Raw genomic sequence first — 41,389 nt, 5'->3', positions numbered from 1 at the left:
AGAGCCGCCTAAAAGATCTTGATCCACAGGTCTTGACGATTGCTCAGCGGTGACGCTAGGACGTCGACTCGGCCGAGGCCAGCCACGTGTTGCACTGGTACGGCTTCGTCCGCTCCCAGCCCTGCCGGAACCACCGGTAGTTGTTGGCCGGTGAGCCGTGGTCGCGGGGCCAGCCGGGATGGTCGCCGATCCGGGAGTAGAACGCGAACAGCTGCGCCCGCCGGCCGGACGGCACCGGATAGCTGGAGGCCACCGAGCGCATCCACATCCCCGCGAAGCACGTCGCCTGCAGCTCCAGCCGCCGGCTCAGCGCCAGGCGCCCGCTCTGGCTGGAGCTGTCCAGATGGCGCCGCCAGTGCGAGCCGAGGATGCCCGACAGGTTCTGCACGTGGTGACCGTACTCGTGGGCCATCATGCTGATGATCCCGCCGTGCCAGGAGATGATGTCGCCGTAGCCGATCTGGCGGCCGTTGCCGCGCGCCATCGCGCTGGTGGAGGCGTAGATCGTGTTGTTGCGCGGGCAGTAGTAGGGCACCATGCTGCCCGGCGAGGGGTAGTCGCCGCACGCGCCGCGCCCGCGCACCGGCGCGATGGCGTACCCCGGCGGGCTCCACTGGATCCCCACCCGCTCCAGCACGGGCGCCCAGGCCCGGTCCATGCACTTGCCGGTCTTGAGGATGAGCGCCTTCAGCTGGCTGTGGCTGTAGATGCTGGCGTTGCCCGCCCGGCACGTGAGCCTGGGCAGCCCCGTGCTGCGGTACAGGCTGTTGGTCTTGAGGCTGTAGTCGACCTGCACCTGCTTGGGCGGATTGACGGTCTGCTGGTCGTCGCCGTTCTGACTGGTGTTCCGGTCGCTGTCCTGGCCGGTGTCCTGCCGCCGCGTGGGACGCTCGGTGGGCAGCCGCGTCGGCTCGACCGGCTCGCGGGTGGCGCGCTCGGGCGGCTCGAAGGTGGGGATCGCGACCGGCGTCGTCGTCTCGCGCCCGCCCGCCTCCTTGAGCATCGCGCCCGCCACCACCAGCAGCACGAACACCGCCGCCAGCGAGCCGACCACGATCCCCACGACCATGAGGGCCCCGCCGCCGCCGGACTTGCGCGGCCGCTGCGGCCACTGCCCGCCGTACGGGCGCGGCGGCACCGGCGGTGGCGGCGGCGCCCAGCCCGGCCGCGGCGGCGGCGGTCCCTGGCGCTGGTACGGCCCGCCCTGCCCGGGATGCTGTCCGCCCTGCCCGGGGTGCGGCCCCTGACCCGGGTACGGCTGGCCCGGGTACGGCTGGGCGGGTCCGGGACGGGCCGGTCCGGAGGGCGGCGCCGGATGCGGCTGCCCGGGAGGCGGGCCCGGCTGGTGCGGTCGGCCGGGCGGCGGCGCCTGGTGGGGGAGCGGGGCGCCGGGCCGGGGCGGGTAGTTGGGCGGCGGCCAGGGCAGCGAAGGCGGTCGCTGGGGCGGGGGAGGCGGCGACTGCGGCCGCCGGTCGTCCGGCGGAGGATAGTGGCCGTTGCCTGCCAAGACATGCCCCCTTTACCCAGAATGCCCCACTTTTCCGGGCCTTTATCGAATATGGGGCAGAAGCATACTGATTTATCTCCCGTCACGGATGTAGCGGTATGCGACTACGCTCCGAAATCGCGCGAGGTGATCTCCGCTATGTGCCGGACCGGGCCGCGACCCGTGCCCTAGCTTCAAAGCATGAATCTGCAGCAGCTCCGCTATGTGGTCGCGACTGCGGAGCACCGCACCATGACCGACGCCGCCAGGTCCCTCTACATCGCGCAGCCTGCGCTGTCGCGCGCGATCAGGGACCTGGAGCGAGAGCTCGGCATGACGCTCTTCGCCCGTTCGGGGCGTGGTGTGGTGGTCACCGCGCAGGGCCGCCGAGTGGTCAAGCTGGCGAGGGAGGCGCTCGACGCCGTGCGCGAGATCGAGAGCCTGGCCGGCCACGGCGGCACGTCGGAGGCGGAACTCCGCATCGCCTCCACCCCCAACCTGGAGCCCGGGCTGGCGGCGCGCCTGTTGCCCGCCTACGCCGCCGAGCATCCGGGGGTGCGCGTGCACATCGTCCGTTGCGACGGCCGCGAGGCCGTCGTCAGCGCCATCCGGGACCAGCGGGCCGACCTGGGCCTGACCGACCTGCCCGTCCCGCCCGACCTCGTCACCCATCCCGTCGAGCGCCAGGAGATCGTGCTGATCTCGCCGCCCGGCCTCGACCTGCCCGACCCGGTCCCGGTGTCCCGGCTCAACGGCCTGCGCCTGGCCCTGCCGGCCCGGGGCAGCCTGCGCCGCAGGGAGCTGGAGGCCATGTTCGGCAAGTACGCCGTCCGGCCGATCGTCGTGCTGGAGACCGACGAGCGCAACGGCTGGCTCAAGGCGGCCACCTCGGGGCAGGCCTCCCTGTTGTGGTACCGGGGCATGGCCGAGCAGGCCGCCCGCGCCGGTCTGGTCGTCCGCTCCCTCGAACCCGCCGTCCGCCGCGTCATCGCGGTCGTCCACGCCCGCCGCCGCCTGCCGCTGATCGCGCAGGACTTCCTGGCCCTCACCGAGAAGGGGTCGGCCGCCTAGCCGTACGGAACGATCCACCCGAGCCCGTGCCTGATCCAGGCATACCGCGCCAGGCTCGGGGATCCGGCCGCCGCCCGTTGAATTTTCACGTTTTCTGTGGCTTTTCCTGTGGATTTTTCTGTGAAGTGCGCCACACTAGGCCGATAAATTCGGACGTTGTGTCAAATAGGCGGACTTATCGCGTTCAGAATGCCGTTCAGTTCACCGCCCCTTCCTCGTCGCGTCGCTCACAATTAGATAAGTTTCTTTACTGTTAGAGCGATGATGCCTGGATACAGGGGGTGCTCGGCATGTCCTCCGCCATGATCACGTCCGAGCCGCGACCGGAAAGAAGCCTTCAGCGAAGCTTTCTTCCGCAGCGCTTTCTTCCACAATGCTTTCTTCTGCAGCGCTTTCTTCCACAACCACCAACAGATTCCGAAATTTCCCTCTATTTCGGCCCGCAGAAGCGATGGGTCGTCCTCGCCATCCCCCTTTCGCTGACGTTCACGGCCGGAACATTGTTCCTCTTCTCCCTCCGCCATCCCGTCCTGCTGCCGTTCCTGGCCGTGCTCCTGGTGAACCTGGCCGGCTGGGCGCTGGCGTACGTCGACGGCCAGCGCCGGCGCACCACCACCTGGGAGTCCCACCTGCTGCTCGTCCGCTCCTGGCGCCCCGCGAGGGTGCCCGGCGTGGACGTGCTGCTGCCCACCATGGACGAGCCGGCCGAAGTGCTGCGCAACACCTTCGCCCACGTCGCCCGCCTGGAGTGGAACGGTCCCATGACCGTGCTGGTCCTCGACGACGCCGGCCGCCCCGAGGTGGCCAGGCTCGCCGAGGAGCACGGCTTCGCCTACGAGCACCGCCCCGACCGCGGCCATCTGAAGAAGGCCGGCAACCTCGGCCACGGCCTGCGCCGTACCGGAAACGAGCTGGTCGCCGTCTTCGACGCCGACTTCGCGCCGCGGCCGGACTTCCTGCGCCACCTGGTCCCCTACCTGGAGGACCCCGGGGTGGCGATCGTCCAGTCGCCGCAGTTCTTCGACACCGAGCCGGGCATGCCGTGGGTCCAGCGGACCGCCGGGGCCGCCCAGGAGCTGTTCTACCGCTGGCTGCAGCCCTCGCGCGACGCCGACGGCGCCGCCATCTGCGTCGGCACCAACGTCGTCTACCGCAGGAGCGCGCTGGAGCTCATCGGCGGCTTCCCGAAGATCGACCACAGCGAGGACATCTACACCAGCGTCGCGCTGATGAAGCACGGCCTGCGCACCAAGTACGTGCCCGTGCTGCTGGCCAAGGGCCTGTCACCGGACAACGCCGGCTCCTACGCCGCCCAGCAGTACCGCTGGGCCATGGGCTGCCTGAGCCTGCTGTTCAGCCGCGACTTCCACCGCACGCCCATGACGTGGCGGGTCCGGCTGTCGTTCTGGAGCGGGTTCGTCTCCTACTTCGTCTCGGCGGTCAACATCGCGGCCATCCCGCTCCCGGGCCTGATCATGCTCTACGCCTACCCGGCGACGTCCGCGCCTGGCACATGATCCCCTTCCTCGGGCCGCTGTGGGTGACGCTGGTCCTGCTGCCCGCCACCTCCGTCGGCCGCTACCGCTTCGAGGTGGTCCGCGCCCAGACGCTCTACGCCTACTGCCACCTGTTCGCCATCTGGCACGCCCTGCGCCGCCGCGTCGCCGCGTGGGTGCCCAGCGGCGGCCGGGGAGCGCGCCGGTCCCCGCTGGTGCGCACCGTCTCCCGCGTGGCGCTGGCCTGGCTGACGCTGACCACCGCCGCCGTCTGGGCGGGCATCGCCTGGCGGGCCCCCGAGTACGGCTGGGCCCGCTACTGGGCGCTCACCGGCTTCGCCGTGGCCGGCACCTACATCGCCCTTCCCCTGATCCGCGACCTGTGGAGGTTCGCCCGATGAACCACCGGCTGCGCTGGCCGGAGGCCCTGGCCATCACCGCGCTGCTGCTGTTGTCCGCCGTCGTGGCCACCGGCTGGGCCGACCTGCCGCCCCTGGCGCCATGACGGCACACCGCAAGGACATCGAGGGCCTGCGCGCCGTCGCCGTGCTGTTCGTCCTGGCCTTCCACGCGGGCGTGCCCGGCCTGGGCGGCGGCTTCGCCGGCGTGGACGTCTTCTTCGTCGTCTCCGGCTTCCTCATCGCCGGCCTGATCGTCCGCGACCTGGAGGCCGGGCGGTTCCGTCTGGCCGGCTTCTACGCCCGCCGGGCCAGGCGCATCCTTCCGGCCGCCGGGGTCGTGCTGGTGGTCACCGCGCTGGCCGCCTGGCCGCTGCTGCCCGCGCTGCGCCTGCGCGAGCTCGCGGCGGACGTCTTCACCGCGGCGCTGTCGGCGGCCAACTGGCGCTTCGTCGCCCAGCAGACCGACTACCTGGCCGCCGACCGCGACCCCAGCCCGCTGCTGCACTTCTGGTCGCTGGCCGTGGAGGAGCAGTTCTACCTGGTGTGGGCGCCGCTGGCGCTGCTGGCCTTCCGTCTCGCGGGCCGCCGGGCCGTGGCCGTCGCCGCGCTGCTGCTCACCGGCGCCTCGCTCGCGCTGTGCCTGTCCTGGGACGGCCCGGCCGCCTACCTGGCCACCCCGGCGCGCGCCTGGCAGCTCGGCGTGGGCGCGCTGGCCGCGCTGGCCGCGCCGTACCTGGCCCGCCTGCCCCGGCTCGCCGCCGCTGCCGCGGGCACGGCGGGCGGGGTCGTCCTGGCCTGGTCCCTGGCCCTGGACGAGACCGGCTACCCCGGGCCGCAGGCGCTGGTGCCGACGCTGGGCGCGGCGGCCGTGCTGCTGTTCCGCTCGCCCGTCTCGACTCTGCTGGGCCATCCCGCGCCGCGCGCCATGGGACGCCTGTCCTACTCCTGGTACCTGTGGCACTGGCCCGTCGTGGTGCTCTTCGGCGCGGGCCAGCCGTGGCCGGTCAAGCTCGCCCTGGTGCTGGGCGCCGCGCTGCCCGCCTGGCTGACGATGAAGCTGGTGGAGGAGCCGGTCCGCTTCTCCCCGGTGGTCACCGAGTTGCCGCGCCGCGGCCTGGCCGTGGGCGCCGCCGCCATGGCGATCCCGGTGACCGCGGCCCTCCTGCTGGGCGGGGTGAGCGCGCCCCGGCAGGCGGTGGCCGTGGCCACCGTGGAGCCCGTGGAGCCCGTGGAGCCCGCCCCCACCGTGGACGTGGCGGCGGCCCGCGCCGACTACCCGCCCTCCCGGGGCTGCGAGGTCGAGCCGGCCGCCACCACCAGCCCGCCCTGCCTGTTCGGCGGCCCGAGCAAGGATCGGATCGTGCTCATCGGCGACTCGCACGCCGGTCAGTGGTTCTCGGCGGCGCTGCGGATCGCCCAGCGCCGCGGCTGGGCGCTGGAGGTGCTGACCAAGCCCGGCTGCCCGCTGCCCGCGATCACCGTCGTCGACCCCCGGCTGGGCCGGGAGTACCGCGAGTGCGACGCCTGGCGCGAGCACACCCTGCGCAGGCTGGAGGGCGAGCCGCCGCCCCGGCTCGTCCTGCTCGCCTCCCTGGCCACGTATGCCGGGCCCGAGGCCACCCTGCGCGGCTGGCGCACCACGCTCGCCCGGCTGTCACGGCTCGGCACGCCGCTGGTCCACCTGCGCGACACCCCCCTGCCGGGCATCGACGTGCCCTCCTGCCTGGCCGCCAGGCCCGCCCGCCAGTGCGCCTTCCCGCGCGAGCGCGCGCTCCCGCAGGACCCGCTGGCCGAGACCCGGCAGCCGGGCATGTGGCGGCTCGACGTCACCGAGGTGCTGTGCCCCGGCACCGGCCCGGCGTGCCCGGCCGTCCTGGACGGGGTCGTCCTCTACCGGGACGGCTCCCACCTGACGAACACCCTGGTCGTGCGGCTCGCGCCCCGCCTGGAGCGCGACCTGGAGGACCTCGACCTGATCCCCACGGTGCTATGAGGACGATCATCGCGTTGCTGCTGCTCCTGGCCACCACGGGCTGCGCGGCGCTGGACGGCAGGGGCCGCCTGGCCATCACGCCCCTGCTGTCAGGCGGCCGGTGGACCTCGGGGCGGGTCAGGACCCGGCGCGAGGACTTCGCCGTCCCCGCAGGCGGCACGACGCCGGGCGGGCCGTGCCGGGAGCCCAGGGGCCTCACCTCGGGCGAGCACCCCTGCCCGGCCTGCAACGGGTCCTTCCACACCTACGCCGTGGAGCTGACCGGCAGCCGCACCACGTGGTTTTTGGACGGCCGGCCGTACTTCACCCTCGGCCGAAGCCTGCCGCGCCGCTTCTTCCTCATCCTCAACGTGGCCGTGGGCGGCGGGCTGCCCGCCGCCCACGGCGGCGGCCCCACCCCGGCGACCGTGCCTGGCCGCCCGATGCTGGTCGACTACGTCAGCGTCGCGACCCGCCAGTAGGCTCGAGGTCGATGAGCACTCTGCGCCTGGGCGGCCGCACGTTCGGCCCGGGGGAGTTCGCGGTCATGGCCGTGGTCAACCGCACCCCCGACTCCTTCTTCGACCGGGGAGCGACCTTCGGCTTCGAGGCCGCGCTGGCCGCCGTCGACCGGGCCGCCGAGGCCGGGGCCGACATCGTCGACATCGGCGGGGTGAAGGCGGGCCCGGGCGACGAGGTCGACGCCCGCGAGGAGATCCGGCGCGTCGCCGGGCTGGTCGAGGCGGTGCGCGAGCGCCACCCCGGGCTGCTCGTCAGCGTCGACACCTGGCGGGCCGAGGTCGGCGAGGTGGTGGCCAAGGCGGGCGCGCACCTGCTCAACGACACCTGGGGCGGGGTCGACCCGCGCCTGGCCGAGGTGGCCGCCGCGCACGGGGCCGGGCTGGTGTGCGCGCACGCCGGGCGGGTGACGCCGCGCACCAGGCCGCACCGGATCGGCTACGACGACGTCGTGGCCGACGTGGTCGCCTACACCACCGGCCTGGCGGAGAAGGCGGTCAAGGCGGGCGTGCCGCGCGAGTCGGTCCTCATCGACCCCGCGCACGACTTCGGCAAGAACACCTACCACTCGCTGGAGGTCAGCCGCCGCCTGGGCGAGCTGGTCGCCACCGGCTGGCCGGTGCTGGTGGCCGTGTCCAACAAGGACTTCGTGGGCGAGACGCTCGGCGGGCTGCCCGTCGAGCGCCGCCACGCGGGCACGATCGCCACGCTGGCCGTCTCGGCGCTGCTGGGCGCGCGGGTGTTCCGCGTCCACGACCCCGCCTCGGCCCGCACGGCGCTGGCCGAGGTCACCCGGTTGCGTACAGAGCCGAGAAGAACCTGACCAGCACGGCCTCCCGCAGCCGCGGCGGCAGGGCGTCGAGGATCGCGTTGACCATGGCCATCTCCGGCTCGCCGTCGAAGTCCGCCCCTGCCGAGGCCGCCAGCTCGGCGAACTGCCCGTCGTCCAGCGCGTCCAGGTCCAGCCCGGCCACCAGCTCCACCAGCCCCTCCGGCGGTACGGCGGGGCCGCGCCGCCTGGCCGCCTCCGTGGCGGCGGCGATGGCCTCCAGCATGGCCTCCACCCCGGCCAGCGTCACCCCGGTGACGGTGACGTGCAGGTTCTTGGGGATCCCCGCGAACGACAGCTGCGGCTGCAGCAGCCAGCCCAGCTTCCTGGCCTCGTCGGCCAGCACGAACACGTCCACCTCGGCGGAGGCGAAGGCCACCAGCGAGGACTGCGGATCGCCCAGCACCCGCAGCCCCGGGATGGCCGCCAGCCCCGCGCGCAGCCGCCGCGTCGCCTCCAGCGTGGCCCGGCCCAGCTCCCGGTAGCCCTCCCGGCCCAGCGCCTGCAACGTCGCCCACGCCCCGGCCAGCGGCCCCGCGGTCCTGGCGCTCTGCACGGTCGGGTTGACCAGGGTGTAGCCGGGCCAGGCGGCCGAGGCGAAGTAGGCGCGGCGCCGCCAGGCGGGGTCCCTGAACAGCACCACCGAGGCGCCCTTGGGGGCGTAGCCGAACTTGTGCAGGTCGCAGGAGATCGACGTCACGCCGGGCACGGTCAGGTCGAAGGCGGGGACGTCGGCGCCGGCCTCCCGCAGCCACGGCAGCAGCCAGCCGCCGACGCAGGCGTCGACGTGGCACGGCACGCCGAGCGCGGCGATCTCCGCCACCGGGTCGACCACGCCGTGCGGGTAGGCGGGCGCCGAGGCGACGACCAGGCAGGTGGTCTCGTCGACCGCCTTGGCCATGGCGGCGGGGTCGGCGCGGAAGGTCTCGAGGTCGACCGGCACCTGCCGGACCCGCAGGCCGAGGTAGTGCGCCGCCTTGTGGAACGCCGGATGCGCGGTGACCGGCAGCACGAGCGTGCCGCGGCCGGGGGAGGCGTCGCGCGCCGCCTTCACCGCCAGCATGATCGACTCGGTGCCGCCGCTGGTGAAGATGCCGTGCCCGCCGCCCAGCAGGTCGGCGACCGCGCCGACGACCTGGCGCTCCATCGCCACCACGCTGGGGAAGGCGGTGGGGTCGAGCATGTTGACCTCGAGCAGCTCCAGGTAGGCGCGGGCGGCCGCCTCGTGCACCTCCGGACGCCCGGTGTCGTAGACGTAGGCGGTCACCCTGCCGCCGCGCACGGGCAGGTCGCGCCCGCGCAGCCGGGCCAGCTCGGCCAGCAGGTCCTCGGCGGACCGGCCGCTCTCCGGAAGATCCATGCCGGGACCGTACGGCCCGCGCCCGGCGGGGGTCAACGCGCCTCCCGCGGGCGAGCACCGGCCTGGCCGCCCGGCGGGGGGTCAACGGCCGAGCACCGGCAGCCGGACCACGGCCCGCAGGCCGGGATCGGCATCCTCCAGCCTCACCGTGCCGCCGTGGGCCAGCACCGTCTCGCGGACGATGGCCAGGCCCAGCCCCGCGCCGCCCTGGTCGCGGCCGCGCCCCTCGTCCAGCCGGGTGAAGCGGTTGAACACCCGCTCCCGGTCCTCCGGCGGGATGCCCGGCCCGTCGTCGGTCACCGTCAGCGTCCCGTCGGCGGTGAGCGCCACCTCCACCCGGGAGGCGGCGTGCCGTACCGCGTTGTCCAGCAGGTTCGTCAGCACCCTCCCCAGGTCCAGTTCGTCGCCCCGCACCAGCGCCGGCTCGCACGCGGTCACCGCGACCATGGGGTGCCGCTCCGCCGTGCGCCGGACCACCTCGTGCAGCTCGACCGGCTCGCGGCGGGCCGGGACGCCGCCGCGCTCGTCCAGCCTGGCCAGCGCCAGCAGGTCCTCGGCCAGGCGCGACAGCCGCAGGGTGTCCTCGAGCACGCCCTCGGCCGTCTCCTTCCAGTCCTGCCCCTCCGGGTGGCCGAGCGCCACCTCCAGCTGCAGGCGGATGCTGGCCAGCGGGCTGCGCAGCTCGTGGGCGGCGTCGGAGACCAGGGCCCGCTGCCGCTCCTCGGCCTCCTCCAGCCGGGCCAGCATGTCGTTGAGCGTGGTGGCCAGCGAGTGCACCTCGTCGCGCGACTGCGGCACGGGCAGCCGCCGGGACCGGGCGGTGTGGGTGATCTCGGTCGCGCCCCGGCGCAGCGCGGTGATCGGCCGCAGCGTCCTGCCGATGATCACCCAGCTGGCGGCGGCCAGCACGATCGTCAGCACGGGCGTGCCGGCCAGCAGCACCTTGCCCGCCGCGTGCAGGCTCTTCTGCATCTCCCGCACCGACCTGGCGGCCAGGACGGTCTGCCCGCCGTCGGCGGCGACCGCGATGACCCGCAGCCCGCCGCGCGTGTACCGGGGCTCGCCGTCGCGCAGCGCCCGGGCCCGGTGCCCGGCGTCCAGCAACGGCACCAGCCGGTCGGTGCCGGGCGTGGCGTGGGTGATGCGCCCGGTGCGGTCGAGGACCTGGATCATCGTGCCGTCGTCGGTGGTGAGCGGCCGGGGGATCGTCCCGGCGTCGGCCATCACGCGCACCGCCTGCGCCCGGGTGCGGATCGTCTCGTCGCTGCTGTCGGTCAGCGTCTTGGTCAGCACGCTGAGCAGCACGGAGGCCGACATCGCCAGCGCGAAGGCCAGCACGGCGGAGGCCGCGACGGTGAGGCGGAAACGCAGGCTCTGCCGCCGCCACCAGGTCAGCGGGGAGTCAGCCACCGTCGCCGGCCAGCCGGTAGCCCGCCCCCCGCACGGTCTGCAGGGAGCTCCTGCCGAACGGCGCGTCGATCTTGCGCCGCAGGTAGCCGACGTAGACCTCCACCACGTTCGGATCGGTGTCGAAGGTGTCCCACACGTGCTCGAGGATCTCGGCCTTGGACACCACCTCGTCGCGGCGGCGCATCAGGTACTCCAGCAGCGCGAACTCCCGCGGCGTGAGCTCGACGGGCTCCTCGCCCCGCCGTACCTGCCGCCGGGCCGGGTCCAGCGACAGGTCGCCCGCGGTCAGCACCGCCGGGCGGCGGCCCGCGTCGCGGCGCAGCAGCGCCCGGAGCCTGGCCACCAGCACCACGTAGGAGAACGGCTTGGTCAGGTAGTCGTCGGCGCCCAGGTCCAGCCCGTCGGCCATGTCGTACTCGCCGTCCTTGGCCGACAGCATGAGGATCGGCACCCAGTTCTCCTCCGCGCGCAGCTGCTTGCACACGTTGTAGCCCGACAGGCGCGGCAGCATGATGTCCAGCACCACCACGTCGTAGTCGCCTTGCCTGGCCAGGTGCAGCCCCTCCTCGCCGTCGTGGGCGAGGTCCACCGCGAAGCCCTCCGCCTGCAGCCCGCGCTGGAGCGCGGCGGCCATCCGCCGCTCGTCCTCGACGACCAGAACCCTCATGCCCGGGAGTCTAGGCAAGGGCGGCTGAGAGCCCTCTCAGCCCGTCTCAGGCTCCGCTCAGGGCTCCTCACGCAGGCTCGTCACATAGCCAATACCGTGAAGGAGTGACATGCGAACAGGCAAGCTCGTGAGGTGGGGCGTCCCGGTCGCGGCCGTGGCGGTGATCGGCGCCGCCGTCGCCGCGGGGCCGGTGATCGCGGCGGTGGGCGCCGACCCGGTCCTGCCCGAGCGCACGGCGAGCCGGCTGCTGGCCGACGCCGCCGCGGCGGCCCGGCGCAGCGACGGCCCGCCGCCCATGTCCGGCACCGTGACCAAGACCGCCTCGCTCGGCCTGCCGCAGCTGCCGGGCGGCCCGGAATCGCCCGCGGCCCTGCTGTCGGGGGCGCACGAGGCCAAGGTCTGGTACGGCTCGCACGACCGGCTGCGGGTGGCGCTGCCAGGCGAGATGAGTGAGAAGAACCTCATCGTCAACGGCGAGCAGGCGTGGCTGTGGGACAGCTCCAGCAACACCGCGACCAAGATCAAAATGCCTGCGGGGGAGGGGCAGCCGGTCACCCCGCAGCCGACCGACCTGACCCCGCAGCAGGCCGGCGAGCGGCTGCTCGCCGAGGCGGACAGGCACTCGACCGTCTCGGTGACCAACACCGACCGGGTCGCCGGGCGCCCGGTCTACCAGCTCGTCCTCACCCCGAAGGACCCGGCCACCCTGGTCAGGGAGGTGCGCCTGGCCGTCGACGGCGAGACCTACGTCCCGCTGCGCGTCCAGGTGTACGCCAAGGGCTCGGCCGAGCCGGCGTTCGAGCTGGGCTTCACCGAGATCGCCTTCGAGCCGCCGGCCGAGGAGAACTTCACCTTCACCCCGCCGCAGGGCGTGAAGGTGGAGGAGAAGGACCTCGGCTCGCTCCGCCCCGACGAGCGGTCGCACGAGGGGCACAAGCAGGAGGACCCGCCGGTCAAGACCGTCGGCGACGGCTGGGGCACGATCGCCGTGCTGCCGTTCGACCGGGCGTCGGCCGCCGAGGGGGAGGGCCGGCAGGTCCTCGACTCGGTGCTGGCGGGCGCCACGCCGGTCAGCGGCTCGTGGGGCAGCGGCAGGATCGTGAAGTCCAAGCTGCTCACCGCGCTGCTGACCGACGACGGCCGGCTGCTGGTGGGCGCCGTGACGCCGGACAGGCTGATCGAAGCGGCGGGCACCAGGTGACCGTCGGGCACGACGCGGGGGCGCCCTCCGGGGCGCCCGCCGCCATCCGCACCCGCGGCCTGACCAAGGTCTTCAAGGGCGGCCAGGTCGCGGTCGACGCCCTCGACCTGGACGTGCCGCGCGGGTCGGTGTTCGGCTTCCTGGGGCCCAACGGCTCGGGCAAGACCACCACGATCCGCATGCTGCTGGGGCTCGTCACGCCCACCGCGGGGGACCACGCGCTGCTCGACCGGCCGCTGGCGGAGGCCCTGCCGTCCGTCGGCGCGGTCGTCGAGGGGCCCGCGTTCTACCCCTACCTGTCCGGCGAGGCGAACCTGCTCCGCTACGACGCCGCCAACCCGGCCTCCTCGGCGCGGGACGCGCGCTCGCGCGTCGGCCAGGCCCTGGAGCGGGTCGGCCTGTCGGCCGCGGCGGGCAAGCGGTACCGGGCCTACTCGCTGGGCATGCGGCAGCGGCTGGCCATCGCGGCGGCCCTGCTGCGCCCGCGCGAGCTGCTGGTGCTCGACGAGCCGACCAACGGGCTGGACCCGCAGGGCACGCGGGAGGTGCGGGCGCTGGTCAGGGAGATCGCCCGGGACGGGACGACCGTGTTCGTCTCCTCGCACCTGCTGGCGGAGGTGGAGCAGATGTGCACGCACGCGGCCGTCATGAGCCACGGCCGGCTGGTGGCGCAGGGGACGATCTCCTCGCTCCACGGCGGGCGCCCGGCGCTGCTCCGGGTGGAGACGCCGCGGGCCGCGGAGGCGGCGCGGATCCTGGACGGGCTGGGCCTGGCCGAGGTGACCGCGGCGGGGTCTCACGTGACCGCGGAACTGGGCGGCCACGCCCCCGAGGAGATCAACGCCGCGCTGGTACGGCAGGGCGTCCCGGTGCGCGGGCTGGCGGTCGTGCGGCCCAGCCTGGAAGAGGTGTTCGTGGGACTGACGGGGGAGGGGTTCGATGTCGACGGCTGACATCTCGGCAGCCGGGACGTCCACGGCCGGGGTTTCGACGCCCGCGGCCGAGGCGTCCGCTGCCGGAGCATCCGCGGCCGGGACGGAGGTCCTCGGGCAGGCGGCGGCGTCGGCCAGGACGGCCGGGCGGTCCGGCGGAGTCGCCGCCTTCGCGCGGCTGCTGGGCTCCGAGCTCGGCCTGACCTTCCGGCGCCCGCGCAACCTCGTCATGCTCGCGCTGCTGGCCCTCGTCCCCGTGCTGATCGGCGTCGTGGTGCGCACCTTCGGCTCCGACGGCGACGCGGGCGGCATCGTGGCGGCGACGGCGGGCAACGGCCTGATGCTGACCTTCGTCTCCCTCTACGTCCTCGTGCCGCTGCTGATGCCGGTGGCGGTCGCGGTGGTGGGCGGCGACGCGATCGCGGGCGAGGCGAACGCGGGCACGCTGCGCTACCTGCTGACCGCACCCGCCGGGCGCACCAGGCTGCTCGCGGTCAAGTACCTCAACGCCGTCGTCTTCTCCCTCGCGCTGACTGTGACGGTCGCCGCGACCGCGCTGATCACCGGCCTGGCGTTGTTCCCGGTCGGCGACGTGACGCTGCTGTCGGGCACCACGGTCACCATGGCCGAGGGGCTCCTGCGCACGCTCCTCATCGTCGGCTACGTCACAGCCGGCATGGCCGCGCTCGCCGCGGTCGCGATGGCGCTGTCCACCCTCACCGAGATCCCCATCGGAGCCGTGGCGGGCACGGTCGTGCTCATCGTCGTCACCCAGGTGCTGCGCGCCATCCCGCAGCTGGACTGGCTCGCGCCGTACCTGCTGCCCACCCGCTGGACCGGGTTCGACGCCGTCCTGCGGGACCCCGTCGCGACCTCCGACCTCGGGCAGGGGCTGCTGGCGTTCTGCGCGTACACCGTCCTGTTCGGCTCCCTGGCGTGGGCCCGCTTCACCAGCAAGGACATCACCTCCTGAAACGCCTCCCGAGACACAGCGCGCCGCGGCCGGCCGGGGGCGCCGGCCGTTCTTGAGGCCACGGCATGTCCATGTCGCGCAATGCCTAGTGGTTTGGCCGGACTTGTCGCTAGGGTCGGTGCCGAGGTGATGATCGTGCGGCATTTCGCGGGTTTGCTCGTCGGGCTGGTGGTCACCGCCGCCCTGCTCGGCGGCGCCGGCTGGGCGACCTTCCAGGCGCAGGCCGGCGCCGCGGCCACGCCGTCCGGCGGCCGGCCGCTGTGGATCGCGCTGGGCGCCATGGCCGCGGTCGGCCTGGTGCTCGGCCTGGTGCTGGCCGGGCGGATCTCGCCGCTGGCCACGTTCGTGCCGTCGATGGTGCTGCTGGCCTGGACGGTCGTCTACGCCCTGGACGTGGGCCGCGCCCTGTCGCTCATCCCGAGGGAGCCCTCGGTCCACCAGCTGGTCCGCGACGTGGGCGCCGGCACCCAGACCCTGCTGACCACCGGCGTCTACGCGCTGCTCGGCGTGGCGCTGTTCATCCCGGTGCTGATGCCCTCACGCTGGTCGCGCCGGGACGAGGAGCTGGAGGACGAGGAGTTCGAGACGCGCGAGAGCGGCGGCTACTACTAGCGGCGCGCGAGGCGCCGCAGGCCCGTGCCGCCGCCTAGCTTCCCGTGTAGAGCCGGGTGACGACCTCCTCGAGCGAGGACTCCCCGGCCGTGAACTCCTCCAGCGAGCCGTCGAAGGCCAGGCGGCCGTGGTCGATGACCATCACCCGGCGGCACAGCCGCTCGATGTCGCCCAGGTCGTGGGTGGTGAGCAGGATCGTGGTGCCGCGCTCGGCGTTCACACGGCGGAGGAAGTCGCGGATGCCGGCCTTGCTGACCACGTCCAGGCCGATCGTGGGCTCGTCGAGCACGAGGATCTCCGGCGCGTGGAGCAGGGCCGCCGCGAGGTCGCCGCACATGCGCTGGCCGAGGCTGAGCTGCCGCACCGGCCGCTTGAGGAACTCGCCCAGGTCCAGCGTCTCGACGAGCTCCTCCAGCCGCTCGGCGAACACCTTGCGATCTACTTTGTAAAGGTGCCGGATCAGGTCGAAACTGTCCCGCAGCGGCAGGTCCCACCACAGCGTCGTCCGCTGCCCGAAGACCACGCCGACGCGCCGGGCCAGCGTGGTGCGCCGGCGCGAGGGGTCGAGCCCGGCCACCCGCACCGTCCCGGACGTGGGCGTGAGGATGCCGCACAGCATCTTGATGGTGGTGGACTTGCCGGCGCCGTTGGGGCCGAGGTAGCCCACGAACTCGCCCGGCTCGATGGTGAAGGTCAGGTCCCGTACGGCGTGCACGGTCGTGCGCCGGGCCTTGAACGACCGCCCGGCCCGCACAAGCTCGATCATCGTTCAGCTCCCCGTGGATCGGTAGTGACGTAGCCCCCGCCGCCAGGCCGCGGCGGCCAGAAGGGCCAGGAGGAGGGCCGCGACGGGCCCGAGAAACCGCATGAACTCCGGCGTGCCGAAGGGGTCGGCCCTGCCCAGCACATACAGGCCGGGCTGCCAGTTGACGAAGGCCAGCGGCAGCACGTAGGTCACGCCGCGCACCAGGTCGCGGCCGTAGACGCTGAAGGGGTACTGCGACAGCTGCCCGCTGCCGTAGGTGAAGGCGTTGGTGACCTCCGGCGCGTCGACGAGGACGAACTGCGCGGCCCCGCCGAGCGTCCACAGCGCGGCGAAGATCACCAGCCCGGTGGCGATCATGACCGGGAGCATCCAGAGCCGCTGCCAGGGCAGGTCCAGGGCGGTCAGCGCGTAGGCGAGGACGGCGACCGCCTGGACGATGCGGCCCAGCCGCGCGGGCATGAACCGGTCGGTCGCCACCTGGATCCACGGGCCGGCGGGCCGGATGAGCATCGTGTCGAGGGTGCCGGCCTTGATGTGCTGGCTGATGCGGTCGAGGTTGCCGCAGAAGGTGTCGGCGACGGTGAAGGCGAGCGTGGCCGCGCCGTACAGGAAGAGGACCTCTTCGCGGGAGAAGCCGGCCAGCGAGGTGGTGTTGGCGAAGATGATCAGGATGACGACGACGTCGAGGCCCGCGACGACGGCGCTCATCACGCACATGAGCGCGAAGGAGAGCGGGTAGGCGGCGGCCGCCCGGGTCCAGGTCCAGGCCAGCAGGAGGTAGGTCCTAACCACCCTGGATCACCACCTTGTGGCGGATCGCCCGGGTGGCCAGGACGCCGAGGGCGAGCAGGACGAGCGCCCACGTCGCCTGGAAGGCGAAGGCGGGCAGCGGGTCGGCGGTGCCCAGATAGACGTCGGAGGGCACCTGGACCATGGCGGCGAACGGCAGGGCCCTGGCCAGCTCGCCGAACCAGCCGGGGAAGATGTTCAGCGGCAGCATCAGGCCGCTGAAGAAGGTCATGAGCAGCATCGAGGCGGTCGCGACGCCGCGGTCGTCGGCGAGCCAGCACACCGACAGCGCCACCAGGTAGCGCCAGGCGAAGCTGACGAGCAGGCCGAGCAGGAAGGCCACGGCGAGGGTCGGCACGTCGGCGGGGGCGGTGATGCCGAACAGCGCCGCGCCCAGGAGGGTGGGCGGCAGGCTGCGGACGAGCAGCAGGAAGGCGGCCCTGCCCAGGTCCTCGGCCAGGCACCACAGCTGGAGGGAGGCGGGGCGGACGAGGTCGAGCGCGATGTCGCCGCTGCGGATGCGCTCGGGGAGGGTCAGGCCGCCGCCGAACAGCTGCATGGGTCCGATCATGGCCTGGGTGAGGAAGCAGAAGGTGACGGCTGCGGTCACGTCGTAGCCGCCGAGGCCGGGCCGGGCCTGCCAGAGGGCGATGAGGATGTAGGCGCGCAGGACGCCGAAGACGCTGTTGGTGAACGCGCCGGCCAGGCCCGCCCCCACGTAGGTGGCGTGCCTTCTGAAGCTGTAGTGGATGAGTTTGAGGTAGAGAATGGTCACCTCCGCTGCGTGACGGCATGACGACAGCCCGTGCCCGGGGGCGGGCACGGGTGAGCCCCGCGATTATCCGTTCGGCGGTCAGCGGTCGGCAAGCCGATAACCGAGGCGCTTGGGCCGGCACGCCCACGGGCCGCCGTTCCCGGCCGGCCGCTCGCGCAGCGGCGTCGCCGAGGGTCCGGCCATGCCGCCAGGGTGACATGGCCTTCCCGAAATATCCCGTTAAAGCAATGTTCTGGCGGGCAATCTTCCTCGAGGAGGCTGTGCATGCTCGACCAGGACGTCTTCCCCCGCTACCCCTTCAGCTGGCAGGCGCGTGCCCTCAACGGCGTGCTGTGGGGCGCCGTCAAACCGCTCGGCCACCTGCTGCTGCGCCATCCGCTGGCGCTGAGCGCCTGCTCGGTGCTGGGCCAGGTGGCGCTGCCGTTGCCGCGGCACGTGACCGTCATCCCCCACGAGCTGGCGCGGTGCGGCGGGGAGTGGGTGCGCGCGGGCGGCGGCCTGGACGAGCGCAAGGTCCTGCTCTACTTCCACGGCGGCGGTTACTTCTCCTGTTCGCCGGCCACCCACCGGGCGATCACGTGGCGGCTGTCGGTGGTGGCGCGGCGTCCCGTGCTGGCCCTGGACTACCGGCAGGGGCCGGTCCACCCGCTGAGCGCGTCGCTGGAGGACGCGCTGGACGCCTACGACTGCCTGCTGGGCCGCGGCCACGAGCCGCGGGACATCCTGCTGGCGGGCGACTCGGCGGGCGGTCACCTGACGCTGGCGACGCTGCTGGCGCTGCGCGACCGCGACCGGCCGATGCCGGCGGCGGCGATCTGCCTGTCACCGTGGGCGGACCTGACCGACTTCCCGCGCCGCGCCAACCGGTGGCAGGACCCGATGCTGTCGGCCTCCCGCGTGCGGTGGCTGGCCCGCCGCTGGACGGCCGGGCTGGACCCGCACGACCCGCTGGTGTCGCCGGTGCTGGGCGACTACACCGGCCTGCCGCCGCTGATGATCATGACGGGTTCCACCGAGGTGCTGCGCGAGGAGGCCCGCCGCGTGACCGTGCAGGCCCGCAGGGCCGGGGTGCCGGTGCGCTACGAGGAGTGGCCGAACATGCCGCACGCCTTCCCCATCCTCGCCGACGTCCTGCCGGAGGCCCGGCTGGCCTACCGGCACATGGCCGAGTTCCTGGCCGATCTCCCGCGGGCGGGGGCGGCGGGGTCGGCCGCCGCCTGATAGGTTAGGTTTACCTAACAAAGCACTGGGGGTTCAGGATGACGCACCGGGGAGTCGTGCTGCGCACCGAGCGGCTGACGCCGCACATGATCCGGGTGGTGGTCGGCGGCGACGGGCTGCGTGACTTCGCCACGTCCGGGCTCACCGACCACTACGTCAAGCTGGTGTTCAAGCAGCCGGGCGTGGCCTATCCCGAGCCGTTCGACATGGCGGCCTGCCGTGAGGCGCTGCCGCGCGAGCAGTGGCCGCGCCTGCGCACCTACACGGTGCGGGCCTGGGACCCGGAGGCCCGCGAGCTGACGCTCGACTTCGTCTACCACGGCGACGAGGGGCTGGCCGGGCCGTGGGCGGCCAACGCGCGGCCGGGCGACGAGGTGCTCATGGTGGGGCCCGGCGGCGCCTACGCGCCCGACCCCGCGGCGGACTGGCACCTCATGGCCGGGGACGAGAGCGCCCTGCCGGCCATCGCCGCCTCGCTGGAGGCGCTGCCGCCCGGCGCGCTCGCCCACGTCTTCCTGGAGGTGTCGGGGCCGGAGGAGGAGCAGAAGCTGGAGACCTCGGGGGAGGCGCACGTGGTGTGGCTGCACCGGGGCGCCCGCCCCTACGGCGAGGCCCTGGTGGAGGCCGTGACGGGGCTGGCGTTCCCGCCGGGCCGGGTGCACGGCTTCGTCCACGGCGAGGCCGGCTTCGTCAAGATCCTGCGCCGCCACCTGCGGGTCGAGCGCGGCGTCCCGCTGGAGCGGCTGTCGATCTCGGGCTACTGGCGCGCCGGCGTCGACGACGAGGGCTGGCGCGCGGTCAAGAAGGACTGGAACCGCCAGGTGGAGGCCGAGGAGGCCGTGGCGCTCACGGGCGGCGCCGGCGCCTGAGCGGCCGAGGACGCTGGCATCGCCTTCCTCATCCGCCACGCAAAACAGCAGGTATCACACCTTTTACTCACTTTTCAGCAAGATTCGCCTTACCTGCGATACCGCTTGTGACACCTTCGCCCGCACACCCGCCGCCCCCGGGTCACAGTGTCGTTCATGGCGCGAGGTGGGAGCGACGGCATGCCGCCGGGCGTGCGGCCGCTTACGGTGGGCGACCCGGTCATCATCGGCCGATACCTGCTGCTGGGAAGGCTCGGCTCCGGCGGCATGGGCGTGGTCTACCTGGCCGAGCATCCGCGCGGCGGGCTGGTTGCGCTCAAGACCCCGCACGCGGTCCACCTCGCCGACCCCACGCTGCGCGCCCGCTTCCGCGAGGAGGTGGCCTTCTCCCGCCGGGTCGTGCCGTTCTGCACCGCCGCGGTCATCGAGGACGGCACCGACCACGACCGGCCCTACCTGGTCACCGAATACATCAGGGGACCGGCCCTGTCCCAGGTCGTCGCCGCCCGCGGGCCGCTGCCCCCCGACCTCGCCTACGGCGTGGCGCTCGGCGTGGCGGCGGCGCTCGTGGCCGTCCACGAGGCCGGGCTCGTCCACCGCGACCTCAAGCCCGGCAACGTACTGCTGTCGCCCGACGGGCCGCGCGTCATCGACTTCGGCATCGCCCGCGACCTGGACACCGCCACCGCCCACACCCAGGCCGGCCACGTCATGGGAAGCCCCGGCTGGGTCGCGCCCGAGCGGCTGACCGGCCGGCCCGCCGTGCCGGCCTCCGACGTGTTCGCCTGGGGGTGCCTGGTGGCCTTCGCCGCCACCGGCGGCCACCCCTTCGGCACGGGCGAGGCCGACGTGATCACCCGGCGGATCCTGCTGGAGCCGCCGAGGACGGGCAACGTCCCGGCGCTGCTGCGGCCCGCCGTGGAGGCGGCCCTGGCCAAGGATCCCGCCGGGCGGCCCTCCTCGGCCGAGCTGCTGCGGGCGCTGCTGGCCGTGGGCGGCGTGGGCGACCCGTGGGACCTGCGGGAGGCCGTGGCCGGCGTACTGCGGCGCATCTGGACGGCCGTGCCGTACCCGGCGGGCGAGGCGAGCCGGGCGCCGGGCAGGTCGCAGGCGGAGCCCGCCCGGCAGGAGCGGACCGCGCCCCGGCGGCGGCGCCGGGCCCGGCAGGGCGCCCACCTGTCGCACGCGAGCTTCGCGGCCCTGGCGACGGTGTCCATCGCGGCCGTGACCGTGGCGGCGGCCGGCGGGGGCGCGGGCCTGCGGGCCGCCACGCCGCCAAGCCCGCAGGCCGTGCCGGTGGTCCGCCCGCACGGCACCGCGGACTCCACGGTCAAGCCGATCGTCGCGGGCACCTCGGGCCTGATCCGCCCCTCGGGCACCGCCACGCCGACGGTGGTCGTCACGCGCACCGCCACCGTCCGGCCCACCGTGGTGGTGAGCCTGCCCACACCGGACCACCACCGCGACGAGGGCGGGACGCCGCCGCCCAGCGCCGAGCGGCCCCGCCCCGGCGACCCCGGCGGGTGCGTCAACCCGGCGGGCAGGAAGCGCGGCCGCTGTCCCGAGCCCTCCACCAGCATCAGCAGCATCCCGCAGGAGGGGCCGGGCGAGTCGCCCGGCCCCTCCCAGAGCGCGACGCCGTCGCAGACCGCGACCCCGTCCCCGACGGGACCTACGGGATCTTCGACAGGTCGATGACGATCCGCTCCTCGCCGAGCTCGTAGGTGAGCAGGCGACCGCCGGAGGCCGGCATGGGAGTGTCGATCGAGCCGTCCTTGCCGGGGCGGATGCCCAGCTCGGCCTGCGTGCCGCCGGTCAGGTCGCGCAGCACGACCCCCTCCCAGCCGTCGTCGCCGATCGGGTAGGTGAGAAAGCGGTCCAGGGCGGGGGCCACGCCCGGGGGCACCATGGCGTCGAGCCGCTGCTCCCCGCCGCCGTCACGCATGCGCACGAACGCCTGCCCCTCCCGGCTCCCGGAGCACATGACCAGCCCGCAGCCGAAGAAGCTCTCGCCGGGCCGCACGACGGCCTCCTTCTTCTCGCCGGTCTCGACGTTGACGATGGCGGTGAAGCCGTCGCTCACCTCCTTGGCGCGGACGCCGACCCACGGCCAGGCCATCAGGCGGTGCTCGCCGGCCCGCTCGACCCGTTCCACGGTCCCGCCCCCGAGCGGCACGCTGTAGACGCCCGGGGCCTCCTGGCCGGAGAAGTAGATCGTGCCGTCCGCCACCTGGAGCCTGTCCAGGCCGCCGGCGGTGGCGTGGGTGGCGACCTTCTCAGCCGTCCCGCCCCCGAGGGGGACGGCCCAGATCGTGACCTGGTTCCCGCGCGCCGTCCACCACACCAGGTGGCCGTCGCCGGCGGCGAAGTCCGAGGCGAAGGTCGTCGAACCCGCCGGCGTCACCACGTCGGCGATCTTCGTGGCCTGCCGGGTCTCCAGGTCGTAGGAGTGGACGGCGTCGGCCTTCTCGAAGCCGGACTCGGTGGTGAGGAGCAGCGTGCGGTCGTCGAGGAACAGCTGCGGGTGGTAGGCGCGGCCGTCGGCGAGTCTGGCGGGGATCTTCCTGACCGCCTGCGGCCAGACCTGCTCGACGGGCGGGGGGAGGGCGCCCGCGGGGCCGGGGGTCGCCTCGGCGGTGAAGGTGAGGGGGGCGTTGGGCTCCGGGGACGATGACAGCTCTGTGGGCGGCGGCGGGACCTGCGCGGTCACGGCGGCGTCGGGCGCGGTCACGGTGGCGGGTTGCGCCGAGCGGTCCGGCGTCGTCGCGACCGTGGTGGAGGCCGGTGTGTCCCGCAGGACCAGGACCGTGCCGCCCGCCACGACGGCGACGGCCGCGGCGGCCAGCACCGCCTGCCGGCGGCGCCGCCGGGCGCGGTAGCGGGTCTCCACCCGGGCGGCCAGGCCCTCGGGCAGGCGCGGCGCCCGCTCGGCCGCCCGGCCCAGGCTCCTGGCGATGGCCTCGTCGAGGTCGTTCATCGGTGGCTCCTCAGCGTGCGGACCCTCGGGCTTCAGCGGTGGGGAGGAAGTCAAGGGGTGCTCCTCTCGGAGGCGGGTACGGCGGCGCGAAGCTTGTCCAGCGCCCGGGAGGCCTGGCTGCGCACGGTGCCCCGGGAGACGCCCAGCACGCCGGCGATCTCCTCGTCGGTCAGCTGCTCGTAGTAGCGCAGCACCAGGACGGCCCGCTGCCTGCGCGGCAGGGCGGCCAGCAGCCGCCACAGCGTGTCGTCCACGCCGGTCGGCAGGGCGTCGTGGTGCTCCCGGTCGGGCACCTGCCCAATGGGCAGCTCCCTGCGGCGCCGCCGCCAGACGGCGATGTGCAGCCGGGAGATCGTGGTGCGCGCGTAGCTTTCCGGGTTGTCCTTGTGCCGCACCTTCGACCAGGAGGCGCGAAGCTTGAGTAACGCCTCCTGGACCAGGTCGGCCGCATCGTGCGGATCACCGGCCAGCACGTAGGCGTAGCGCAGCAGCGCGTCCCCACGTTGGGCGACGAAGTCCGCGAAGCGGGCATCGGGTTCCAACAGCCTTTCGCCTTTCTCTGGTGTCACCTCCAAGAGGGACGGCCGGGCGAAAGTGTTGCATCCGCCTCACTGGGACGCGCCCAAGCATCCCGCCTGGGGAAGCGCCCAAGAGTTCGACGAGGGAAGGGCCCAAGAGCTTGGCCAGGGAAGCGCCCGCCGCACCACCACCCAGGCGCCCGGCGGTGCGCCGTAACGGCGGCCGGCCACGCGCGGCCGGTGAGCGTCACCCTGGAATGCCGCCGGCCCCGGTCGGCGGGTGGGTCCAAGTCGGCTCCGCCGTACAGAAAGAACACAAAAGCGGGTGGGTCCAAGCGGGCTCCGCCGTACAGGAAGAACACGAAAATGGCCGCGCCCGGCCGGGGGGAGCCGGGCGCGGCCCTGGATCGCCGGGGAACCTCCCATGCCCAAGGAGGACGGCGAAATCAGCGGGTCAGTGGTGGAACTGCTCCTCCTCCGTGGAGCCCTTCAGCGCGGTGGTGGAGGAGTCGGGCGCGATCGCGGTGCTGACCAGGTCGAAGTAGCCGGTGCCGACCTCCCGCTGGTGGCGCGTGGCGGTGTAGCCGCGCGACTCGGCGGCGAACTCCGCCTCCTGCAGCTCGACGTAGGCGGTCATGCCGTCCTCGGCGTACCCCTGGGCCAGGTTGAACATCGAGTAGTTCAGCGAGTGGAAGCCCGCCAGCGTGATGAACTGGAACTTGTACCCCATGTGGCCCAGCTCCTTCTGGAACTTGGCGATCGTGGAGTCGTCCAGGTGCTTCTTCCAGTTGAAGCTGGGCGAGCAGTTGTAGGCGAGCATCTGGTCGGGGTACTCGGCCTTGATCGCCTCGGCGAACTCGCGGGCGACGTCCAGGTCCGGCGTGGAGGTCTCCATCCACAGCAGGTCGGAGTAGGGCGCGTAGGCCAGGCCGCGCGCGATGCAGGCGTCGACGCCGTTGCGGACCCGGTAGAAGCCCTCGGCGGTGCGCTCGCCGGTGGTGAAGCGCTGGTCGCGGGGGTCCACGTCGCTGGTCAGGAGCGTCGCGGCCTGGGCGTCGGTCCGCGCGATGATCAGGGTCGGGACTCCGGCGACGTCCGCGGCCAGGCGGGCGGCGTTGAGGGTCTTGATGTGCTGGCCGGTCGGGATGAGCACCTTGCCGCCCAGGTGGCCGCACTTCTTCTCCGAGGCGAGCTGGTCCTCCCAGTGCACGCCCGCGGCACCCGCGGCGATCATGGCCTTCATCAGCTCGAAGGCGTTCAGCACGCCGCCGAAGCCGGCCTCGGCGTCGGCCACGATCGGGGCCAGCCAGTGCGTGCCGGTGTCGCCCTCCGACCAGCTGATCTGGTCGGCGCGCAGCAGCGCGTTGTTGATGCGGCGCACCACGGCCGGCACCGAGTTCGCCGGGTACAGCGACTGGTCCGGGTAGGTCTGACCGGCCAGGTTCGCGTCGGCCGCCACCTGCCAGCCGGACAGGTAGATCGCCTTCAGCCCGGCCTTGACCTGCTGGACGGCCTGGTTGCCGGTCAACGCGCCGAGGGCGTGGACGTAGTCCTCGGTGTGCAGCAGCTGCCACAGCCGCTCGGCGCCGAGCCTCGCCAAGGTGTGCTCCTCCTGGACGCTGCCGCGCAGGCGGATGACGTCCTCAGCGGTGTAGGTGCGCTCGACGCCCTGCCACCGCGGGTCGGTCTCCCACTCGTGCCGCAGCTCCTCGGCCGCTCCCTTGAGGCGATCGTTCATCTTCACTCCTTTGTCGTCCCCTGGGGCTTGTGTCAGAGTCTGTGCCCTTCGCACGAGGTTCGACAGCCTGTACGGCGAGCGAAGAACGGCGAAAATTCTCTTAGAGAAAATACTTACAAGTATTCCAGTGCGAAAATTTCGCCACTTTTCCGTTTGGCCTAGACCAATCCCGCGTGTGGTCTAGACAGGCCGCCGGATGGCTCTGGAAGAACGCCCGATTTTCCCCCTATGATGCGGGCATGGCCGGCTTGCTCAGTGAAGAACCGCTGTCTTTGACACAGGAGCTGGATCTGATCGCGTTCGGCCAGCGCCTGCGCCACCTGCGCAAACAGCGCGGCCTGACCCTGTCGGACCTCGGGGAGCGGGTCGGCAGGGCGCCCTCCCAGCTGTCGCTGCTGGAGAACGGCAAGCGCGAGCCCAAGCTGACCCTCCTGAAGGGCCTGGCCGCCGCGCTCAACGTGCCGGTGGAGGAACTGCTGCGCCGCCAGGCCCCCAACCGCCGCGCCCAGCTGGAGATCGCCCTGGAGGAGGCGCAGCGCGACCCCATCTACGCGAGCCTGGGCCTGCCCAAGCTCAAGGTGTCCGCGCGCGTGCCCAACGACGTGCTGGAGCACATCCTCGGCCTGTATGGGGAGCTGCGCGCCCGCCAGGCCAGGGGGACGGCGACGCCGGAGGAGGCCAGGGCCGCCAACGCCGAGCTGCGCCGCCGCCAGCGGGAGGTCGGCAACTACTTCCCCGAGATCGAGAAGGCCGCCGCCGAGGCGCTGTCCGCGGTCGGCTACCGCACCGGCGCCCTGTCCCAGAGCATGATCCAGGCGCTGGTCACACGCTTCGGCTACACGGTGCACACCGCCCAGGACCTGCCGCGCTCGGTGCGGTCCGTCGCCGACACGCGCAACCGCCGCATCTACGTCAAGCACGAGAACCTGGGCATGCACACCCCGCGCACGATCCTGCTGCAGACGCTCGGGCACCTCGCCCTCGGCCACGGCAAGCCGCGCGACTTCGCCGACTTCCTGCGCCAGCGCACCGAGGCCAACTACTTCGCCGCCGCCGTCCTGGTGCCGGAGAAGGCGGCCGTCGCCTACCTGCAGGAGGCCAAGCAGGACCGGGCGCTGTCGGTGGAGGACCTGCGCGACGTCTTCGCCGTGTCGTATGAGATGGCGGCCCACCGCTTCACCAACCTGGCCACGGCCCACCTCGGGCTGGTCTGCCACTTCGTCCGCAACGACGAGGGCGGGATCATCTACAAGGCGTACGAGAACGACGGCATCGAGTTCCCCGCCGACGAGCAGGGCGCCATCGAGGGGCAGCGGATGTGCCTGCAGTGGTCGGGACGGCAGGTGTTCCTGTCGCCCGACCGGTTCTCCGTCTACTACCAGTACTCCGACTCGCCGACGGGGACGTACTTCTGCATCGCGCACGTCGACCCCTCGCGGGAGCGGGACTTCGCGATCACGCTGGGCGTGCCGTACAAGGAGTCGCGGTGGTTCCGCGGGCGGGAGACGACGCACCGGACCAAGTCGCAGTGCCCGCACGGGGACTGCTGCCGCCGCCCTCCGGCCGAGCTGGCGCAGCGGTGGGACGGCTTCGCCTGGCCTTCGGCGCGGGCGAACTCGCACGTCCTGGCCGCCCTGCCGCCCGGGTCGTTCCCGGGGGTGGACGAGGCGGACGTGTATGCGTTCCTGGAGCGGCACGCCGCGCAGTGAGGTCCGCTCAGGTACGGCGAAGCCGCCGGGGCGCGCCGGCGGCTCTCCTCTGTCTTGCGGGACGGCCTACTTCACGAGGCCGGCGACCAGGTTGCGAAGCTCGATGTGGCCCGCCTTGATCTCGGCGACGTCCTCCTGAACCTGCTTGAGGGAACGTTCCATGCCGCCGACGGAACGCTCGACCACCGTCATGCGGTCACCGAGCTCGCCGACCTGCACGGTGAGCCCGTCGACTCGCGTGGTGAGTCCGTCGACTCGCGTGGTGAGGTCGCCCACCTGCACGGTGAGTCCGTCAACTCTTGTGGTGAGCTCGCCCACTTGTGTGGTGAGCCCGTCGACTCGCGTGGTGAGCTCGCCGACCTGCGAGGAGAGGACCTCCTGGCCGGCGCGCAGCGAGTCCTGGCCTTCTTCCAGCCGGGTCAGCGCCGCCAGGATGAGCTGCGACGTGCGGTCGCTCTGGTCGGCATGTGCTCTGAGCATCATGACATCGCTCTCCAGTCTGGTGACGCGCGCCTCGATGCTGATCGTCATCCATCCTCCTTGCTGTGTCCAGCGTAGCTGGTGAGGGGGTTGGGAGGGCCGGGCTCCTTTGGGAGGGCCGGGCTCTTTTATAGGGCATGCACTCCCTGTGATGTAGCGAAACGCTTGTGTCAGATGGTGACTTCGGGTGCGATGGGGAGTCAGGGGACCGGGACGCATGCCCCGATAGCGGGGCATCTAGGCTGTGGCAGGTGAGACCGACGGGGGAGGGGTCGCGTGCTGCCTGAAGCGGAGACGTGGCTGCGCCGCCGTACCTTCTCGGCCTCGGACTGGCCGCTCGACCGCCTCCTGGCGCTCAAGGGCGGCACCGCCGTCAGCGTGGTCCTCCCGGCCAGGAACGAGCGCGAGACCGTCGGCGAGATCGTCTCGGTCATCCGGTGCGAGCTGTCCGCTCTGGTGGACGAGGTCGTGGTGATCGACTCGCGCTCCACCGACGACACCGCCGAGGTGGCCGAGCGGGCGGGCGCACGGGTGGTCGCCCAGGACGAGATCCTGCCCGACCTGGAGCCCCTCGACGGCAAGGGCGAGGCCCTGTGGAAGTCGCTCGCCGTCACCTCGGGGGACCTCGTCGCGTTCGTCGACGCCGACATCCGCAACTTCCGGGCCGAGTTCGTCGGCGGGCTCCTCGGCCCGCTGCTGGCCGATCCTTCGGTGATGTACGTCAAGGGCTGCTACGACCGTCCCCTCGGCGGCGCGCCGACCGGCGGCGGGCGCGTGACGGAGCTGGTGGCGCGCCCGCTGATCAACCTGCACTGGCCGTTGCTGGCCGGGTTCGCGCAGCCGCTGGCGGGGGAGTACGCGGGACGGCGTTCGGTCCTGGAGCGGGTGCCGTTCGTCACGGGGTACGGGGTCGAGCTCGGCCTGCTGGTCGACCTGCTCGACCTGGTGGGCCTCGACGCGCTCGCCCAGGTCGACCTGGGCTCGCGCGCCCACTCCCACCAGTCGGCCGAGGCGCTGGGCGGCATGGCGGCGCAGATCATGCTCGCCGCCTGGTCGCGGCTGGCCCGCCAGGGCAAGATGATCCCCCTGGAGGAGCCCGCCGTACGGCTGGCGCAGCTCCGCCGCGGCGCCGCCAGGATGGACGTCCTGGTCAGGGATGTCGCGATCGCCGAACGCCCGCCGATGGCCACCGTCCGGGCGCTCCGCGGTCACCCCTGACACGTGTCCCCGGCCTCACCCCTCCACGCCGGCCTGCTCGCGCGGGCCGAGTGCCATCCCGGCGAAGTCGGCCACGAACTGCCGCATCCGCGCCGGGTCGTGGTCGCTGCCCAGCATGATGCGCGCGAGCTGCGGCAGCATCGAGGGCAGCAGCGCCAGCCCCGTCAGCACGAACAGCAGCCGCGCGGTGTCCTGCGAGGGCTCCCGGCCCAGCCCCTCGGCCAGGGCCTCGTTCTTGCGTGCGCAGCGCTGGACCCGCGTCTCCTGCCCCGGCAGCAGGTCCTGCCCGCGATAGTTCAGCGCCTCCCACATCAGCAGCCGCACCAGGTCGGGGTGGGTCCGGTAGTACTCGGCCAGCCGTGACACGTAGTCCACGGGGTCCGCACCCGGCAGCGAGATCTGGCTGGTCAGGTCGTCGAGCGCCTCCACCACCACGGCGTCGAAGAGCTTCTCCTTGTTGCCGAAGTGCCCGTAGATGCGCTCCTTGTTGACCCCTGCCCGCTCGGCGATGCGGTCCACGCGCGCCCCCGCGACGCCGTGCGCCGCGAACTCCTCCCGGGCGGCGTCGAGAAGGGCCTGGCGGGTCGCTGCGGTGGAGTCCCTGGGTGACATGCGACCATCCTAGTGCTACCAACTAGTTGGTTGGCATCCAACCGGTTGGTTGGCTACGGTCCCGGCTATGGCGGCTGCAACCCTCCCGGATACCGAAATTTCGCCTCAAATCCGGCTTACTCCCACGCTGACGGTGTTCGCCCTCACCGCCCTGCTCGTCAGCGGCCAGCTCTACATCGTGATCCCGATGCTTCCGACATGGCCGTGGGCTGGCATGTCGCGCCCGCGAGCCTCACCTGGCCGGTCACCGACAAGGAAAGGGTAAAGGATCAAGCAGTAAAAGGGGTGGGAGTGTCGCCTATTGCATTTTTGCGATGCTAGGAATTTATGTGTCTTGTCGGGATATGTGCATCATATTCGTGGCCATATCAGGTACGGCAGCCGTAGATCGTGATCCCCATGGCGTTGCCGCTGGTCGTGTGCCGTGACACGAAGAGCCGCCGCGATCATGTCAAGGTGTGAATCAAGATCAGGCCACGGCGGCTCGTGCCGTCACCGCAGCGCATGCCGAGCAGGCCGCTCCACAACAGGAACCGCCGGCTCGGCCGGCCGGGTGCTTCCCCCGGCGCGAGAGCCGCACCACCTGCGGGCAGATGCCGGCCGGGCTGCCGATGGGGCTGGAAGACAACAACTGCTGGACACGGGCCGAGGCCGCAGGACACGCCACGCCCGACCGGCTGCAGCACTTCCCGGCCCGAGCCTCCTGGGAGGAGCGGGAGGTCACAGCCCAAGCCGCCCGCGGGGCGATCGAGCACCTGCATGACGGCGGGCACGCCGCCCTGCTGGTCCGCCGCCACCGCTACACCGGCCAAACCTCGTTCCACCGCTGCTGGAGCCCGCGCCCGGTGCCGCCGGCCCGCCTGGTCCACGTCGCCACCTGCAGATGGCGCATCGAAGAAGATCACCAACGTGCCAAGCAGACCTGCGGCCTGGTCGCCATCGCCATCCCGAACTGCTCCGCCAACTCCGCGGCATCGTCATCCCTGACCCACGACGGGACCGGGCACACCGCCTGACCTGGTCCATCTGGCAGCGACAGCACCGATACCGCGCCCGCCTCCGCCACCAGCGGCGGCACGCCTACGCGCAACAACTCCATGATCACTGTCCCGTGACACCGAAGGCTGGGCGCGTGCCATCGACTTTTGATCGGCCTCCTCACCCGGTACCGCTTCTCGGTCCTTTGGTCTAGTCGGGAAGAGCCACCGTGAGATCCACCTCGACGAGTTGTCCGCTGAAACCCAGCTGTGCAACGCCCAAGAGAGTGCTGGCGGTAGTGAACGCCGGACCGATGACCGAGTCGTTGAGGCGGCGCCACGCCTCGGCCAAGGCCTCCCTGTCCTGACTGACGACATAAATCACGGAACGGACGACGTGCTTGGGTTCGGCGCCGATGGCCGTCAGGGCGGTCAAGGCGTTCGCCGCGACCTGATCGATCTGTGCGTTGAGATCATCGGGGCCGACCAAGGTGCCGGTACGGTCGAGCGGGCACTGGCCGGCCAGGAACGCCATCCGGCCGGGCGTCACAACGGTGACGTGGTGATAGCCGGGTGTCTCGTGAAGGTGGTCAGGGTTGAAACGGCTGATCTTCAAGGTCATGTCACCGAGTCTGCCGGGTGGCAGGCTGCTCCGCACCTAGTTTTCGCCTCGCACGCCGTGACTCGGACATCGGCGGCACCAGTGGACCTGAAACCGACCAAGGTTCGATGGCGCGCGCCCAGCCTTCGGTGTCGCGGGACAATCACAACGATCTACGGCTGCCGTATCAGGGCGGCCGCCGTATCCGCCGTCAACAAGTCGCGAGACCTTCGCTTCTCCGCGCCGATGGCGCCCCGTGGTGGCCGGCCACATGCTCACCGCCCGGCTCGGTGCCCTGCTCGCCGGAAAGACCGCGGGCTCTCCCGGGGCGCGCCACCATGCACCGTCGCGACGCCGACATCTTCGACTCGGCGCCCAGACCGGCACGACCGGCTACCACCTGCGCCGGCTGGAGAAGTACGGCTTCGTCGAGGAGATCCCCGAGCGCTCGACCGGCCGCGAGCGCTGGTGGCGCAAGTCCGCCGGCCCGCGAGACCTGCGCCTGCCCACCCCGACCGGCTCGCCCCCGAGGACCGTCCGGCGCCGGCCGAGGACGCCTCGCCGGGGCGCGGCCGATGTACGTCCGGCTGTACGCTCCCCCGCCGACGACGGGGGCGCCCTCGCCGGAGCGGCGTGGGCCAACCCATGCGGCCCAAGGGGTGTTTCATGGGAATTGTCGGGTTATGGTGGCTGCACCGGAGCGTGCCGCGCAGGAGGAAGCGTGCCGATCTTCATAGCCCGCCTGCTCGCCCGGTTCAGGGTGCTCGGCACGTGGTGGACGCCGGTGCTCGTGGCCGGTGCCGTCTTCGTGACGAGCTGGCCGCTGATGACACTCGCCGAGCCTGCGGGGAGCGCGCTCGTCGCGCCCGCCAACTACTGGTGGTACTTCGTGGTGACCGCCTCGACCGTCGGCTACGGCGATTTCTACCCCCAGACGGGTGCCGGCCACGTCGTCGGGGCGTACGTCATCGTGGGCGGCATCGCCACCCTGACCACCGTGTTCACCAGGCTGGCCGCCGTGCTGGAGCGAGCCAGGGGACGAAGGATGCGAGGTGCCGTGACCGTGGACGCCTCCGGCCACATCGTGCTGCTCGGCTACACGCCCGGGCGCACGGAGCAGATGGTGGATGAGTTGCTGGCTGAGGGCACGACCCGGGTCGTGGTGTGCGCCTGGGACGAGGTGCAGGCGCATCCGATGGCCGAGCGGGACGTGGAGTTCGTCCGCGGCGACCTGACCGACGACGCCGTGCTGCGCCGGGCCGGCGTGCATCGGGCCTACAGCGTCCTGGTGGACGCCCGCGACGACAACGAGGCGCTGGCCGTCGCCCTCACCGCCGACCACGTCACCGAGGGCGCCCACCTGGTGGTGGCACTGCGCGACCTGCGGCGGGTCCGCCATCTGCGCTACCTCGGCGAGTCGCTGAGCTGCGTCCAGTGGCACAGCCCGTACATGATCACCGAGGAGCTGCGGGACCCTGGCATCACCGAGGTCTACACCGAGCTGATGACCTACGGCGGCGCCGGCACCTACTCGGTGCGCCTGCCCGCCTCGCTCGGCCCGGTGCCGGTCGAGCACTGCCACACCGCGCTCGGCCGCGGTCACCGTGCCACGCTGCTGGCCGCCCGCGCCGGTGACCGGCTGCTGGTCGCCCCCGACTGGAAGAGCGAGCTTCCGGCGGGTTCCGTGCTGTACTACATCGGCTCGCGCCGTCTCACCCCCGACGAGCTGAGCGCGGCGCTGCGCTGAACGCCTTCCTGGCCTCGGCGGCGGCGTCCGGGCGGGATGATCGGGGGTCCAGTCGAGCCGATCGGAAATCCGGGCTGTCCAGGAGGAACCACCGATGACGCCAGGCTGCGGAATCGGCATGTTCACCGGCGAGGGCCTGTTCCGACTGTTCGGCAAGACCATGGTCGACGCCCGCGCGAACACCGGCAAGCCGCACGTCTCCGCCTCCGACAACGCCAAGAACGTCGTCCTGGTCAACGTGGGCACCGAGGAGCCGCATATGGACCTGACGCTGACCGGCTGACGGTCGGCGGCGCCGCCTGGCAGAGTGCGCCCGACCAGTGGGTCCCGCGCCGGAGAACAACAGTCCCGGGCTTCTCCTGGAGGCTACTGGCCGGTAGGGTGTTACCGGAGGTAACACATGGACGGCTTTTGCCCCGAACCCAGCGAAGAGGTCATCCAGGTTCGCGACTGGGTCCGCGAGTTCGCCCGTGACGTGATCCGCCCGGCCGGGGCGGAATGGGACGAACGCGAAGAGACGCCCTGGCCCGTCATCCAGGAGGCCGCCAAGATCGGCCTGTATTCGCTCGATTTCTTCGCCACCCAGTGGTTCGAGAAGAGCGGCCTGGCCCTGCCCGTGGCGTTCGAGGAGATCTTCTGGGGCGACGCCGGCATCGGCCTGTCCATCGTCGGCACCGGACTGGCCGCCGCCGCGCTGGCCGCCAACGGCACCCCCGAGCAGATGGGGGAGTGGCTGCCGCAGATGTTCGGCACCGAAAGCGACGTCAAGCTGGGCGCCTTCTGCGCCTCCGAGCCCGACGCGGGCTCCGACGTCGGCTCCATCCGCACGCGCGCCGTACGGGACGGCGACGACTGGGTGCTCAACGGCGTCAAGACCTGGGCCACGAACGGCGGCATCGCGAACGTGCACCTGGTGGTCGCGTCCGTCGACCCGGCGCTCGGCACGCGCGGTCAGGCGACCTTCGTCGTCCCTCCCGGGACTCCCGGCCTGTCGATGGGCCAGAAGTTCCGCAAGCACGGCATCCGCGCCTCCCACACCGCCGAGGTCGTCCTGGAGGACGTGCGGGTGCCGTCCTCGTGCCTGCTCGGCGGGGTGGAGAGGCTGGAGGAGCGCCTGGCCCGCGCCCGCAACGGCGAACGCACCGGCGAGCAGGCCGCCCTGCGGACCTTCGAGACGACCCGCCCCTCGGTCGCCGCGATGGCGGTCGGCATCGCGCGGGCGGCCTATGAGTATGCACGCGACTACGCCCGGGAGCGCGAGCAGTTCGGCAAGAAGATCGGCGAGAACCAGGCGATCGCGTTCCTGCTGGCGGACATGGCCACGCGGGTGGACATGGCGCGGCTGCTGACGTGGCGCGCGGCCTGGATGGCGCGCAACGGGCGGCCCTTCGAGCAGGCCGAGGGGTCGATGTCCAAGCTGGTGGCGGGGGAGACGGCGGTCTGGGTGACCGAGCAGGCGATCCAGATCCTGGGCGGCGCGGGCTACACGCGCGATCATCCGGTGGAGCGCTTCCACCGGGACGCCAAGATCTACACGATCTTCGAGGGGACGTCCGAGATCCAGCGGCTCATCATCGGGCGGGCAGTGACGGGACTGCCGGTGCGGTAGGGTTCCGCACGTCGACGGGCTGTTCGGTGATCGTTGGGAGCGACCTCGAGGACGCCGCCCGTGCCTCTGTCGCCGAGCAGACCGTCTGCAAGCAGTTCCAGGACAACACCTCACCCGGCGCTCGGGTCAGGAGCCGGGCCTCCTGACGCCGGGACCGCCCCGCCGGGCACGGCGATCAGATCGCCCGCGCGGCCTGGTCGCCGTGCCGTCCTCGCTCGTAGACGCTGACGTGACGCCAGCTCCTGGCCGTGTACGGCTCACGCTCCCAGCCGCCCCACCGCTCGCGCAGGCGAAGGCCCGCGATGCGCGCCATGAGGTCGAACTCCGGCGGGTACGCCAGCCGGAGCCTGATGGGGCTGAAGGTGATGCCGTCGGCGCGGATGCGGACGTGGTTCTCGTCGAGGACCTGCGTCACGGGGTCGTAGCGGCACACGTCCAGGCCGACCTCGTCCACCTCGATCTGCTCGGGGTCGACGTACTGGTGACCGGGACGCGCGGGCGCGGTCGGTATCCGGCATTCCACGACGAACACCCCGTCGTCGGCCAGGTGCCGGGCGGCGTTCTCGAAGCACCGGACCTGATCGTCCTGGGTGAGGAGATTGCCGATGGTGTTGTACACCAGGTACACCAGCCCGTAGGTCCGCCCGGTCGTGACGCGGGACATGTCGCCCATGGTCACGTCGATCCGGTCGCCGTCCGGCTTCTCGCGCAGCCGGTCGGCCATGTCCGGCGACAGCTCGATGCCGTCCACCCGCACGCCGGCTCTCGTCAACGGCAGGGCGATGCGGCCGGTGCCCACCGCCAGCTCCAGCGCGTCGCGCCCGTCCGCCAGCCCGGCAAGGAAGGCGACCGTCTCCTCCTCATCGCCTCGGACCTCGTCGTCATACCTCTTGGACACCTCGTACCCGAAGCTCGTCCGAGGATCGAAACCCTTCACCGTTCCTCCCTTTCCCGCCCTCGACGGCGGCCCGTCCGATGGCCCGGCGGCGTCGCCGACGTCGTTCCGCGTCCGGTGTCGCGAGACCAAGTCCACAACGGCCGCGACCGGCGGCCAAACGATGTAGCGTGGGGCTTAATGATCAGCTTCGAGCTCGACGTCGAGGACCTGGCCGACACCCGCTTCGCCCTCTCCCCGCTGAACGAGACGGTGTTCAGCCTGCGCGTGCTGCGAGAGCCCGGCCTCCACGCGCTGCACCTGCCCTGGCGCAGGTCCGCGCTCGCCCGTCTCGGCCCGCGCGACGTCGGCCTGCTCACGTCCCTGGTCGGGACCAGGCTGGCCCTCCCGGACTTCCTCACGCCGCGCCCCGCCACGTTCGCCCCGGCCTTCGAGGAGCAGCTGTCCGCCGTACGGCAGACGCCTCCGGAAGTCGTTCGCCGGGATCTGGAGGCCGCGCTCGTCCCGGAACCGATTCCCGACGACGCCGCGGCCGCGCGATTCCGCGACACCGCCTGTGACGTCCTGCGACGGTGTTGGCAGCTCGCGATCGAGCCGGTGTGGCCGCAGATACGGCTGGTGCTGGAGGCCGACATGACCTACCGGGCACGGCAGCTGGCCGTGGGCGGCGCGCGCCTGCTGTTCGCCGACATGCACCCCAACCTGCGCTGGCACGAAGGGGTGCTGTCCATCGACAAGATGATCGGCCGGCACCACGTGGCGGCGTCCGGGCGGGGGCTGCTGCTCATCCCGTCCGTGTTCGCCCACAAGCCCGCCCCGCCGGTCCACCCCGAGGAGCCGCCGCTCCTGACCTATCCCAGCCGCGGGGCGGCCACCCTGTGGGCACCCGCGCCGGCCTCGAACCCCACGGCACTGGCCTCGCTGATCGGCGCGCCCCGGGCCGCGCTGCTCGACCTGCTGAAGGAGCCGCAGCCGACGGTCGAACTCGCCCGCCGCCTGAAGGTCACCCCCAGCGCCGTCTCCCAGCAGCTTCGCGTGCTGTACGCCACGGGGCTGGTCGTCCGGGCCCGCCACGGAAGGCGCGTCCTCTACCGCCGAAGCCACCTCGGAGACCAGCTCGCGGCCCAGGCGCGTGACTGATCGCTGCCGGTACGGCCTCGAACGCGGCGCTCCGCTGCCGCATGCCTTCCACCCGGTGATCTACTACAAGGGCGTGGAGGTGGCCCGGTCGTCGCTCGACGATCTGCACGGTCTTCGAGGGGACTGCCGGTGAGGCAGGGGCTCCGCCGCGACACGAGCCAGGGCCGCCTGGGCCGATTAGGTATGGGCTACTCAGGCGGGAACCCCGCCCGCGTGGTGAGCTGACGAGGCAAGGCGCTCCAGCCTCGGTGCTCGATCACGATGAGGAAGGTGGACCGATGGAGGCGGGATTCGGTTTGGTGCTCATTTTCTTCGTGGTGGTCGTGGTCCTCATGGTCTTCTCCTGGATCTACAACCTCGTCACGACCGGCAGTCCCCGCACTCCGATCAGGCCCGGCGACTGCCCTGCCTGCAGGGGGAGGGGCACGGTCCTCGCGCCGCCCAGCTCCTCGGGGAACTGGGACCGGATGAAGTGCTCGCGCTGCCGGGGCACGGGAAGGGTCGGTTGACGCGCGTCCTCAGGCAGCAGGCGAGGGATGCCTGGAGGGTGCGGCGGGAGCGGCCGGGCGGCTGACCCGACCCGCCCAGATCGCAGCCGCGATCACAGCCGCCAGGATCGGCAGCGCGGCCACGCAGGCGGCGATGGCCGGCCACGGGATGTCGAAGGGCGGCCGCGGGACCGGCTCCCAGTCGCTCGAGGCCGTCATGGGCCAGGCCAGCAACCAGCCGCCGATGCCGCCGGCGACCGCGCCCGGCAGCCCGCCGCAGGCCGCGCCGAAGCCCGCACGGCAGGCGACGAACAGCCGCGCCCGCGCCGCCGAGGTTCGCAGCAGGACACGTTGCGGGCGCGTGGCGCCGATCCGCCGTCCGGTCGCGGCCACGGCGCCACCGACGGCGACCAGAGCGGCGATCGCGACGGCGGCGCGCCAGCCGGTCGAAGGCTGGAAGCCGCGCTCCACGTAGACGGTCGCGGTCCCGTCCAGGCGTTCGCCGAGCCGCTCCTGCTCGGGCACGGACGTCCGGTGGAAGGCCGGGTCGACGATCAGGAACTGCGGCTCGACAGCCAGGCCGAGGTCTCGGACGACCCCGCCGGGGATGAAGACTCCCTCGATGCGGGAATCGGCGGGCCGGGCGGTGACGGCCGGGATGGTCCTGGTGGTCGAGTCCTCAGGGGGTCCGAAGCCGATCTCCAGTTCAGGGTAGGCGACGTCCCTGGTCGTCACCACGACCGCCGTGTCCGGGCGGTAGGGCGTCGCGGGGCTTCCCGTCAGGTAGCGGAGCAGATCCGGCCCGCCGATGTACGGCTCCGTGACGATGTCGATGTCCAGGGGCGACAGGCCGGGAACCCCCAGCTCGACGTATCCCTCCGGGTCGTCGCGCTGGACGACGGGCACGCCGGGCGACTGCCGCTGGATCGCCGCCCGGACGGCCGGCGCCCGCTCGGGGGAGAAGTGCTCCACCAGCAGCGTGCCGGGCCGGGCGCGCGGCTCGTACTCCGCCCTGTCCTGCGCCGCCCTGGCGACCGCCATGACGGTCACCGCGACCCCCACGGCGGTGGCGCACATGGTGACCGCCATCCACGCGGCCGACCTGGCCCGATGGCCGGCCACGTCGCGGATCGCGAGCCGTAACGGGAGCGGTAGCCGTACGGCACGCCGCCCCAGCGTGCCGGCCAGCCACGGCAGGAACGGACCGAGGCCGAGGAGCAGGACGGCCCCGCCGATGATGCCGGCCAGAAGGACCATGGAGGAGCCGAAGTCGTCGTAGTGGACGTCTTCGCGCGTGGACCACGCGCACAGCGCCATCACGCCCAGCCCGATGATCGCCAGCGCCGCTCCCCACAGCAGGCGCGCCCGGACCGTGCGGCCGAGGCGGGCGGTGCGGGCCGCCCACAGCACCGAGCCGCCCATCGTCAGCCAGGCGGGGCTGAGCACCACCGTCAGCACCACGATCATCTCCAGCACGCGGCCATGGTAGGCGCGCCGGATCTCCCAGGGCGAGGCCGAGGGTCAGCTCGGGCCCCACATCAGCCGCCACCAGGTCTCCGCGTCACCTGTCATGCGGGCGAACGGGCGGACCGGTTTGCCGCTCAGGTCGACGACGTCCACGCTCCACCGGGTCGAGGGCGTGCTGTAGACCAGCAGGTGGTCCTCGTTGAACCAGTTCCACAGGTTGCCCTTCTCCGGCAGCGGGAAGCGCGCGAGACGCCGTCCGGTCGCCGGGTCGACCACGCACGCGTCGAACCGCTTGCCGGGACACAGGCCCGCGAGCCTGGCTCCGGAGGGCGAGAAGGACGCCGTGGTGCCGGTGGTGGTCCTGATGCCGCGGACGGTCCGCAGCGGCCTGCCGTCCAGCGAGAGTACGGCCACGCCGTCCGGCTGGTCGCCCAGGCTCACATAGACCTCCCTCCCGGTCTGCGTCCACGCGAACTCGACGGCCCCCTCGGGCAGGCCCGTCACCTCGGCCAGGGGTGTCGCGGTGCGGCCGCGGACGTCCACCACGACGAAGCCCCGGGTGCGGTCCTCGGCGTCGGTGACGGTCACCAGCACCCTGCCGCCGTCCGGCGACCACGCGGGGCGCTTGACGAGGAGCGGTTTGGCCACCGTCGGCACCAGGAACGACCGGCCGGTGGCGCGGTCGGTGAGCTGGACCGTCCCCCGGCTGTCGGGAGCGAACTGGGGGAAGCTGAAGACCGAGGCGACCGTGCGGCCGTCGGGGGAGACGACCGGCTCGCGGTACTCCGGCAGCCGCTCGAACCGCGCCGTGCCCGGCACGCGGACGTAGGCCGGGCGGATCATGCCCTGCCGCACGACGAACGCGCTGAGCCGTACGGGGTCGGACGGGCTTTCGTAGAACGTGGCCCGCAGCTCGGGAACCGCCAGCGGGGTCGTGTTCGGGTCGGGCGGGCCGCTCCCCTTGAAGGACGGGCTGGGGCGGACGGGCGCGGGCGGCTCCCGGCCGACGATCATCGCGGTGGCCGTCGCGCCCAGAGCCAAGACGGCCACGGCCGCGCCGACGGCGAGCCATCGGCGGCGCGGCGACCGCGTCCCGGCGTCGGCCACGCCCTTGCCGGTGGCCAGCACGTGGTCCGGCAGCGGCCGGGCGGCCGTGTGCTCGGGCAGTCCCAGCAGGCGCAGCAGGACCTGGCTCGCCGTGGGGCGCTCGGCGGGGTCCTTGGCCAGGCAGGCCAGCACGATCTCGCGCAGCTCACCCTCGGGGAAGGCGCCCAGGTCCGGCTCGCCGCCGATGACCCTGCGCATGATCGCGGGCACCGAGTCGTGGCCGAACGGAGCCCGGCCGGTCGCGGCGTAGACCATGGTGGAGGCCCACGCGAACATGTCGGCGGCCGGGCCGACCGGCTCGCCGGCGAACTGCTCGGGCGCCATGTAGGCGGGCGTTCCCGCGGCGTCCCGCCGCGTGGTGTCGCTTGCGGCGGTCACCGCGATGCCGAAGTCGATCACCCGCGGGCCGTCGCCGCTGAGCAGTACGTTGGCGGGTTTGAAGTCGCGGTGCGTCACCCCGGCCTTGTGGATGGCGGCCAGCGCGGTGACGGTGCCGACCGCCAGCCGGTGCAGCTCGCGTCCGGCGAAGGGGCGCTGGGCGGCCCGCGCGAGGAGGGTGGGGCCGTCGATGTACTCGCTCACGATGTACGGCATGCCGCCCTCGACGCCGGTGTCGAGCACCCGCGCCGCGCAGAAGGAGGCCACGCGGGGCAGCACGGAGGCCTCCCGCAGGAAGCGGGCCGCCTCCTCGGCGTCGGGCGGCATGTGGAGCGTCTTGATGGCCACGCGCCGCCCGTCGGGCGACTCGCCCAGGTAGACCACGCCCTGGCCGCCGGACCCGATCACCCGGAGGATCCGGTAGCCGCCGACGGTTCCGGCCGTGGGGTCAGGCATGGGCGCCGAAGTAGAGGCGGACGTAGCCGCGTTCGCCGCCCAGGTCGAAGGCGCCCAGCTCGCGCACCGTCCGGCCGGTCAGGTCGACGATCCGGACGGTGATGACGCCGCCGGTCGGCTGGGAGCCGACGACCAGGTGGCGGTCGTCGAACCAGCCGTACAGCCCGCCGGTGCCGGGCCGCAGGCCGCCGACGCGCTTGCCGGTGTCCACCTCCCACAGGCAGACGCTCTCGGTCCTGCTGCAGTCGGTGGTGACGAAGGCGGTGCCGGAGGGGGACAGCCAGCCGGTGGTGGCCGGGCGGCCGACCCAGTGCATGGAGCGCAGCACACGTCCCGTCAGGTCGTGGACGCGCGTGCCGTACTGCTGCTCCGGGGTGAGGTAGCCCTGCGCCACCGACCGGCCGTCGGGCATCCACTTGAAGCCGGAGCCGACCCGCTGGGCCACCGGCAGGGCGAACGTCCGCCGCATGTCCTCGTCGTTGGCCGTCTCCACGATCGAGGCCGCCCGGGTGCGCACGTCCAGGACCACGAACCCCCGGGCGGCGATGGCCTGATTGTCGGGGTCGAGCTCCATGAGCGTCAGCAGCAGCCGCGTGCCGTCCGGCGACCACTCGGGGAACTGGGCGAAGCGGGGGAACTCCAGCGTGATCGGCACGGCGAACGACCGTCCGGTACGCCGGTCGGTGAAGGCGACCTCGGGGCGGCTGGTGGAGGTGACGCTGAACTCGTTCACCGTGGCCACCCAGCGCCCGTCGGGGGAGACGACGGAGGCGAAGTACTCCTCGCCGGTCTTGACGAAGCGGGTTCCGTCGGGGGAGAGCGTGTAGGCCCCGCCTCCGCCGGAGTGGCGCTGGATGGTGTAGGAGAGCAGCCGGACGCGGGAGGCGGGGTCCTCGTCGAGGGTGCCGGTCCCATCGGGCAGCGTGCGCCGTCCGGGCGGGGCGACAGTGGCCGGCGGCCTGACCGATGGCGCCCCCGATGGCGCCGCCGTGGCGGTGGCGGCCGGGGCCGCCGCGGGGCGGGGCGTGGCCAGGAAACCCGCCGCGCCGAAGACCGCGACGATCGCCAGGGCCGCCAGGGCGACGCGCAGGCGGGGACGGCGTTCCCGGGGTGCGGGAGCCGCGGCCGGGACGACGGTGTCCAGCGCGCCCGAGTGCCCGAGCAGCCGCAGCAGGGCCTCCTGGGAGTCCGGGCGGTGGTCCGCCTCGTCGTTGAGGCAGTCGGCCAGCAGGTCGCGCAGCTCGCCGCCGAGCCCGCCGAGGCTTGCCGCGCCGTGTCGCCTGCGCAGGTCGCGGGTCAGGTCCGGATCGTCGGCACGCGGCGCGAAGGGGTCGCGACCGCCGGCCGCGAAGCTCACCAGCGCCGCCCAGGCGAACACGTCGGCCTTGGGTGTGACGGGTTCCTCCGGGTACCAGGCGCCGGGACCGCCGTCGGTGGGGTCGGGGCTCAGCAGCCGCGGCCCGTCCTCCGACATGATCACCTGGTCGGGGTGGACCAGGCCGTGCGCCAGCCCGGCCCGGTGCAGAGCGGCCAGCGGGGCCAGGACGGCGACCGCCAGCCGGTGCGCCGCGTCCGGGTCGAGCGGCCCCTCCGCCGACACCCGCTCGGCCAGCGTCGGTCCCTCCACGCGCTCGGTGACGAGGTAGTCGGGCCCGACCTCCAGGAGCTGGACCAGGCCGACCGGCGCGGCTCGCCGTACCGCCTCCGCCCGGTCCCGCTCGGGCCCGGTGAGCGGCCTGCCCACCTGTCGCACGTCGCCGAGCTGTGTCACCTCGTCCTCCTGGTGAAGTAGAAGACCAGGTCATCGGTGTCGTCCTCGGCGGCGATCTCCGCCAGCACGCGGCCGGCCTGCCCGCGGAAGTCCATGGTCACCAGGCGGTGCACGGGCGTCGGCTTGGGTCGCGGCTCGGCCACGATGAGGTG

The 41,389-nt window shown here is 72.7% G+C and carries 40 protein-coding genes (1 of these 40 cut by a window edge); 22 read left to right on the top strand and 18 right to left on the bottom strand.

Annotated elements, in window-relative coordinates; all coding sequences use genetic code 11:
• Positions 1 to 55: 55 nt before the first annotated feature.
• Positions 56 to 1,507, bottom strand: a complete 1,452-nt coding sequence (locus BSB02_RS42985; RefSeq protein WP_276206329.1) for a neutral zinc metallopeptidase — start codon at positions 1,505 to 1,507, stop codon at positions 56 to 58.
• Positions 1,508 to 1,687: 180 nt separating this feature from the next.
• On the opposite strand from BSB02_RS42985, the gene BSB02_RS14340 reads away from it, so the two are divergent.
• From BSB02_RS14340 to folP, 6 genes are all read left to right on the top strand, one after another.
• Positions 1,688 to 2,557: a LysR family transcriptional regulator gene (locus tag BSB02_RS14340; protein WP_084959274.1), complete on the top strand. Its 870-nt coding sequence runs from the start codon at positions 1,688 to 1,690 to the stop codon at positions 2,555 to 2,557.
• Positions 2,558 to 3,057: 500 nt separating this feature from the next.
• Positions 3,058 to 4,074 (top strand): glycosyltransferase family 2 protein, encoded by a 1,017-nt coding sequence (locus tag BSB02_RS41435; protein WP_206184685.1) that lies wholly within the window; start codon positions 3,058 to 3,060, stop codon positions 4,072 to 4,074.
• Entirely contained in the window at positions 4,071 to 4,454 is a 384-nt protein-coding gene (locus tag BSB02_RS41430; RefSeq protein ID WP_206184684.1) for a hypothetical protein, read from the top strand. Before BSB02_RS41435 ends, BSB02_RS41430 begins: the two co-directional genes overlap by 4 nt.
• 100 nt (positions 4,455 to 4,554) lie before the next feature.
• A complete protein-coding gene (locus tag BSB02_RS14330) occupies positions 4,555 to 6,447 on the top strand; it encodes an acyltransferase family protein (protein WP_084959273.1) in 1,893 nt (630 codons plus the stop codon).
• Entirely contained in the window at positions 6,444 to 6,908 is a 465-nt protein-coding gene (locus BSB02_RS14325) for a LamG domain-containing protein (RefSeq protein ID WP_084959272.1), read from the top strand. The genes BSB02_RS14330 and BSB02_RS14325 overlap by 4 nt, the downstream gene beginning before the upstream one ends.
• Positions 6,909 to 6,919: 11 nt before the next feature.
• Complete coding sequence (folP, locus tag BSB02_RS14320; protein WP_084959271.1) at positions 6,920 to 7,768, top strand: dihydropteroate synthase; 849 nt, start codon at positions 6,920 to 6,922, stop codon at positions 7,766 to 7,768.
• Here the strand turns inward: folP and BSB02_RS14315 are convergent.
• The 3 genes from BSB02_RS14315 to BSB02_RS14305 all read right to left on the bottom strand — a co-directional run bounded on the left by BSB02_RS14315 (position 7,734) and on the right by BSB02_RS14305 (position 11,211).
• Positions 7,734 to 9,134: a pyridoxal phosphate-dependent decarboxylase family protein gene (locus BSB02_RS14315; RefSeq protein WP_084959270.1), complete on the bottom strand. Its 1,401-nt coding sequence runs from the start codon at positions 9,132 to 9,134 to the stop codon at positions 7,734 to 7,736. The genes folP and BSB02_RS14315 overlap by 35 nt on opposite strands.
• An 81-nt stretch (positions 9,135 to 9,215) precedes the next feature.
• Entirely contained in the window at positions 9,216 to 10,544 is a 1,329-nt protein-coding gene (locus BSB02_RS14310) for a sensor histidine kinase (protein ID WP_084959269.1), read from the bottom strand.
• Positions 10,537 to 11,211, bottom strand: coding sequence for a response regulator transcription factor (locus tag BSB02_RS14305; protein ID WP_084959268.1), 675 nt, complete (start codon positions 11,209 to 11,211; stop codon positions 10,537 to 10,539). The genes BSB02_RS14310 and BSB02_RS14305 overlap by 8 nt, the downstream gene beginning before the upstream one ends.
• A 109-nt stretch (positions 11,212 to 11,320) precedes the next feature.
• Between BSB02_RS14305 and BSB02_RS14300 the strand changes: the two genes are divergently transcribed.
• The 4 genes from BSB02_RS14300 to BSB02_RS14285 all read left to right on the top strand — a co-directional run bounded on the left by BSB02_RS14300 (position 11,321) and on the right by BSB02_RS14285 (position 14,929).
• Positions 11,321 to 12,412, top strand: coding sequence for a LolA family protein (locus BSB02_RS14300; RefSeq protein ID WP_143590646.1), 1,092 nt, complete (start codon positions 11,321 to 11,323; stop codon positions 12,410 to 12,412).
• Positions 12,409 to 13,365, top strand: coding sequence for an ABC transporter ATP-binding protein (locus BSB02_RS14295; protein ID WP_084959266.1), 957 nt, complete (start codon positions 12,409 to 12,411; stop codon positions 13,363 to 13,365). The genes BSB02_RS14300 and BSB02_RS14295 overlap by 4 nt, the downstream gene beginning before the upstream one ends.
• Positions 13,352 to 14,317, top strand: coding sequence for an ABC transporter permease subunit (locus BSB02_RS14290; RefSeq protein WP_084959265.1), 966 nt, complete (start codon positions 13,352 to 13,354; stop codon positions 14,315 to 14,317). The genes BSB02_RS14295 and BSB02_RS14290 overlap by 14 nt, the downstream gene beginning before the upstream one ends.
• Positions 14,318 to 14,452: 135 nt before the next feature.
• Complete coding sequence (locus tag BSB02_RS14285; RefSeq protein WP_240506413.1) at positions 14,453 to 14,929, top strand: hypothetical protein; 477 nt, start codon at positions 14,453 to 14,455, stop codon at positions 14,927 to 14,929.
• 34 nt (positions 14,930 to 14,963) lie between these two features.
• Here the strand turns inward: BSB02_RS14285 and BSB02_RS14280 are convergent, their stop codons facing one another.
• The 3 genes from BSB02_RS14280 to BSB02_RS14270 are packed head-to-tail and all read right to left on the bottom strand — an operon-like array spanning position 14,964 to position 17,259.
• A complete protein-coding gene (locus BSB02_RS14280) occupies positions 14,964 to 15,695 on the bottom strand; it encodes an ABC transporter ATP-binding protein (RefSeq protein ID WP_084959264.1) in 732 nt (243 codons plus the stop codon).
• A 3-nt stretch (positions 15,696 to 15,698) separates the two neighbouring features.
• A complete protein-coding gene (locus BSB02_RS14275; protein WP_240506412.1) occupies positions 15,699 to 16,487 on the bottom strand; it encodes an ABC transporter permease in 789 nt (262 codons plus the stop codon).
• The gene (locus BSB02_RS14270; RefSeq protein WP_240506411.1) at positions 16,480 to 17,259 is read right to left on the bottom strand and encodes an ABC transporter permease; all 780 of its coding nucleotides are present in this window, start codon (positions 17,257 to 17,259) and stop codon (positions 16,480 to 16,482) included. The genes BSB02_RS14275 and BSB02_RS14270 overlap by 8 nt, the downstream gene beginning before the upstream one ends.
• A gap of 264 nt (positions 17,260 to 17,523) precedes the next feature.
• Between BSB02_RS14270 and BSB02_RS14265 the strand changes: the two genes are divergently transcribed.
• From BSB02_RS14265 to BSB02_RS14255, 3 genes are all read left to right on the top strand, one after another.
• Positions 17,524 to 18,480, top strand: a complete 957-nt coding sequence (locus BSB02_RS14265; protein ID WP_084959263.1) for an alpha/beta hydrolase — start codon at positions 17,524 to 17,526, stop codon at positions 18,478 to 18,480.
• 38 nt (positions 18,481 to 18,518) lie between these two features.
• Complete coding sequence (locus BSB02_RS14260; RefSeq protein ID WP_206184683.1) at positions 18,519 to 19,349, top strand: siderophore-interacting protein; 831 nt, start codon at positions 18,519 to 18,521, stop codon at positions 19,347 to 19,349.
• A 156-nt stretch (positions 19,350 to 19,505) separates the two neighbouring features.
• Positions 19,506 to 21,047, top strand: a complete 1,542-nt coding sequence (locus BSB02_RS14255; protein WP_143590644.1) for a serine/threonine-protein kinase — start codon at positions 19,506 to 19,508, stop codon at positions 21,045 to 21,047.
• Here the strand turns inward: BSB02_RS14255 and BSB02_RS14250 are convergent.
• From BSB02_RS14250 to aceA, 3 genes are all read right to left on the bottom strand, one after another.
• Positions 21,022 to 22,326: a TolB-like translocation protein gene (locus tag BSB02_RS14250; RefSeq protein WP_084959260.1), complete on the bottom strand. Its 1,305-nt coding sequence runs from the start codon at positions 22,324 to 22,326 to the stop codon at positions 21,022 to 21,024. The genes BSB02_RS14255 and BSB02_RS14250 overlap by 26 nt on opposite strands.
• 50 nt (positions 22,327 to 22,376) lie before the next feature.
• Positions 22,377 to 22,868, bottom strand: a complete 492-nt coding sequence (locus BSB02_RS14245; protein WP_084959259.1) for a SigE family RNA polymerase sigma factor — start codon at positions 22,866 to 22,868, stop codon at positions 22,377 to 22,379.
• A gap of 430 nt (positions 22,869 to 23,298) precedes the next feature.
• Positions 23,299 to 24,582, bottom strand: a complete 1,284-nt coding sequence (aceA, locus tag BSB02_RS14240; RefSeq protein ID WP_084959287.1) for an isocitrate lyase — start codon at positions 24,580 to 24,582, stop codon at positions 23,299 to 23,301.
• A 272-nt stretch (positions 24,583 to 24,854) separates the two neighbouring features.
• On the opposite strand from aceA, the gene BSB02_RS14235 reads away from it, so the two are divergent.
• Positions 24,855 to 26,291, top strand: coding sequence for a helix-turn-helix transcriptional regulator (locus BSB02_RS14235; protein WP_143590659.1), 1,437 nt, complete (start codon positions 24,855 to 24,857; stop codon positions 26,289 to 26,291).
• A 66-nt stretch (positions 26,292 to 26,357) separates the two neighbouring features.
• Here BSB02_RS14235 and BSB02_RS14230 read toward each other — a convergent pair whose 3' ends face one another.
• The gene (locus BSB02_RS14230) at positions 26,358 to 26,822 is read right to left on the bottom strand and encodes a hypothetical protein (protein WP_084959257.1); all 465 of its coding nucleotides are present in this window, start codon (positions 26,820 to 26,822) and stop codon (positions 26,358 to 26,360) included.
• A 225-nt stretch (positions 26,823 to 27,047) separates the two neighbouring features.
• On the opposite strand from BSB02_RS14230, the gene BSB02_RS14225 reads away from it, so the two are divergent.
• On the top strand, positions 27,048 to 27,989 hold the full coding sequence (locus BSB02_RS14225; protein ID WP_084959256.1) for a glucosyl-3-phosphoglycerate synthase: 942 nt from the start codon (positions 27,048 to 27,050) through the stop codon (positions 27,987 to 27,989).
• 15 nt (positions 27,990 to 28,004) lie between these two features.
• Here the strand turns inward: BSB02_RS14225 and BSB02_RS14220 are convergent, their stop codons facing one another.
• Entirely contained in the window at positions 28,005 to 28,601 is a 597-nt protein-coding gene (locus BSB02_RS14220) for a TetR/AcrR family transcriptional regulator (RefSeq protein WP_084959255.1), read from the bottom strand.
• A 458-nt stretch (positions 28,602 to 29,059) separates the two neighbouring features.
• Between BSB02_RS14220 and BSB02_RS14215 the strand changes: the two genes are divergently transcribed.
• Positions 29,060 to 29,617 carry a hypothetical protein gene (locus BSB02_RS14215; RefSeq protein WP_143590642.1) on the top strand — a complete coding sequence of 186 codons (558 nt, stop codon included), beginning with the start codon at positions 29,060 to 29,062 and terminating at the stop codon, positions 29,615 to 29,617.
• A 172-nt stretch (positions 29,618 to 29,789) separates the two neighbouring features.
• Here the strand turns inward: BSB02_RS14215 and BSB02_RS14210 are convergent, their stop codons facing one another.
• A complete protein-coding gene (locus BSB02_RS14210) occupies positions 29,790 to 30,200 on the bottom strand; it encodes a RidA family protein (protein WP_084959253.1) in 411 nt (136 codons plus the stop codon).
• A gap of 700 nt (positions 30,201 to 30,900) precedes the next feature.
• On the opposite strand from BSB02_RS14210, the gene BSB02_RS14205 reads away from it, so the two are divergent.
• The 3 genes from BSB02_RS14205 to BSB02_RS14200 all read left to right on the top strand — a co-directional run bounded on the left by BSB02_RS14205 (position 30,901) and on the right by BSB02_RS14200 (position 33,535).
• Entirely contained in the window at positions 30,901 to 31,926 is a 1,026-nt protein-coding gene (locus tag BSB02_RS14205; RefSeq protein ID WP_084959252.1) for an NAD-binding protein, read from the top strand.
• 94 nt (positions 31,927 to 32,020) lie between these two features.
• Positions 32,021 to 32,209, top strand: coding sequence for a hypothetical protein (locus tag BSB02_RS39575; RefSeq protein WP_143590640.1), 189 nt, complete (start codon positions 32,021 to 32,023; stop codon positions 32,207 to 32,209).
• A gap of 117 nt (positions 32,210 to 32,326) precedes the next feature.
• A complete protein-coding gene (locus tag BSB02_RS14200) occupies positions 32,327 to 33,535 on the top strand; it encodes an acyl-CoA dehydrogenase family protein (protein ID WP_084959251.1) in 1,209 nt (402 codons plus the stop codon).
• Positions 33,536 to 33,710: 175 nt separating this feature from the next.
• Here BSB02_RS14200 and BSB02_RS14195 read toward each other — a convergent pair whose 3' ends face one another.
• Positions 33,711 to 34,472, bottom strand: a complete 762-nt coding sequence (locus tag BSB02_RS14195) for a class I SAM-dependent DNA methyltransferase (protein WP_084959250.1) — start codon at positions 34,470 to 34,472, stop codon at positions 33,711 to 33,713.
• A gap of 138 nt (positions 34,473 to 34,610) precedes the next feature.
• On the opposite strand from BSB02_RS14195, the gene BSB02_RS14190 reads away from it, so the two are divergent.
• The 3 genes from BSB02_RS14190 (at position 34,611) to BSB02_RS14185 (ending at position 36,079) form a co-directional block, all read left to right on the top strand.
• A complete protein-coding gene (locus tag BSB02_RS14190; RefSeq protein ID WP_084959249.1) occupies positions 34,611 to 35,570 on the top strand; it encodes an ArsR/SmtB family transcription factor in 960 nt (319 codons plus the stop codon).
• A complete protein-coding gene (locus BSB02_RS40565) occupies positions 35,563 to 35,703 on the top strand; it encodes a hypothetical protein (protein ID WP_158088628.1) in 141 nt (46 codons plus the stop codon). The genes BSB02_RS14190 and BSB02_RS40565 overlap by 8 nt, the downstream gene beginning before the upstream one ends.
• Before the next feature lie 145 nt (positions 35,704 to 35,848).
• A complete protein-coding gene (locus BSB02_RS14185; protein ID WP_084959248.1) occupies positions 35,849 to 36,079 on the top strand; it encodes a hypothetical protein in 231 nt (76 codons plus the stop codon).
• A gap of 9 nt (positions 36,080 to 36,088) precedes the next feature.
• On the opposite strand, the gene BSB02_RS14180 is transcribed toward BSB02_RS14185, so the two are convergent.
• The 4 genes in view from BSB02_RS14180 to BSB02_RS14165 are tightly spaced (at most 45 nt apart) and all read right to left on the bottom strand, a layout consistent with a single transcriptional unit that may run on beyond the window.
• The gene (locus BSB02_RS14180; RefSeq protein ID WP_084959247.1) at positions 36,089 to 37,534 is read right to left on the bottom strand and encodes a hypothetical protein; all 1,446 of its coding nucleotides are present in this window, start codon (positions 37,532 to 37,534) and stop codon (positions 36,089 to 36,091) included.
• A gap of 45 nt (positions 37,535 to 37,579) precedes the next feature.
• Entirely contained in the window at positions 37,580 to 39,466 is a 1,887-nt protein-coding gene (locus BSB02_RS14175; protein ID WP_084959246.1) for a protein kinase domain-containing protein, read from the bottom strand.
• Positions 39,459 to 41,237: a serine/threonine-protein kinase gene (locus BSB02_RS14170; RefSeq protein WP_084959245.1), complete on the bottom strand. Its 1,779-nt coding sequence runs from the start codon at positions 41,235 to 41,237 to the stop codon at positions 39,459 to 39,461. The genes BSB02_RS14175 and BSB02_RS14170 overlap by 8 nt, the downstream gene beginning before the upstream one ends.
• Positions 41,234 to 41,389, bottom strand: the 3' portion of a protein-coding gene (locus BSB02_RS14165) for a protein kinase domain-containing protein (protein ID WP_143590637.1). Its footprint extends 1,656 nt past the window's final position; only the last 156 of its 1,812 coding nucleotides appear in the window; the start codon falls outside the window, past its right edge; it ends in the stop codon at positions 41,234 to 41,236. Before BSB02_RS14165 ends, BSB02_RS14170 begins: the two co-directional genes overlap by 4 nt.

The sequence above is a fragment of the Thermoactinospora rubra genome (genome assembly GCF_002093975.1).
Classification (GTDB): Bacteria; Actinomycetota; Actinomycetes; order Streptosporangiales; family Streptosporangiaceae; genus Nonomuraea; species Nonomuraea rubra_A.
Note: the sequence above shows the minus strand (reverse complement) of the source record. Positions and strands in the feature narration are given on the sequence as shown.

Excerpts from the sequence above, each read along its gene's own strand:
- BSB02_RS14340 (WP_084959274.1), top strand. The coding sequence starts at position 1,688 with ATGAATCTGCAGCAGCTCCGCTATGTGGTCGCGACTGCGGAGCACCGC.
- BSB02_RS41430 (WP_206184684.1), top strand. The coding sequence starts at position 4,071 with ATGATCCCCTTCCTCGGGCCGCTGTGGGTGACGCTGGTCCTGCTGCCC.
- BSB02_RS14330 (WP_084959273.1), top strand. The coding sequence starts at position 4,555 with ATGACGGCACACCGCAAGGACATCGAGGGCCTGCGCGCCGTCGCCGTG.
- BSB02_RS14325 (WP_084959272.1), top strand. The coding sequence starts at position 6,444 with ATGAGGACGATCATCGCGTTGCTGCTGCTCCTGGCCACCACGGGCTGC.
- folP (WP_084959271.1), top strand. The coding sequence starts at position 6,920 with ATGAGCACTCTGCGCCTGGGCGGCCGCACGTTCGGCCCGGGGGAGTTC.
- BSB02_RS14315 (WP_084959270.1), bottom strand. The coding sequence starts at position 9,134 with ATGGATCTTCCGGAGAGCGGCCGGTCCGCCGAGGACCTGCTGGCCGAG.
- BSB02_RS14305 (WP_084959268.1), bottom strand. The coding sequence starts at position 11,211 with ATGAGGGTTCTGGTCGTCGAGGACGAGCGGCGGATGGCCGCCGCGCTC.
- BSB02_RS14300 (WP_143590646.1), top strand. The coding sequence starts at position 11,321 with ATGCGAACAGGCAAGCTCGTGAGGTGGGGCGTCCCGGTCGCGGCCGTG.
- BSB02_RS14290 (WP_084959265.1), top strand. The coding sequence starts at position 13,352 with ATGTCGACGGCTGACATCTCGGCAGCCGGGACGTCCACGGCCGGGGTT.
- BSB02_RS14280 (WP_084959264.1), bottom strand. The coding sequence starts at position 15,695 with ATGATCGAGCTTGTGCGGGCCGGGCGGTCGTTCAAGGCCCGGCGCACG.
- BSB02_RS14265 (WP_084959263.1), top strand. The coding sequence starts at position 17,524 with ATGCTCGACCAGGACGTCTTCCCCCGCTACCCCTTCAGCTGGCAGGCG.
- BSB02_RS14260 (WP_206184683.1), top strand. The coding sequence starts at position 18,519 with ATGACGCACCGGGGAGTCGTGCTGCGCACCGAGCGGCTGACGCCGCAC.
- BSB02_RS14255 (WP_143590644.1), top strand. The coding sequence starts at position 19,506 with ATGGCGCGAGGTGGGAGCGACGGCATGCCGCCGGGCGTGCGGCCGCTT.
- BSB02_RS14250 (WP_084959260.1), bottom strand. The coding sequence starts at position 22,326 with ATGAACGACCTCGACGAGGCCATCGCCAGGAGCCTGGGCCGGGCGGCC.
- aceA (WP_084959287.1), bottom strand. The coding sequence starts at position 24,582 with ATGAACGATCGCCTCAAGGGAGCGGCCGAGGAGCTGCGGCACGAGTGG.
- BSB02_RS14230 (WP_084959257.1), bottom strand. The coding sequence starts at position 26,822 with ATGACGATCAGCATCGAGGCGCGCGTCACCAGACTGGAGAGCGATGTC.
- BSB02_RS14220 (WP_084959255.1), bottom strand. The coding sequence starts at position 28,601 with ATGTCACCCAGGGACTCCACCGCAGCGACCCGCCAGGCCCTTCTCGAC.
- BSB02_RS14210 (WP_084959253.1), bottom strand. The coding sequence starts at position 30,200 with ATGACCTTGAAGATCAGCCGTTTCAACCCTGACCACCTTCACGAGACA.
- BSB02_RS39575 (WP_143590640.1), top strand. The coding sequence starts at position 32,021 with ATGACGCCAGGCTGCGGAATCGGCATGTTCACCGGCGAGGGCCTGTTC.
- BSB02_RS14200 (WP_084959251.1), top strand. The coding sequence starts at position 32,327 with ATGGACGGCTTTTGCCCCGAACCCAGCGAAGAGGTCATCCAGGTTCGC.
- BSB02_RS14190 (WP_084959249.1), top strand. The coding sequence starts at position 34,611 with ATGATCAGCTTCGAGCTCGACGTCGAGGACCTGGCCGACACCCGCTTC.
- BSB02_RS14185 (WP_084959248.1), top strand. The coding sequence starts at position 35,849 with ATGGAGGCGGGATTCGGTTTGGTGCTCATTTTCTTCGTGGTGGTCGTG.
- BSB02_RS14175 (WP_084959246.1), bottom strand. The coding sequence starts at position 39,466 with ATGCCTGACCCCACGGCCGGAACCGTCGGCGGCTACCGGATCCTCCGG.